Source organism: Paraburkholderia bryophila, from assembly GCF_013409255.1.
Taxonomy (GTDB): domain Bacteria; phylum Pseudomonadota; class Gammaproteobacteria; order Burkholderiales; family Burkholderiaceae; genus Paraburkholderia.
In genome coordinates this window covers 1259385-1317055 of record NZ_JACCAS010000002.1, presented here as the reverse complement: position 1 = coordinate 1317055, position 57671 = coordinate 1259385, and the positions used below count along the sequence as shown (strand labels likewise).

The window sequence follows — 57671 nt, the reverse complement described above, 5'->3', positions numbered from 1 at the left end:
GGCAGCAACGGTACAGCCCCCTTCCGCGCAACGTGCAGCAAGATGGCGTTCGACTGGGATATCACGCGGGTGTTGCCCGCGTCGTCGCGCTCTATGAGCACGGGAACCTTGCCGGCCGGATTCAAACGGAGATGTTCCCGGGTGCGGTGCCTGCCGGACCACAAATCAACGAAGGTGGCCTTGTAAGGTATTTCCGCCTCTTCCAGCGCCACGGCGACACGCTGGCAGTTTCCCGTCGGCGCGCCGAGCAGTTCATACGCGATTGCCATGTTGCCTCCAACGTCGCTCCTTGAATATTCCGTCGACAAGACAGCTTCGGCCGCACCTGCGAAAACGAGAAACGTCAGACTTTAAACGTTCGAACATAACCTCAATCCTCGCGTGCAGATGCGATGAAACTCGCCATATTTCATCAGATGAAGCCCGACGCCAATCTGTGCCGGGACTGTTTAAGATTATTATTGTAATCCAAAGTGCCGGCCGAATGCGCGCGTGCCCGGGTGATGCTGAGAGTGTGCCGCCAGAAAACTATGCCTCTTTCGGTGACGCCGCAGCACCAATCCGTCCGCAGTGAGCAGAGCATCGGTCAATGCATCAGCGGTGGCGTGCAGTTCCAGTTGGCTATACGCGGCGGGGAGCGGTGTTTCCACAATCGTGCAGATTGCGTCTCTCCGCGGCGCGGGGAAGATTCGGTGTGGACGTTCAGGGGGACTTTCAGGCAAGGAAGCGGCCATTGACCTGCCGCGGTTTCGACGCCTGTCGGCGTTTGCGTGCAGTGGGCCGTACTCAAGCGGCGATCGGCATCGGCCTCAGGTGGAGTGCGTAGCCCACCCAAGCCTACCGCCCCTCGGCGGCAACGTTCTTTGTTCGATCGTGCGAACCCGCTGAACGGAAGCGACTCCGATAGTCAGCGGGATTGATCTGCAGCCGCCTTTGGAAAGTGCGTCGCAGTCCCTCCGCACCATCGAATCCACACCGTCGGGCGATGTCGCGCAACGGAAGGTCGGTGCTCTCCAGATAGCGCCTTGCGGCGTCGATACGCGCGTTGTTCAGGAACAATGCCGGACTGAGGCCGCATTCCTTCATGAACAACCGGGTCAAGTTGCGCGCGCTCATATGAGCGCGCTCGGCGAGCGACGCCAACGTCTGCTCGACAGCAAGATTGTCGAGCATGTATTGCTGGATCACCACGATTTGCGAATCAGGCGCGGCCTGGGTTTCGAGCAGCGGACTGAACTGTGATTGGCCACCTGCTCTTCGCAGATACACGATCAGATATTTGGCGACGTCCAGCGCCATTTTTCTGCCGAAGTCTTCCTCGATCATCGCCAGCGAAAGATCGATCCCTGCGGTCACGCCTGCCGTGGTGTAGACGCTGCCGTCTTTCACATACACGTGATCCGGCTCGATCCGGGCGCGCGGAAACGTCGCGGCCAGACGCGGCACATCCATCCAGTGCGTGGTCACCACGCGGTCGTTGATCAGGCCGGCCGAGCCGAGCGCGAACAGACCGTTGCAGATGGCGGACAAGCGCCGGGCGTGTTTGTACTGTTCCTTGAGCCAATCACTGAGCGCCGGATCGTCGAAGGTGTCGAATATGCCGAGGCCGCCGGGCACGATCACGGTGTCGAAGTGCGGGCACAGGTCGAAGATCGTACGATCCGGCACGACCGTCAGCCCGCTCGACGATTGCACGCTGCCGCGCGTGGTGCCCACGGTCAGCATTTCGTATTGGCATTCACCCTGGCTCAATACCTTGACTTCCGCGAACGCGTCCTTAGGCCCGGCGATATCCAGCAACTGGAAGCCCGGAAAGACAATCATGCCTATCTTGATCTGCTTCATTGTGTTCATGCGTTCAGGTCGTCAAGGTCACGGAGCGTCCACGGTATCGTCGGGGATGGTGGGCGCCCGCTCAGGCCGAGGCGGTCTCGCGATCGTATCCCTTCAACTTGTAAAGCAGAACGGACACCAGCCAGCCGGTCACGAACACCGCGACGATGCCATATCCTAGCAAGCCGAAATTATTGTTGAGACCAGCAATCGCTTGCCAGAACGGACCGGCCAGGCTCAACTGGTCGCCCAGCAGCCCGAGCGCCTCGATGCTGCCGATCAGCAGCGCGACGACCGTGGAAATCAGCGTGATCGTCAGGTTGTAGTAAAGCTTGCGTACGGGCTTGACGAAGGCCCAGCCGTAGGCGCCTAGCATCAGGATGCCGTCGGTCGTGTCGATGGTGATCATGCCGGCCGCAAACAGACACGGAAACATCAGGATGGTCCAGATCGAAAAGCCGGCCGATGCCTGTGCGGCCGAAGTGCCGAACAGCGCCATTTCGGTGGCCGTTTCGAAGCCGAGCCCGAACAGGATGCCGAGCGGCAGCATTAGCCAGCTCGAACGGACGAGACGAAACAGCGGCTTGAACAGACGCGCCAGCAGATTGCCGTCGAACTGCGTCAGGCGAAGGTCGCCGTCGTGACGCTGACCGCGGCGCACGCGTCCAAACGCGCGGAATAGCCCCAGCAGCACCACGATATTCATCGCGCCGATCATGATCAGAAACGACGCGGATACGACGGCGCCAACCGCCTCGCCGGTTTCTTTAAACGCATCGAAATGATGGGCCAGCGCTTTGGTCGTAAACGCCACGGCCACCGCCCCGAATACCACGGTCAGCGAATGGCCGAACGCGAAGAAAAAGCCGACCGTCACGGGACGTTTTCCGTCGTTCATCAGTTTGCGCGTCACGTTGTCGATCGCGGCGATATGGTCTGCGTCCATCGCGTGGCGCAAGCCGAAACTGTAGGCGATAAACGCGGTGCCGATCAGTGCGGGCGACGCTCGCAGTACGATCCACGCCCACCCCCACGCGACAATGTTGATGAGGGCGAGCGCCGCATACATAGCGACGACCTTCCGGCGCGCAGGCGAGTTGGCGCGTGTCATCACGGCGTTAAGCATTTCCATGTGTTTCTCCTGGTTGGGGAAGACTCAAACTCAATGACTTTCTAAGTGTGCCGGACTCGTTGCCGCATGCGTTGCCGTTGCTATCGCCGGCCGTCTGGCGACCAGTATCTGCGTGAGCTCGTCGCGCGACAGAACTCCGCTCGACTCGACCACCTCCAGCAATGCTTCGAGAAAACGCTCGTAGTAATCCCAGCGTGGCTGACCTTCGCACGGCGCCGACTCCCAGCGCGCGATCGCCGCGATCAGGCACTGGCGAAACTCTTCCCACTCGAAGTAGCCCGCTTTCGAAAGCGACAGCGCTAGGCCGAACACATCCCGCTCCCAACGACTGGAGAACACCAGTTTGCCGTCCAGCCGTGGCGGAGAGTCGTCTGCACCGAGCATCGACGCCGCTGCATATTCCTCGAACCGCGTAAACATGATCGACCTCACGCGGCAGCGGGCGAAGCGACCAGCGCGACACCCATCATCGATTCCGGTGTCACGAGCGCGGCCAACTCAGGTTCGCTCAGGTGTTCAGTGTTCGCGGGACGCTCCGGCACGACGAACCAGCGAATCTGCGCACTGCTGTCCCACACCTTGACCTCGGTTTCCGCCGGTACGTCGACGCCAAATTCGCGCAATACCGCTCGTGGCTCGCGGACGCCCCGAGCGCGAAACACCGGGTCCTTGTACCAGTAGGGCGGCAAGCCAAGCACAGGCCACGGATAGCACGAGCACAACGTGCAGATGATCAGGTTGTGCACACCGTCGCCGTTTGCCACGGCCGCCATGTGCTCCCCTTCCGCGCCGGACATGCCGGCCGGCAGGTCCAGTTCCGCGATCGCCTTTGGCGTATCCTCGACGAGGCGTTGCCTGAACGCCTCGTCGACCCACGCCCGGGCGACGATCTTTGCGCCGTTGAACGGGCCCGCCGCGGTTTCGAAGTGGCCGAGCACCGCGTCGACGGAGTCGCTGCCGATTACCCCTTTTTCGATCAGCAATGCTTCGAGCGCGCGCACTTTGGCGGCGCTCGAAGCCTCACGGTCGCCGTCATACTGAAACAGTTGAGTCATGACAATTCCCTTTTTTTTGCGCTGGTTAGACGGTTGCCTGGAGGTAGGCTTCGTACAGGTCCGCGTAGATCGTGGTGTGGGGCTCGCTTTTTCCCTCGCCCCAAATGTCGGCGGCGTCGAAGGCGACCCGGTAGACCGCCATCGGCTCGCCGATTCCATCCACACCGGTTGAAACGAAATACGAAAATGTGCCGGGATACACCTCGACGACCTTGCCGGTCTTGCAGCGCAAATACCCGGGCAAACGGGTGTGATCGACCGCTTCGGGATCGGCGATCTGCACGGTTTCTCCATTCGAGAAGCGCGCCGGAGCACGCGGCTCGTGATAGCCGGAATCGCCTTTCTCCAGATAAGCGTCGATCTGCGCTCTGATCGGATCGCTGGTTTTTTCCGGTAAAGGGGCCAGAGGATTGGCGCGATAGAGCGAAGTGCGTTCGGCGAGTTCAGCAGCCGTGATGTACCCCTGATCCACAAAAAACTGCGAGATACCCATCAGCCATTTCTCGTAGTAACGGTACTTGAAGTACTCGAATGGTTGCATGTCTTCCGCGCCGGTGCGCAACGACGCCCATGTCCATGTGCTGTTGAACGCGGTCGGCAGTGTCTTGATCGGGTAAGCCGGCAACGCATCGCCGAGGTGATTGCTCTCAGCCATCATGGCAGTGTGAATGCCGAAAATGCGACGCTCCCAGGGCTCCACGAAGACACGCGTTTCGACATTGACAGGGCCCAGATTCTCGACGCCGCCGAGGTGGTGCTGTAGTTTCACAGTTGACTCCAGTAAGTTAGCGAGTAGGGGAAGCGAGGCGCATATGCCTTATCCGAGCTTGTGCTCATGTTTGAATGCAAGCGCGTTGCCCAGCACTTCCGACGCGAACCCGAATGCTGCGCCGGTTATGAGCGCCGCGGCCGCGACGAGGCCGGGGTTGCTCAGACCGATCGTGGTGATGGGTTTGCCTGTCGCGACGGTTGTGCCCACCGTCGAGGCGAAGCCCCAGACGATGGCCGGCAGTACATCGAGCAGCTTGATCTTCGATGCCTGGACCATCGCAGCGCTGCCGACACCGACCAGGATAGCGACCGCCAGCGCGCTGCCGCTAGTCGTTGCGATGGCAAGCAGGGTGAGTGAACTGATCACCGCGCCGGCCAGATTCGACGCCACGGATTTGACGAAACCTGCACGTCCCGCGCCGAGTACGAAGAACGACGCCCACGCGATGAACGTGACCCACACGGGCACTGGAAAGACGGTGGCGGTGAGCCATGTATCGGCCACCGCGAGCACGCCGATGCTGAAGGTATAGGCTTCTGACTTTTTCATCTTTGAACTCCGGACGTAAGTGAACGTGGGTAAAAAAATAGGCACTCAGGCCATGCAATCCCGCAAACCATCGCGCAAGGTCGGCACGTCGAGGTCCCGGCCAATCATCACGAACTTGCTGTCGCGCGGTTCGTCCCGCGCCCACGCTTTTCCGAAGCTGGAGTCGAGCAACATGTGGACACTATGGAAATGCAGGCGACGACGCTCTTCGTGCAGGTTCAGCACCCCTTTCATGCGCAAGAGTTGTTGGCCGTGGGTCTGCACGAGCTGGTTGGCCCAGCGATTGAAGCGCGTGGCGTCCAGTGGCCCTGGAAGAACGAATGCACACGATGTGATGGAGCTATCGTGTTCATGGTCATGTGCGCCTTCGTCGAGTAGATCCGGCTCGACCGCGAGCAACGTATCCAGCGAGAAATGCCGTGCGCCGAGAACCGATTTCACGTCGATCGCGCCGTGACGAGCAATGTCGATAACTGCGCTAGGGTTGAGTGTGCGGATACGTGCGATGAGGCTCGTCACCTCCTGCGCATCAACCAGATCGGTCTTGTTGATGATGATGTGGTCCGCGAACACGACTTGCTCGCGTGCAATCTCATTGTGGAGTTGCTCGTGAAAATGATGCGCGTCCACGACGGCGACCACCGACTCCAGTTCCACCCGTTCGCGAACATCCGGGTCGGCAAGAAAGGTCTGTAACACCGGGGCGGGATCGGCCAGCCCGGAGGTTTCCACGATCAAACGCGCTAGCGGCTCGCCCGGGCGTTCGAGCAGTTCGGACACGCTTTTAACGAGGTCCTTGCGGACAGTGCAGCATACGCAGCCGTTGTTGATCTCCACCAGCGCATTTTCGTCGGCGACGATCAGTTCGCCATCGACACCGACTTCGCCGAATTCGTTGACGATGATGCCGATGCGGAGAGGGCGCGCATGTTCAAGAAGGTGATTGACCAGCGTGGTCTTGCCGGCGCCGAGAAAGCCGGTGATCACCGTGGTCGGAATTTTGTTGAGCCGCATCTTCACTCTCCTCATATTCTTCGGCACACCTGCCGGAAGATGAGGCAAACAGAGCGACTTTCGGGCCGACAAGACTTAACTGGCCCGACGCGTGAAGCATTTGGCTTGAATCGCTGTGCCAAAGTGCCAGAATTGCCGGATTGGTCAAATCCAGCCAGCGACCGCCTTTAAAGAGGTCGCGATATCCGCTCGCCAGGGGCCCCGCGCCGGTGCACGTTTCGCCGAAATTGTGCCGAGATCATGCGCAGATGACTCTCCGAAGGGCACGCCCTGACAGATCAACGGGCGGGTGTTGCGCATTCAGGAAACATTTCGTCACGCCCTGACAGGTGTCGGGCCATGAAGACGAAGTTCGGATGCGAAAGAATGGAACTATCCGAACGATTCACGCGAACGTTGAGGCGCTTTCTATATCGTCGACCAGCTCCTGTCGAACCTGGGGCAAGTTCCAATGCGCGGTTTGGAAAAGAAGAATCCCTGCATTAGATCGATGCCCGTTGAACGAAGTGCGTCGATTCCGTACAGAGGGTGACAACTTGCACCCGGCATGAAATTCAGGGATAGATTGCAGTTGAGGCCTAACGCTACCGCGTCCTGAAGTGCTAGCGTTCGACATCGAAAATCAAATGCATACAGCGATTGCGACGCATGCGATTGAAGCAGTCCGGCGGGAATGCACCCGCTCGAATCCCGAGCCAATGCCTCATAGGCATAGAGGATCAGCGGCGGCAAAGGCCCTCGTCGACGCAGGCGCGGACGCGGTTAAAGTTGGTATCGGGCCAGGGTCGATATGCACCACCCGCATCGTGGCGGGGATCGGCGTTCCGCAGGTTACTGCCGTGGCATCTGTCGCTGATGCGATTCGCGGTTCAGGTGTTCCAGTTATCTCGGACGGGGGCGTTCGGTACTCCGGTGACGCGAGTAAAGCCCTGGCTGCAGGCGCAGACTCCGTGATGATGGGCAGCTTGCTTGCCGGTACCGAAGAGTCGCCCGGTGAGGTTTTTCTGTACGAAGGACGCCAGTTCAAGGCGTATCGCGGTATGGGTTCAATCGGGGCGATGAAAGACGGATCGGCGGACAGATACTTTCAGGATAATTCTGCGAATCTCGACAAGCTCGTTCCGGAAGGTATCGAGGCACGGGTTGAGTACAAAGGACCTATCGCGCCGATCATTTTTCAGATGGCTGGAGGCTTGCGTGCGAGCATGGGCTACTGCGGATGCGGTACCGTCGAAGAGTTTCAGGACAGCGCGGAAATGGTGCAGATCACGGGTGCAGGCCTTCGCGAGTCACATGTGCATGACGTTCAAATCACTAGGGAAGCTCCGAATTATCGGCTGAGGTGACTTGCGACATCGGATGTGCGCGGTGTTTGCATGCGGACGCCGGGCTTGCATGGTGCTCTTGTCTACGGCGACCCGGTTCGCCATTCCGCCAACAACGCCGCGCGAAACATTGCCCTTTCGCTTCGCGGTCAACCCGCGCCGAGTCACAAAATCAGACTCTAGGGTAACTCGCCGAACTCGCTGGTAAGCAGCCGCTTGAGTGTTGTCCGATACTGCATTAACGATTTTCTGCCTCAGATGCCGGAAGGTTCGACTGAGCCCTAAGCAGGAACGATCAACATAATTTGCGAGACATCTTCCACTTGCGCGACCAATGCGTCCAACGCTTTGCCGGCCTCATTGCTGTCAATGATCAGACTTGACTGCACGCTCGATCGACATCCCGCCGTTCGTCATGCCTTCGAGTGGCAGGTCAAGTGAGAGGGTAACCCTTACCATCGCCAACAGAGGAACTTCTATGACCAAAATCGTTCATCCCGCTCAACGACTGCTTGCGGAACCCGATGGCTTTCGGGTGGAGTTTAAAGAGGCGGACTCCCGTGCCGACATCGTATTTGACCGGCCGCCATTCAATATAGTGTCCATGTTGCAGCGCGATCAGCTGCGTGCAGTATTCGAGGCTTTGGACGATGATCCGAAGGTTCGCGTGATTGTGGTTCGCGCTGTTGGCGAGCACTTTTCAAGCGGTGGCGATATCAAAGGGTTTATCGAAGCCTCGCCTGAACATGTTTCGAAGTTGGCATGGAACATCGCGGCGCCGGCGCGGTGCAGTAAGCCGGTAATCGCTGAAAATCGGGGGTACTGCTTCGGCGTCGGTTTCGAACTGTCGCTTGCGTGCGACTTCAGAATCGCAACAGAGACGACGCTGTATGCGCTTCCAGAACAAAAGCTTGGGCAGATTCCGGGCTCTGGTGGCTCCGCGCGCCTGCAGAAAATGGTTGGGATCGGGCGCACGAAGGATATCGTCATGCGCTCACGTCGCATTACCGGAGAGCAGGCGTACAACTGGGGCATTGCGACCGAACTGGTGGCGGACGCCGAGCTGGAAAGTGCTACAGATTCTCTTGTCCGTGAACTGCTGGCGTTCTCGCCTTTAGCGCAGCGTACCGCAAAGAAGCTGCTGAACGACACGGAGGATGCTCCGTTGTCGATTGCAATTGAACTCGAGGGCCACAGCTACAGCCGTCTGCGTAGCTCCAACGACTTCCGCGAAGGCGTCGAGGCATTCCATGAGAAACGCAAGGCTGTTTTCAACGGTAGCTAAGGCGACCCGATTCAACCAACCGGTTGCATGTCGCGTTTGTGGCACGATACGTGATCCGTTGAACGCTTCAGTGATACGACCGGCGATACTCTCGTGGCGCATCCGGGAATTGAAATGACGGCGATTAGTTCCCATTTCCTGGACGCGTCAACGAGTGTTCTGCCCTGACGGACGGCAGAAGAAGGTTGAATCGACTGCTCGCCCGGTCCATCTGGGCGGGCAGACAAATCGAGGCGAAGTGCGGGTCGCATACGAGGAAAGAAAGCTCATAGCCGCCCCTGGATTTTCGATAGCGGTCGAGGGGCGCTACGGGTAAGAAGGAGACAACCACATCGCATGCGTGGCTCGATGCGATGTGTCTGCGATGAGGGACCAGACAAGTGTCCAGTGCGATCAAAATTTACCAGGGCAGGTTCGGTCGGGTGGCGTTGTTGGATATGGACGCACCGCTGGTTCAGCACGCTCATCACCATTGCCATTTGCTGATAAAAGCGGCCGGACCTGACACATTCTTTGCTGTGCGTGATGAATTGCAGCCCCTGACGGCCGACACGGCTGTGCTTGTAAATCCTTGGGAGTCGCACGCCTACGTACACAATAGCGCGGAACAGCACACGATCATTCTTGCGATGTATATCGAGCCTGACTGGTTGGCTCAAGTGCAACATCCGCTCGGACACGCTGGACGCCCTGAGTTTTTCCCGCAGCCCTGCGTGCCCATGTCTGCCTCGGCGCGAAAACTATCGGAGGAGCTTGGACTTGAGATGTGGTGGTCCGATAGTATCGCTGCGGGGCGTCTGGAGGGGCTGCTTTGCGACTTGATGATCGCGGTCATAGACCCCGGAAAGAGCTGGCGTGAATTGTCGAGACAGATGGAAGTCGCCAGTCGTCGCCCGAGTGACCCTCGCATCCGGAAGGCAATATCCTGGCTTCGCGAGAATACCGGGGCCGATCCGGACATGAACGGACTGGCGGAGCATTGCGGCTTGTCACGTGCTCACTTCTTCGCGCTGTTTCATCGCTGCACCGGCGTCACCCCCAACGTCTACCTCAACGTATTGCGTATGGAGGCAGCCATCAAAGACCTGTCCTCAACCAGCAATTCGATGACCGATATCTCGTACGATCTGGGATTTTCGGCGCCTGGGCATTTCACGCGGTTTTTCCGTCAGCATCTCGGCATTACGCCGAGTGAATACCGCAAGGTCGTGGATATCTACGATCCCAATCTCGATCAGGTCGAAATCTGACGCGAGCGAACGGGACGGTCCAAATTTCCCCCAGGTTTTATCGTCTGCAACCCGCCGGCGAAACGACGACGCCTACCTGATTTGCGGGCGGCGAAAGCGTCTTTGCCGGAAACGCGTCGACTGCAAAGCATCAGACTCCAGGGTAATTGGGACGACGTTGAGGTAAGCCGATCCCGGCCCCTCCGCGTTACATTTCTCGTGCGGGTCGAAAGTGGCTGCGCCTAACTGTCAGGTGATCAGTCGTTCGAGATATGCCCGTGCGCGCGCACAAGCGACACGAGTCGCAAATTTTGATGCGGCAGCGCGACGAAAAATGCAGGAGACACAAATGAGCGAATCCGTGACCGAATTACTGGTTGAGCGGCACGCAAACCGTACGTCCATCCCCGCCACCCCCGAGGCCACGCCGGAGCGCACTCCTTACCTGGGGCGATCCATGGAACGGCTTGAGGATGCGGCCATTCTGACGGGAAGAGGTCGGTACGGGGACGACATCGCAGTCAAGCCCGGCACGTTGCACGCTGCAGTGCTCCGCTCGCCTCATCCTCACGCAGAGATTAACGGCATTGACGTCAGCGCGGCGCTCACACAAAAAGGGGTGCACGCCGTTTTGACCGGCGAGGATATTCGACAGTGGTCACAGCCGTTTGTGGTTGGCGTGAAGTCGCCCATGGAGCACTGGTCGCTTGCGATCGACCGTGTCCGTTACAGCGGCGAACCCGTAGCGGTAGTGATTGCAGAGTCACGTGCAATGGCCGAAGACGGAATCGAGCGCATCAAGGTCGACTACACATCGCTCGCTCCCGTGACTTCGATTCAGGCGGCCATGGCCGACGATGCGCCAATCCTGCATCCAAAGGTTGGGACGAACATCGTGAGCGACCGGAATTTCCGATATGGGGAGCCGGAAGAGGCATTCGCGAAGGCGCCTTATCACGTATCGATCGAGGCGCATTATCCCCGCAACACTTGTACGCCGATTGAATGCGCGGTTGTCATTGCCGAGCATCTGCAAGGGGATGAAGGCTATGAGGTGACGTCGAATTTCATGGGGCCGTTCTCGCTCCACGCGGTGATGTCGATGGCGCTCAAGGTGCCGGCGAATCGTTTGCGCCATAAAGCGCCGCGTGATTCCGGTGGCAGCTTTGGCGTGAAGCAAGCCGTCTTTCCGTACGTCGTGTTGATGTGCCTCGCCTCACGTAAGGCCGGCGCGCCTGTCAAATGGGTCGAGGACCGGCTCGAACATCTTACCGCCGCCACGTCCGCGACGGCACGCTGGAGCACCATCGATGCCGCCGTTGAGAGCGATGGGCGTATTACCGCGCTGTCCTACGACCAGATTGAGGATTGCGGGGGCTATCTGCGTGCGCCGGAGCCCGCAACCTTCTACCGGATGCATGGATGCCTGACCGGGGCCTATGCAATCCCCAATCTCCTCGTGCGCAATCGTGTCGCCCTGACAACCAAAACGCCGACCGGGCTCGTGCGAGGCTTCGGCGGACCGCAGGTGTATTTCGCGCTCGAGCGACTCGTGCAACGAATCGCCATTGAGTTGCAGCTCGATGTACTCGACGTATATCGCCGCAATTTCGTGGCGTCCAGCGCGTTTCCGTATCGGACGCCGGCGGGTGCGCTTCTGGACTCGGGGAATTATCAGGAAGCGCTTCGGCGTTCCTTGTCTGAGGGAGGTTATGAGGAACTCGTTAAGCGCCGTGAGCTTGCGCGTAGCGAAGGGCGACTCTACGGAATAGGTTTCGCCGCAATCGTGGAACCATCGGTATCGAACATGGGATATATCTCGACCGTGTTGCCGGTCGAGGCTCGTCGCAAAGCTGGGCCAAAAAGCGGTGCGATCGCCAGCGCGACCGTGAGCGTCGACTTGCTTGGGGGCGTCGTGGTAACTGTGGCCTCCACGCCGGCGGGGCAAGGCCATATGACCGTTTGCGCGCAGGTTGTCGCAGACGTGCTCGGTTTGAACCCGGCGGATATCGTCGTCAATGTTGAGTTCGATACGCACAAGGATGCCTGGTCAGTCGCGTCCGGGAACTACTCGAGTCGATTCGCGGGCGCCGTAGCTGGAACGGTCCATCTCGCGGCAATGCGGGTGAAGGACAAACTTAGCCGGATCTTATCTGCTCAATTCGGGTGCGAGCCGGAGGATATCGTTTTCGAAGACGGGCGGATTTTCTCGAAGCAGCAGCCGGAGAAGGCACTCCCGTTCAACCGTGTGGCTAGCAATGCACCTCACTGGGCTCCCTCACTGTTGCCCGAAGGGGAGGAGCCGGGTCTTCGCGAGACCGTATTCTGGACGCCGCCAAATATGGAACCGCCCGATGCGGAGGACAGGATCAATACGTCCGCCTGTTACGGGTTCGCATTTGATATGTGCGGAATCGAGGTTGACCCGGCGACGGGGCGCATCCGCATTGACCGGTACGTGACCACCCATGACGCGGGCAAGTTATTGAATCCCGCCCTTGCCGATGGCCAGATTCGTGGCGCTTTCGCACAAGGACTGGGTGCGGCGCTCTACGAAGAGTTCAGATATGGCGCGGACGGAAGCTTCCAGTCGGGCACGCTCGCTGACTATCTGATGCCAACTACCTGCGAAGTGCCCGACCCGATCATCATCCACCTGGAAACCCCTTCGCCTTTCACGCCGCTTGGTGCGAAGGGGCTTGGCGAGGGCAACAACATGAGCACGCCGCCTTGCGTGGCTAACGCGGTGGCGGACGCTCTGGGCGTCCAGGATATTCGGCTGCCGCTCACTCCAGCAAAGGTAATGGAGATGATTGGCATCGACGAACCGGAACCGTCGCGACCCGAATATCGTGGGGCGACACCGAAGAAAAAGCAGGCGGGAGCGGGGAAGGCGCTGACTGCGCAAGGCAGCGTCGAGATCGAAGCCACGCCGGAAGCCGTGTTCGCCGTTCTGATGGACCCTGCTGCGCTCGCGAAGGTGGTTCCGGGCTGCAATGCGTTGGAGACCATTGGCGAGAACCAGTACCGGGCCGATGTGACCGTTGGCGTAGGCATGATCAAAGCCCGTTTCGAAGCAAAGATAGGGCTGTCGGATATCGAAGCGCCGAAGAGATTGCGTCTGGCCGGCGCGGGACTGTCGTCGTTAGGAAGCGCTCAGGGCGAGGGCCTCGTCGAACTCACGCCGACCGCGAAAGGCACCTTGCTGTCGTACGACTACGAGGCGCAGGTGTCTGGGAAAGTGGCCGCGGTCGGAGGGCGAATGCTGGAGGGTGCAGCAAAAGTCGTGCTTTCGCAGTTGTTCGAGTCCTTGGGCCGGCAGGCGTCCGGAATGCCGATCAAGGGCAGCAATTCCTGGTTCAAAAAAATTGCGGGATGGTTCAGGAGGTCTTCATGAAGCCGCCCGAGTTTAGTTACCTGCGCGCGATGGATACGGAGCATGCGCTCGAGGCGTTGCATCATGGCGGCGCGGATGCGCGTGTCCTGGCCGGCGGCCAGTCGCTTATGGCGGTCTTAAACATGCGATTGGCACAGCCTCGCTGGCTCGTCGACATCTCCCGTACCGAAGACCTGAACGTCGTGGAGGCTGATACACAGGGTGGTCATCTCGTTGTTGGCGCCGCGGCGACGCAGGGGCAGGTCGAGTGGCGAAAGACGCTCGCCGACGAGGTTCCGCTATTGACGCTCATTTTTCCGCATATATCCCACTTTCAGATTCGTAACCGTGGAACGGTCTGTGGCTCGGTCGCGCACGCAGACCCTAGTGCCGAATTGCCCCTGGCGTTGGCGACGCTTGGAGGGGACGTCATGCTGAGGTCTAAAAAGCGCAAGCGCGTCTTGAGCGCTGAGGCCTTTTTCCAGGGCATGTTGATGACTGCGCGCGAGCCCGATGAGCTTGTTGCCGCCGTACGTTTCCCCCTGGCGCGGCCGGGGCAGCGCTTTGGTTTCACTGAACTCTCTGCACGACACGGCGACTTTGCCTTAGTGTCGTGTGCGGCGGTGGTGACGGATGAGGCGATAAGAATTGGCGTCGGCGGAGTATCTGATCGTCCAGTAGTAGAAACATTGCCAAAACTGGACGGAGATGATCTGCGTGGCGCACTCAATGACCTCGCGTGGAAGCTCGGTGCGCAGGACGATGCTCATGTCAGTGCGGCTTATCGAAGGCATCTGGTTCGACAGCTTGGTTGGAAGGCCATACAGGAGGCGACGTGATTAGAGGAAAAAGCCGTAATCCATTGCAGGCAGCGCATCCGCAAGGAGAGACACGCGTCGTTACGCTCGCGTTAAACGGACGTACGCGTCGAGCTGAATGTGAACCGCGCGAACTCCTGTCAGACTTTCTCCGGAACGAGCTGGGCGCGACGGGTACCCACGTAGGGTGTGAGCACGGAGTCTGCGGCGCCTGCACGGTCCATATCGACGGCGTTGCGGGAAGGTCCTGCCTGATGCTCGCGGTTCAGGCCGATGGGCGTCGGATAGACACAGTCGAGGGTCTCGCGAACGGCAACACGCTGAGCGACCTGCAACTGGCATTCCGTCGGCGCCATGCGCTTCAATGCGGATTCTGTACGGCCGGCATTCTCATGTCGTGTGAAGACTATTTGCAGCGCGAACCCAATCCGACAGAAGACGATGTGCGCGAAATGCTATCAGGGCACATTTGCCGATGTACGGGATACACCCCAATCGTGCAGGCCGTGCTTGACGTAGCTGCTTTGCGGCGCAATGAACGTGTCGTGGAAGAGGTGAATCATGCTTGATTTGGGGCGTACATTCCTGCAGGCCGTCGAGCGCAGTCCGAATGCGCTGGCGCTCGTCGACGGCGATGTCCAATTGACTTATGCGGGGTGGCACACGCGAATCAGAGAATTCATAAGTATCCTGAGTAGGCTCGAGCTCAATCGAGGCGATCGATTGATTGCCGTTCTTCAGAACCGATGGGAAATGGCGACCCTACACTGGGCGTGTCAGATGGCTGGTGTCGTAATGGTCCCCATCAACTGGCGAACCAAGCCCGAAGAGCTTGATTACTATGTGACCGATGCGGGTGCAAAGGTCATGGTGTACGAGCCGATAGCTAGCGACGCTGTGTCAAAAAGTGAGGCGGCTCAACGCACAATCAGAATCGGCCTGGATGGAGTCGAGGGTGCGTCGTACGGCCTCGACGATCTTCTTGCGGATGTCCATGACAGGGTCGGTAAAGGACCATTGACCCCGCTGGCCAGTCCTGAAGATCATTCGGTGATGCTCTATACGTCTGGAACCACGGGTATGGGAAAGGGCGTCCCACGCCGGCATCGGCAGGAACGAGCTGCGGCACTGGCTCACGTTGCCCAGAATCTCTATGAGCGGGGGGAGCGCACGCTCGGGGTCATGCCTCTCTACCACACGATGGGTGTCCGATCGCTTATCGCGATGGCGATGGTCGATGGTCTTTTTGTTTGCGTTCGCCGCTGGAATGCAGCGTACGCGGCGGCCTCGATCGACCGCTTCAGGCTTACCTGCCTCTATCTCGTCCCGACGCTGTATCACGATCTCCTCGCGGCGCCTGAATTCCTGGAAACCGATATCGGTTCGGTCACCAAGCTAGGGTTTGCGGGAGCCCCGATGAACGACGGACTGCTCAAACGGTGTTCGGCCGCCTTCAGGCCGAAGCTGTTTGTCAATCACTATGGTTCGTCGGAGGTGTACACGGTCGCCGTGGACCAGAACGCTACTAAAAAACCTGGAAGCGCCGGGCGAGCAGGATTCAACACTCGACTGCGCGTCGTGAGGCTCGATGCAATGGGTCCGGACGACATCGCACGAGCGGGAGAAGAAGGAGAGATCGTCGTCGAACTGGCCAGCGACGAAGCTTTTGAAGGTTACTGGAATCGTCCCGATGCCAACGCGAAGTCGTTGCGGAACGGCTGGTACTTCACGGGCGATACCGGCTATCTCGACCCCGACGGGGATCTTTTTGTCACCGGCCGCGTTGATGACATGATCATCAGCGGAGGCGAGAACATATCGCCGGTGGATATCGAATCGCTCCTGTCGCTGCATCCGGCGGTGGACGAGGTGGCTGTCGTTGGACTGAAGGATGAGCGTTGGGGGCAAAAGGTCGTGGCATTTATCAAGCGATCCACTCATATCGACGGGGACGCTCTCGATGCCTTTTGCCGCGATTCCGATCTGGTGAATTTCAAACGTCCACGCGAATACGTCTTCGTGGAGGAGATCCCGAAATCTCCCGTAGGAAAGATTCTGCGCCGCAAGTTATCCGGGGGGGATTACGTCCCGACCGAGGCGGTTGTGTCGGACGTCAGCAAGCGGTAGCCGCCCACATGAAATTCACGCTCTAAATATATACCTTATAAATAGTATTACTAAATATATAACATTGGATGGAGATAGAAATGGGAGAGGCTCTTCGTAGTGGTCAAATAGCAGGCACGGTCGGTGGGAAACAGGTCTTCGCCGCCGTCATGGCGTCCTGTCTTGGTTGGGCATTGGACCTGTTCGATCTCTTCGTCGTGTTGTTTGTAGCTCCAGTCGTGGGACGACTATTTTTCCCATCTACGAATTCCATGCTTTCGCTCGCGGCCGTATATGCATCATTCGCAGTGACGCTGTTGATGCGGCCGCTTGGATCGGCGATCTTCGGCTCGTTTGCAGACCAGCACGGTCGAAAGCAGGCGATGATTGTGTCAGTTGTTGGCGTCGGTGTCTCGACAGCGGCGTTCGGCTTGTTGCCAACCGTCGTACAGGTAGGGTTTCTCGCGCCCGTCCTATTTCTTCTGTTGCGTCTGGTGCAGGGCGTATTTGTGGGTGGTGTTGTCGCCTCGACGCACACAATCGGCACTGAAACTGTCAGCCTCAAGTATCGTGGCGCGGTTTCTGGATTTGTCGGCGGCGGAGGCGCAGGCTTGGGCGCGTTGCTTGCATCCCTCGTATATCTAGCGACCTCGGCAGCATTTCCAGGGGCGCTGTTCGACGTATGGGGATGGCGCTGCATGTTCTTTGCCGGAATCTTAAGTTCAGTACTCGGAGTATTCGTCTTTAATAGTCTCGAGGAATCGCCGGTCTGGGCTGCACTTGCGAGGGAAAAGCGAAAGGAGTTGGCGTCAGTTCAGGATGTCGCCGAGAAGCCTGTTGAATCACCGCTACGCGTGTTGTTCTCAAGAAAATACCGGTCAATCCTTTTTGTGAACCTGCTGCTAACTATCGGGGGAGGGAGCGGATACTATCTGACCTCCGGGTATCTTCCCACTTTCCTGAAAGTGATCAACCACACACCTAACAGCGTCGCTGGGCTTGTGCTCCTCGTGTCTAGTGCGGCAGTTGTGTTGGCCTCGACGGCGGCCGGCCACCTAAGCACCTTGATCGGACGAAAACGCAGTTTCATCTGGCTTGGGGTAGGCCGGCTCGTCTGTTTTCCCGTATTTTACCTTGCCATGGCCGGTACGGATAACATCTGGATGATTGGGCTCTATGCGGTCTTGCTAAGCTCGATTGGGAGCGCAAGCTATGCTCCGATTCTTATTTTTCTGAATGAACGCTTCCCGACTGCGATACGCGCATCTGGTACTGGGCTTTCATGGAATATCGGATTCGCAATTGGCGGAATTATGCCTACAGTGGTTTCGGTGCTGGCCCGTACACCACAGGAGCTTCCATTGATCCTCGCCGGAGCGCTAGTCTCAGTAAGTGTTTTGTTTTTGATTGGGGCTCTTGTCGTTCCGGAGACCATGGGGCGGCTGGACAAGGATTTGAACTAAGCTAGCGAGCGTTCGGGATTGCAGCCGATATCCCCCGTATGTCGGCTGCTCGGCTGATATTTGCCCAGCGCAGCCCGAGCGACGTTGATCTAGCCGGCGAGCTGGGTTCTGCGAGCAGCATAGAGCCATGAGTAACGCCCATTCAGCTTGCAAAAGTCGAGCGAAGTATCGGGGCTCCAATCCGGGCTGCGTTGCGAGGCTTCGAGCCGTGAACATATTGGACCAGTCCGTTTCCAGGTTTCGATCAAGGCGGTTGACTGGAGCCGGATCATGAAAGGCATGGCTCTAGCGCTGCTCAACTGTTACTTCCTTTTCTACGCTTTTGCTTCGCCAAACAAACAGACATCTTCTTTCAGAAGATCAGCATTCGTTCACTACGCAGCCGTCGGTTTTGCGGCCCAACCGAACCGGCACTACGAATGTTTCTTTCTATTTGATCAATAGCATTATTCTAAATCGAAGATGCTATTTTTGATCTTGTTGCGCCGTCACTCACCCTTCCGACTCTAGGGACGAGGCCAAACGCTTGATGCCACGGTGATCCATGCGAAGACTCTGACTCCCAGCGCGTCTGCGGCTGCCTGCATTTTTCGCGATTGCCTGCAGTGCAGAAATCTGGAGCATGGGTATAATCGTTACATGGATGTTGGCAGTATGCGTAGTCATATTGCGAGCAATGTCGCCATCTCCGGTCATGGGCTGTTGTGAGGACCGGAAATAACGGGAGCGCCGTTTTACAAAGGTTACGGTTCCCCCGAAATCTTCGTAGGAGGTCACAGATGTCCAAAGTTACGATGTACTGCACGCAGGTTTGCCCATATTGTCAGCAAGCGCAGCGCCTGTTGAAACTTCGAGGTGTTGATGAGGTTGAAAAAATCTTTGTGGACAAAGACCCTGCTCGAAAAGCCGAGATGATGGAGAGAACTGGCCGTAGAACGGTTCCTCAAATTTACATCGGCACAACACATGTGGGTGGGTTTGATGAACTGTCGCGGCTTGACCGGACCGGCGGCTTGATGCCTTTGCTAGAAGCGGTTCCGCACTGACGTGATTCGTTGACACATCGTTCGCCTCAAAACATACGTCTACTGGATAGTGGAGTTGTCCTACCTGGTAGGGTGTGACGATATTTCGCCAAGGCCAGATCAGTGCCGCAACGCCCCGGGCAGTCGATCGAAGGCGTCATGGATCTGACGTGCCCGCTTCGCATCGTCGCCATGAAGATAGGTCGACGTCGTGGAAATGGAGGCATGCCGCAAATTGTCGCGCACAACGACCAGGTCTACGCCCCGATCCAGCGCGTGCGACGCATGCGTATGCCGCATCCAGTGCGGGCTGGCACGCCGAATTTTGGCGGCCAGCGCGGACCTGTCGGTTTGGAGCAGGCTGGCGACGTCCGAAAAAGCCGATGCGTGATTTGCCGCCGTCGGGTCGGGGTAATCGGACTCTCACCTGTCGTGGCCAGATTGGGAATCAACAGGGTGTGGGGCGTCCATCGCGCTTGCGTGACGGGGAGCCCACGCTCAACCAGGGACCGTTCGAGCGCGTCGGTGGCGACCGGAGGCAAGGCCACTTTCCCTTCCTGCGCTCCCTTTCCCGTTACCCGGAGCCACGCTTCGCCGCGGGGCGCGCACGTGATGTCCCCGAGGGTTGCGGTCATCAGTTCGTGTGCCCTCAGCCCGGTCGCATAACTGAAATCCAGCAGGAAGCGCAGCCGCTGCGCGGCAGGTGCGCTCCAGCTGCGCGACGGCTCGAGATCGTTCGCAATGGCGCGTATGAGCAGCCACTCGTCTTCCGTCAGTGAGCGGGTGGTATCGAATGGCGTCGCTTGGGGGGCGCCGCGGACCTTCACTCCGACGAACGGATTGGCCAGCACATAGCACTGCTCGATGAGCCAGCGGGAAGAGTGCGCGGAGGACCGACAGGGCGTACGCAACCGAACGTGCGGACAGCCCATGCGCAAACGGGCGCCATCCGGCCGACCGGCGGGAGTGAGGCGGTCCGCACCAGCGTCCGCGGGGCGCCGGTCGCAGCAGGAACGCACGGTAGGCGATTGCATCGTCAGTCGTGAGCGACGACAGCGTGCCGCTCGATGATGGCCCACAGGGCCAGCCGCTCAGCTTCCTTGCGATACGCGCGGTGCGTGTCGGCGGACTCATGCAGGGCCAGCCACGACTGGACCGCCTCGCAATCGTTACGGGCTCCGAGCAGGCAGGCTGTTGTCACCGACTCCGTTTTGATCCGGGCGCCGAGATTCATGTGAACCTGCGCGATTCCCATCTCATCTTCGAATGGACCGCCTTGTGCGCTTGCAGACCGGCTCATCGATGCGTCGGCAACTGGTTCATTTTGACGTCGGCGGCAACAATACGAAGAACGGCAACAAGTATCTGGCCTGGGCGTTTGTCGAGGCGGCCAACTTTGCCATTCGTTCGTGCCCGGAAGCCAGGCGGTTTTACGATCGCAAGAAACGCGCACGCAACGGGATTGTCGCGATCAAGGCGCTGGCGCACAAACTCGCGCGCGCCTGCTTTCACATACTTCGGGAGCACAAGCCATTTGAGGTAACGCGCTGCTTCGGTTGAAAGGTGGTGCAAGGGGAGCGAGCCCAGTATTGCGACTGGTGAAGAGCCATGGTTCTGATTGGGTCTTCCCTTTGCGCCACCGCCTGTTTGCAGATGCGGGGTCGCCCGGGCGATAAGCCACCATTGACTGGCGTTGCGCAGGCAACAGCCATGGTTCTGCGAAACCCATTGGCTTTGTCATGCTGACGGGCCTTGAATGCGCGACGTGGTCGACGAACCAGAACGAGAATCCGGTGGTAGCGAAAGTTTTCCACCGGTTGCATTGTCCGCATTGATGTGATGCTGCTCTGCGTGCGCAGGTACGTAGCGTATCCACTGAGCCTGCCTCATCTCGAAATGGCCCAGCGCGGGATTGCGGTCAATCATAAGACGATTCAACGTCGAACACCTCCGTCATCAGGTGGCACATCGTTTCCTTCGACAACGTGATGCCGTGGCATTCGTGCCGCTTCTCGCAGGCCAGCGTCGGGCCGAAATCCGCGTACCGCCCACGGATGATCGTGAGGGCCCGCACAGCGACGACTTCATCCAGTTTCCGGTTGCCCGGCCGGTCGCGTCGGCCCGAGCACAATCCGGCGGCGCCCGATGCCCGATAACGGATCACCAACCGCTCGACCTGCCGTACGCTCAGCCCAACAGCCTTTCGCTTTACGTGTGTTACGGCGCACCTCAATAACGCAGCACCCCGCGGATCGGACGACCACCCAAACCCTAGCCCGAGACTCCGCGCCATCAATTTGATATAAATTAAAATCGTAAGTGATCCGAATCAAGAAGATGAGCTCGCCAAATGGATGGCGGCGCTACCTGCCGTTCACAGTAGAGCCGTTGAAGGGTGCCACGTTTCCGGAAACAGCGTAAGGGTGTCGGGTCTGCCTGGTACTTGGTTGAAAAAAGCGTCTCGTACGACGCTACGTCAAATGATAGACCGAGGGCGCCTTCGCCCGACGCGTTTCGACGCAGTCGTTCCCGTGATAACGCCGGTTATCGTCGCGACCGTCGGATTCGCTTTCAAACATGTCACACCGAGAGCGCGAGAACCGTTGGCTATCAGCTTGTGTGGCAATCGGAGATGGTCGCACGAGTATCTGGCGGCGGAGGCGGGTCTTGATCGATAGCTCTTGGCCCTGTCGAACGTGGTGTCCGCAGCACCTCGCTCGATAATATCGAGAAGCTTGCTATCGCGTTAAGTGTCGGAGTCGCGGATTTTTTTGAGTCTCCGTCACGGCTTCAAGGTAAGCCGCCTCCCGTCCTTTCCCTTGCTTGACCAGCGTTTTCCCTGACTCAGGCGATCTACGTATTTCTGAAGATCTTCTCCCCAAGCGTAACCGCTATTTCGGCCTAAATCGCGCACCAGCTTTACGACTTTTACGCGGACGCAATTTTCCAACAACGGGATCAGAACATCGATGCGCAGGTTACGCAACGTGTCCGCCAGATTTACCGCTTCGTCCAGTGATTGTCCTTTTCTACCCCTCTTCCCAATATCGCTCGTAAGTTCTAGCAGGGCAAGTTCTGGGACCGAAACCAACACGCGTGCGCTTTTGAATGGCAACGGTCGTAGCCATTGAGTCACCGGATATTGATCGTCAAACAACTGCGTTGTCTGAAATGTGTAGGGCATGTGCTGCTCAATCCAGGCGGGAAAGCGATAGGCTTTCGATCCCCACAGCGTGATCTTGGGTCTGAAGGCAACGTTGTGCCGGGCTCCCTGCCAGTCAAGTGCCGTTTTGCCTCCAATGTGGAGTCCGGGAATCCGCCTGCTCAGGTAGGTGATGATTCCTTCTACAGAAGCAATATCACCAGCGACTAGATAAGCTCCTTTCGACAAACGTTGGAGCCACCCCGCGCTAACAAGGTAGGTGGTTTGGGCCGGGCTTATCTCAAAGCTCCGCAACATCGCTGGGTCAAGTGGTTGTCCGCGCGGTGCGTTTTTTATCAGGCGCTGGATTTTTCGATCACTCAAGGCTACCTCAGGGGCGTAGTTTAAATGACAAAAGTCGGTTTTTAATTGAAATTACCGCAATTAAATTACGCCGAAACTGCCATCGCGGTCAATGGTCTCCAAGGGCAGCTATCCGGTGCGAACGAATTGTTTGACCGGGCTGGCGCTGCACAGTTACGTGTCCACGATGGCAGATTCCGGGCGCGACACAAGTGCGGCCGGTCTGGCGGTCGTTACGCAATCGGGCCGGGCATCGCAATTGGGTGGCGCAGATCGAATACGGACAGAAAAGCATACTTGGCGTAAGGGGGGCGCGAAGCCGATTGCATCTGCCTGCTCGTCGATTATCCACCGAGGCGGTGAAAGCGTTGGCACGAATGTTTGGTTCAGTCTCGGAATCGCCCGACAGGCCTAGGCTCGACCGACTATCGCTTTTAGAACGAACGAAGCCGCGCGCCGCACAAGGGGCCCGACCGTTATGCGAGCAATTATTTGAATTCGGAGGCTCTAGCAAAAACAGGCACTTAGCGAGGGCTGTCTCGACCGAGTATATTTTTTTCGATCACTTGCCAGCTCTTCCGTGATCGCCAGGAACCGAGCGACGTCGCGAGGCTCGTGGCAATGCAACGGCGAAATTCGCACCGCTCCTTCCAGGTTAAATGACCTGAGCATACGTCCCGAATAGGGACTGGTCCCGATGCGCTCATACACAGTCACGCCGCGTTTTTCGTATTCGCGCACGGCAGCCGTGGGATCGAGACCGTCGAAGCCGATGCCCACGATAAGATCGCGCTCCGTCAGATCCGCGTGGTCCCAGAACACCTTCACGCCGTCGATTGCTCTGAGCCCGCGCTGCCCCTCCGCGCCATCGAGAAGCATCGAGAGCAACGCACGCTCGTGGCTCTCGATGCGCTGCATGCCTTGTACGAAGAGTTCTCGCCGATCGCTAGAGTCGCTGACCTGCTCGCCGATCCACGCGACGTAGTCGACAATCGCGCTCACTACCGCAAACTGCGCTGGGGCGGGACTGCCGAGTTCCCATACGCCGTTCTCTTTTGCTTCGAGCCGATGATGCGGCAACTCTGCCATCCGCTTTGACAACCACGCGATGCCTGAACCTCTGCAACCGAAGAACTTGTACGGTGCGAAGTTGATGCCGTCGACCGGCGTTTTCTGAAGGTCGATCACCGCGTGCGGCGCATGCTGGACGGCATCGACGATGATGAACAAGTCGGGGTTCTTCGCGCGAACGCCTTCGACGATCGAAGCAATGTCGAATTTCGCACCTGAGATGTTCGAGGCATACATCACACTCAGCAGCGCGGTATCGGCGTCGATCAGCGAAACGATTGCATCGACATCGACACCGCCGGTTACAGGATTGCTCGGTGCAACACGCAACTGCTTGCCTGTGCGCTCGCAGTAGAGCTTCATGGCATCGAACGAGGATGGGTGTTCGAGAATCGTTGTGACTGCGTTCGTACCGGGCGTGTTTTCCATGACTGCGCGCACCATCTCGAACATGGCGGCGGACGCGGTTAGCGACAGATAAACGCTACCGCCTCGCGCGTTGAGAATATGGCGAATATCCGATTCTCCACGCGTCTGAATGTCCTGGAGGTACCGCGCGCGTTCATGGATGCGCTCGGGGCAATCGGGCAGCGCATCGATGCTGGTGAACGCTTCGGAAGCGGCCTTGAGCCGAAACGATCCGCCTGCGTTGTCGAAGAAAAGACGCTCGCATCCGTCCATGTCCTGATTGACCCAATGAAAACGCGCTTTGATCTCTTCCATGAAGGATGAGGAAAAGAACTGCCCTTGGTTGCTGCTCATGTGACCTGCTCCTTGCGTGTTGTTCGAAACTCAAGCGTCCAGCGACGCCAGATAGGCTTTGCCTTTCTCCGCGTCGTACTGTCCTTCCCACCTGGCGATGACGAGTGGCGCGAGCGCATTGCCGACCACGTTCAACGCGGTACGTCCCATGTCCATGATGCGATCCACACCGGCGATGAACGCAAGTCCTTCAAGGGGGAGGCCGGCGCTGGCGAGCGTAGTCAGGAGGATGACGAACATGAAGCCAGGGACACCCGCCGCCCCCTTCGAGGTGACTACCATGGTCAAAACCAGCACGAATTGCTCTTGCAAACCCAGGTGCACACCGTAGAGTTGAGCGACGAACAGCGTACCGATTCCCAGATAGATGGATGCACCGTCGAGATTGAACGTGTATCCCGTGGGCACCACGAAGGTGGTAATGCTTTTGGGTACGCCGAAGTCTTCCATTTTCTGCATCAACTGCGGCAGTACGGTCGCCGAACTGCAAGTCGAGAACGCGATAATCAACTCGTCCTTGATAACCTTGAGCAGCGTGAAGAGGTTGAAGCCGAAGATGCGCGCCGTGACGCCCAGCACGAAGACCACGAACAGGATGATCGCGAGATAGGTGACGGCCACCAGTTTGATTAGCGGCAGCAGCGAGCCGAAGCCGAAGCTCGCGACCGTCACCGCAATCAGCGCACACACGCCGATCGGCGCATAACGCATCACCATGGCGGTGACCTTGAACATCGTGTCGCCGATGCCTTTGAAGGTGGCGAGTACGGGTTTTCTATATTCCTCCGGCACCGACTGCAAACCAAGGCCGAACAGAACGGAGAAGAAGATCACGGGCAGCAGGTCCCCGCGTCCCATCGACGTAATGATGTTGTCGGGAATGATGTTGAGCAGCAGCGCCATGAAGCCGTGATGTCCCTGCGTTTGCTGCGAGGTCTGCTGAAATCGTGCGATGTCGGTATGACCGAGCTGGGACATATCGGTGCCGGTGCCGGGCTGCAAGACATTGCCGAGCACAAGGCCGAGCACGATGGCAATCGTCGTGACGACTTCGAAATAGATCAAGGTCTTGAGACCGATCCGCCCGAGCGAACGACCGTCGCCAACGCCGGCGATCCCGACGACCATGCTCGTGAACACGATCGGCACGACGACCATTTTGATAAGACGAATAAAGATGTCTCCGGCGGGCTGCAAAAGACCCGTGACGACAGATTCGCGTTGCTGCGGAAAATGATTCAACACAACGCCCACCACAATGCCGACGATGAGCCCAATCAGAATCTGCCAGGCAAGCCCAACACGCGGCTTGCGTGCCGTGTGCTCGGCGGGAGCTGTTTCAATAGTGGAATCCATGCGTCCTCCAGAAGCGAACCGACGATGTGGACGGGGCGCCTTCTAGCGAGCGCGGCCTCGATCGAGCGCGGTTGGAAGCTCGATGACCACACCTTAAGTAGTCAAAAGAAGCAAAAAAAGCGATTTTTTTCTATGAGAAACTATCGCTTAAATTCATGGTTCGAGCACGACATGCTGACTTTCAAACAGATGGAAGCGCTTTACTGGATCGTTCAACTCGGCTCGTTCGAAGCCGCTGCGGTCCGTCTTAACACGACGCAGTCTGCCGTCTCCAAACGCGTTCAGGAACTTGAACGTGCGTTTGGTCTGGCGATCTTCGACCGCACGTATCGCTCCGCGCGTCTCACGGAGAAAGGCGCGGAGTTGCTCGATCATGCGAAGGAGTTGCTGGAGCGTCGTGACCAGGTCGTCGATCGTATGAGTTCGAAAGAATCGCTGGTGCGGCAGATCCGCATTGGTGTAACGGAACTCACGGCGCTCACCTGGCTTCCGCGTCTGATCGCGGCGATTCAGCACGAGTATCCGAAGGTTCAGGTCGAAGCGGAGGTCGACCTGAACGCAACCTTGCGCGAACGGCTCGGCGCGGCCACGGTCGACGTGATCATCGTGCCGCAAACGAATGAGGCGGAGCCGTATGCGACCACACCCGTCGGTCAGGTCGACAATGCATGGATGTGCGCGGCGAGTCTCGCGCCGAAGAAGACCGCGATACCGCTCTCGGAGATTGGAAAATTCCCGCTGATCCTGCAAGGCGGGTTGTCCGGCACGGGCTACGTCTACAGCCGCTTCCTGCAAGAGCAGGGCGTCGCGTTGCAGAAGGTGCTGGCAAGCAATAGCCTGGTCGCACAGATTGGCCTGACGCTTTCTGGGCTCGGCGTCAGCTATTTGCCCAAGGCGTGCCTGTCGCGCATGCTTGAACGACGCGCACTCGTTGAGGTGCGCACGCGGCCCGCGCTGCCACCCATCAAGTACATCGCGATGCATCGAGGTGACCAGGTACAGTCGCTAAGCTCAGCCGTGGCGAGATTGGCCGCGCAAACGTGCGATTTCAATTCCAACCTTTTCGATCAGGCGGAACATGGGGCGTCAGGCTAGATGGCGCGAGGGTTCGCTGTCTTTTGCGGGCATGCCTCACTGCACCACACAATCCACTCCACCCGCCGCACCGCCGGCCGTACTACCCGCCGCCGGGGCATTCTTGCTGATCGACAACGGCATCGTAACCGGTATGCCTTGTGACGGCGGCAGCACCACAGGCGGCGTCGTCGCGCTCGCCACATAGCCGAACTGGCCGACCTGAAAGACCTGCTGGCCGCCCGAATTGGCGACCATCACGGCGCCTTGCGACACGTCGACATAAAGACCATTCTGCGGCGTAGCCCCGTTCGGTGTCGGTACGCCGCCGCAATCGTTCTGACAAAACATGGCGCCGAAGTTGGTGCCGCGTACAGCGATAGCGCCCGTCGGTGTGTCGAAGCTCACCGCATCATGGTTGCGCTTGCCGATCAGCCCGGTGACCGAGCGCAGTCCGCCGCTAATCAGTTGGATCGCTACACGGTCGTTCTCCGGGCGATCCACGTCGTACACATAACTTTTGACGGCCACCTGCGAAGACGGCCGCAACGCCATCTCGCCGTTATCGACAAACTTGACCCGGGTGTACGTGTTCGCCTCGGTGACCAGTGTGTCGCCCTGCGCGATCGACGACTTGATCGCGAGCAGCGCGGTGCTGCCGTCGGCGTGTTTCACTGTCAGCACGCCGGACAGATGGGTCACTGTCCCCACCGCCTGCGCGTAGGCCACGCTGCTGCCGCCCAGCGTAGCCAGCAGAAACAGGCATTGCCGCGAGAGCCGGAACATCGTAGGGCCATGCCGATGGATTTGCTTGATGGTCTGTTTCATGGCCGGGATGTCAGTTGCAATACATTTTGGTGGCGGCTTTGCTGGTGCTTTGGCTCGAACCTGTCGTCGTGTCGGACCCGCCGAACGTGCCCGGGTCCCCACCCACCGTCATGGTTTCGGCGGCGGACGTACTGCTGGCGCTAGTCGGCTGTGTAGTCGGTACGACCGTCGCGCCGACGTTCTGTGTCGACGTCACAGCTTGAACGACAGCATTCGATGTTGGCGTGACCGCTTGCGTAACGGCGGATGCCACCGTTTGCGAGGACGCAGAAGTGGGGGGCGTGGCAGGCGACGCTGGGTTCACGGGCGCGACAGGCGTCACGACAGGCGGCGTCACAACCGGCGGCGTTACGACGGGCGGAGTCACAACCGCCACCGGCACGACCGTGCCACTGGCGTCCGAGATACTGACGCCAGGCGCATACGTCACGCGGCCATTGACGACCGTGAAGGTGGCCAACCCAGGCGCCGATGTCGCCACGTTCGCATTGACCGCGATGTTGTTGCCGGCGGACGAATTGATGTTCATCCCCGCGGAGGTGAGCACGCCGTCGAGGGTGAGATTGTCGGTCGGCGCGTTGGTGTTGGCGACGGACAGAACGATGCCGCCGGTCGCATTGACACCGCCTACGCCGACGATCATCGCCCCCGTGTTGTTGACGCTGACATTGCCCCCGGCATTCGTGACGCGGCTGACGTTCACCGCGCTGGCGTCCGACGTGTTGAGGTTATCGACGATCGCGATATCGCCGGCACCGGTATTGCTGGCGGAAATACCGGCGATCTGATTGCCTGCAAGCGTCAGCGTCGTGCCGTTGGCGGACGACGTGCTCAACTGTTGCGTGACGTGCAGCGGAGAGGTTTGTTGCGCTACCACGCCGCTTGCTGCGTTCAATGTCAGGTTGCGCGCGGTGATGTCGCCGACCACCAGGTCGCCGGTACTCTGCGTCACAGACATATCGCCGCTGGTCGAGATCGAGCCGCCGTTTTGCGCAAAGCTGCCGGTCACGTTGAGTTGCGAACCGCTGCCGCTGCCGACGACGCTCCCGCCGTTGGTCAACGACAGCGCACCCAGATTCACGATGCCGGTATAACCCAGCACGCCGCCGCCGGCAGCCACGCTGCCATTGCCGCGGATGTTGGTCACGTTCAGCGTACCGCCGGACAGGTACAGATTCGAACCGGTGTTGAATGTGATGCTGTTGACGGTATCGACGCCGTCGTAGGTGCCATGCGCCAGCCGTCCGCCAGCCGCCACGATGACGTTGTCAATGGCGGTCGGGAAGTAACCGGTGGACCAGAAAAACGTGTTGCCCCACAGACTCTCGGCGGCGCCCGTATAAGTGATGGTCTCCGATCCCGCCATCGCCAGCGACAAACCCGGCCCGGCGCTGTTGTAAACCGGTTTGATCATTTCCAGCGCGCCGCTGCTGTCGATCACGTTACCGAGGACATGACGAAATACACCGGGCGCGGTACTACTCACAGGACCTGAAATAACGGCAAAGGTCGTCCCCAACGTCGGGACATAGCCACCCAGCAGATTGGTTTGCAGCGTCCCGCCCAGCGAGAGGGACGTCGCGGAATAGTTGAGCGTGTCGTAGCTGCTGGCACTGGCGACGTCGATCAGCAGCGTGCCGCTCGAACTCTGACTATAGCCGCCGGTAATAGACAGCGAACCGATCGTGCCGTCGCCGCCGGGCGAGACGGTGCCGTTGTTGAGCAGGACGCCCGTGCCGGACGCCACCGAAATCGTGCCGTTGCCGGAGAGTTGTCCGCCGGTGTCGTTGGTGAACGTGCCGAAACCCAGGGTTGCGCTGCTCAGCGCGAGATTGCCGGTATTGACGAGTGTCTCGCCGTTCAGGGCACTGCCCGAGGTGATCGACAGGCTGCCCTGATTGTTGACGTTGCCGATCGATCCCGTCACGTTGGCGAACGTGGCCGTTCCGGTGTTGACGAACGAGCCGGCGCTCAGGGCGGCGTTATTCAGCGATAACGTACCGCCGCTGCCCACCACCAGATTGCCGTTGCCGACATTGCCGCTGCCGTCGCTCACGGTCAGCGCCCCGCCGTTGAGGCCCAACGTGGCATTGCTGACCGTCACGGTGTGGGTGCCGCTTTCAATGCCGTTGACGTTGGTGTTGAGGTTCAGGCCGAGCGTGTTCGACGTGCTGGTGATATTGGCGTTGATGTTGATGTTGCCGTCGGCGTTCAGCGTCAGGGACGCCGCAGAGCCGCTGGTTTTGTTGATGGCGGCGCTCACCGTGATGTCGCCGCCGACCGCTGTGCCGTCGGCGCCCGCGGCGAGGACGACGTTGGCGCCGCTGTTGAGCATGCTCGCCACCGTGCTCGCCTGGATGGTGGAGCCCGAACCCACAGAGGTGATCGCGCTACCTGTGGTGGTCACATTGTTGTCGCTCCCCGCCACCACGTCGAGAGAAAACGGATCGATGTACCACTCGCCACCCGTGCCGACCGTCGGTAGCTTCACGACGTCGAGCGACTGCTTGCCCGAGGTCTCGACGTAGCCCCCTTGTCCCGCATGGCCGACTGCGGAGATCATGCCATCGAGATACGCAATCTTGTCCGAATACAGCGTGACGTTGCCGCCCTGGGTCGCGCTGTCCGCGGTAATGCTGGAGCTTGCCGTCGTGGTCAGGTTTTGCGAGGCGCGCAGGAAGATCCGGCCACCCTGACTCACCACGCTGCTGGCGTTGAGGGTGCCGCTATTGTTGATCAGGCCGGCCGCCGCGCCGATCGTCCCCGCTTCCGCCGCGATGTTGCCGAGGTTCGTGACGTTGCCGCTGGTGCCGGTCACGTTGACCGTCACACCCGGCGTACCGGTGTCGACCAGTTGCACGGTCTGTCCGGCGGCCAGCAGCACCTCGCCGTTCGAACTGGTGATCGTGCCGCTGTTCTTGACGTCGGCGCCGACCAGATAGACGCTGCCGCCGCTGGCCGTCTTGATGACGCCTTGATTCTCGACACCGCCCGCCACGCTGCCGGCATTGAACGTCAGCCGTCCCGCCAGAAAATTGCTATCGCTGATGTTGAGCGTGCTGGCAATGAACCGAGATACGTCGACCACGCCGGACGGGCCGACCAGGATGCCGTTCTGATTGATCAGCGCGACCATGCCGTTGGACCTGAGCAGGCCGTAGATCTGCGAAGGATCCGAACCGGTCACTCTCGCGAGGAACGACGAGGTCACTCCTGGCTGGTTGATGTTGACCACTGCGTTAGCGCCGATGCTGAACGTACCGAAGCTCGCAATCGCCGACCCGCTGCTCTGGTTGATGTTGAGCGTGTTGCCCGCTTGCGTGATCGAGGCGGTGCCGTAGGTCACGGTGCCGCCGGTCGGCAACGCATTGGCTGCGGGCGCTGCCGCCATCGATGGGATATTCCACGTCACGAGAATGGCGGCGAGCGCTAGCGCTGTCAGCGAGGGAACGCGTGCTTCAATACCCGATGAGGCGTCGGCAGCCGGTCTGTTCAATTGAGTTCGACTTGTCATATCAAAAGCCCAGGCTCGCGCTGACATCGGCATGAATGTCGCCGCGCTTCTCGGTGAGTGAATGGCCGGCCGCGTCGACTCGCGCAACGTCCAGCCGCAGGCTGACGTTGCGGCCAAAGACGTAGCGCGCGCCAACCCCCATGCTCGACACGTTCAGGTTGGCCGGAATCCCGCTGCTGCCGACATGGCTGTTATGACCATGCCCGTAGTCGACGAAAGCCAGTAGACGCAGATTGCCTGCGCTGACGAGTTGCGGCGTGTAGAGCTCGGCATTGAAGAACACGCCGCTGTCGGCGGTCACCGCGCGCTCGGTGAAGCCGCGCACGGCGTACATGCCGACCAGACCGAACTGCTCCGACGACACCAATGGATTTCTGGTGGCCTGCGCGGAGCTGGCCAGACGCCACTGCCAATCGTTGGCGAAGCTCCGGGTGATCGACGCGTCGCCGTGCAGGATCATGAAGCCGTCGACGGTATCGCGGCTGCCCGGCGTCAGATACGAATAGCGATCGGTGCGGCCGTCGGTGTTGGTGTATTGCGAGCCGGTCGCCAGATTGCGCGAGATGCCGAGGTCGTAATCGATGCTTTGTCCGATGCTGCGAGTCTGACTGACATACGTCAGGCTGAGCGGCACGGTGGTGTAGGGCACGCACGACGCGACCGGCGGCGTCGGTCCGGCGGTGCTGATCTCGACTCCGTTGACGTTGCAGGTCGAATCGATTTTCTTGTAGTCGAGGCCGACTACCAGCTTGCTGGTGGTCTCGCCACGGCGGGCGAAGAAGTGGTTCCACCGGAAACCGTAGATGTCGCCTTTGCCGGTGAAGCCAAGCAGCCCGCCGAGCGTCGGCGACGAGCTCGGTGTGTTGATGCTGGACTTGCCGTAGAGAAATTCAAGGCTGTCGCCGAGGCGATACAGCGGAATCCGATAGCCCACGGAGTAGACGTTGACCCGCACGCCGCTCGGGCTATCGGGCGATGTCGTGTACGCCAGCGTGCCGACCTGATCGAGATCGAACAGATTGGCGTCCTGAATGGCGACGCCGGTGCGCCAGCGGCCGGTGGAGGCCGCGCCGGAATTGTCGACCGTCGCGAACACGTGCAGCGGATTTTCGTCTGTCACTTTGACTTCGGCGTCGACCGTGCCGGGTTCGTTGCCGCTGCTTAGCGTCACGCCGACCTGCTTGGCCGGGTTGTCGTTGCTCAGTTGCACGGCTTCAGAGATGGCGCGCAGGTTCGGCGACTGGCCGCTGCGCAGCGGCGGCAGCCCGGCGAGAACATTCTTGTCGCTGAAATGCCGGTTGCCCGTCACGGTAATCTTGCCGATGCGGTTTTCGGTCACCTGGATTCTGACGATGCCGCTGGTCAGCTCCTGCTCAGGCACGCTGACCTGCACGGCCGTGTAGGCCGCTTTGCGATAGGCACTTTCCAGCGCTTCGAGCGCGTGCTGAATGTCGCCGTAGACGCGGTGAGGTCCGCTCATGGGTTGCAACAGGTGCTGCACCTCGTCAGCCGGCAGCAGACTGTTCCCCTCCACCTCGAAACGCGTGATAGTGAAGCCGTCGTCGGCCGTGGCACTGGCGGCTGCAGCCATCAATGCCATTCCCGACAGGCATTGCATCAAGCGTCGCTTCATGACTCTTTATGTCCGCTTTTTTCCGGACGATAAGCAGGCGCCCGTCGTTGCACGGCAACCATCGTCTCGATCTGTTATAGGGTCCCCCTGGCCGGTAAGTTCGCTCACTACCGGCTCGGCTACGCATTGCTGTCGCAACGCCGTAACGCCCCTTCGTTTCAGTTATCGGCAATGCATAACAGGTACTTGATAGCGGCTGATCAAATAATGTGCATTTGATCGGCGCTCAATGCCAAAGAGGGCGCAAGTTCGGGGCGTCAAACGAGATCGATGAGTATTCCGGAGGTCAACAGCGTCATGCGTTCGGGACCGCGTTTGCGCTAGCGCGTCGCAGAATTTGTTTCGTCAGACAATTGATGCGCCGCCCAGATGCCGCCTCAGGTCGAGGCGTTGAAATAGCCGATCACGTCAGCCAGGCGGTTTTAGCGCGGTAAGGTAAGCGGTGCGCTCGGCAGTCACCAATTGACGACCTTCAATTTGTGGACGAAGAATCTGTTCGAAGAAATGTCGTTCGTCCGCCGTGAACTGAGTCGCGAGAATATCGCCGAGCCGCGGAGCCCACGGGTGAGGCGAGCTGCCAAGCAGCACTTCCCATGAGGTCACCGCAGTAGGGCGCACATCGATATGGAACTCCATGTGCACGTCCACGAACCCTGCGTCCAACACGAAGCGGACCAGATCGCGTTCGCCGTAGTTTGCTATGGGACTCGCCGCTATCTTTGCTTCGGTGTCGGGAAACTGAGCGGATTTCCAGCGATGAAGCAGGTGGAGGAAATTGTCCCCCGCCGTGTCGGGCAGTCCCTCGACCCATTGCCGTAGAGAGCTTGCCTCGATCGCATCGTCGCGCATGATCGGTTCGGCGATCGATAGACGGCCACCGGGTTTCAGGATTCGATAACACTCCTGCAAGGCGGCCGGCTTGTCGGAGACATAGGCAAGAACCGCGCGAGTCGTCGCTGCGTCGACGGAGCCGTTTTCGATGCCATCGAGCAATTCAGCCGAGCATTGAATGAAGGCACACTGATCCCGAACGTTGCGTTGTTCCGCGACGGCTTCCGTGTGACGAAGCAGGGGAGCGGAGATATCGGTCAGAAGCACTCGCAGCGACGGACCTATACGGTCGATAGCGCTAAAGCCAATCAGTCCGTCACCGGCACCGATGTCCGCGAGTGTCATGCCAGAAGTCAGACACGCGCCATCCAGAACGCGGCTTGCATACTGTTCGAGTTTGGCGCGGAGGACTTGCTCCTGGCCCGGATCGTCGGCATAGCGAGTATGCAGCAGCCAATCGGACCACACATCGGCTTGAGGCTGCGACACACGACTATTCATGTTGAGGGACCATCGTCGATTGCATAAGCGGATAAGTCGAATGACTAACGGACCGGACCTGTTCGACATAGTCGACAGGCAGTGTGGGGGGCATCACGGTCGGTACGTGAATTTAAGGCAATAAGCTTATGAGAACCTGAAGACGTACTTATTTAGACGGACTGCGTGACCGTATCCGGCAACGTCAGTAAAAAAACCGCCGCGCTGAAACAGGCGGCGGTCTTAACTATTCGACTACGCGCGGGCAAGAGACGTGCCGCGAAATACCGTGTGTGCCTAGAAGTGTTCGCGACCGAAACCGGGGAGCGGGCGCGTTCCTTCGATCGCCACCGAGTGCAGCAGATCGGGATTCAGATCCAGCATCCGCAGGATCGTGGGCGCGACCTGCGTCGTCAGTACCGGCTCGTTGACGGTTTGCCCGGCGTGATGGGCGTGCGGCATGTAGACCACGAGACCGAGATGGCTGTCGTCGGGTGCGTTGCCGCCGTGTTCCTCGTCCTTGGCCTGACTCGATGTATAGATCACGCCCGGATTCGGCTGTATCACGATGTCAGGCGTACGTCCGCGCGCCGGATCGCCGAACCTGCCTGCCAACTGCGGACCGTACAGGACATAGGCTTGCGGGCCGTCCGCGCAGATGCCGGGCGCGTTGCAGGTCAGGTTGTCCTTGAGCGTCCTCACGACCGCCGATAGCTGACGCTGATCGCGCAACCAGATCAAGCCGACGTCGTCGGTCTGCACAAAGCCGGTGTCGACAAGACCCGTTCCGTCATTGAGGTTGCCGCTCTTCGTATTCGCTTGACCGAAGTTGCCGTTGGGATCCAGATAATTATTCGCTTCGAGCAGCTTCGTGAGCGTGTCGCCGTTCTTCACCAGCTTCGAATGATCCGTCGGCGACTGCCCGTGCTTCGCCGTCACGATGATCGCGGTCGATGAATAAAGATTGCGCTGTTTGAGTTCGGACACGATGCGGCCCAACGAACTGTCCAGATAGGTAATCGCATTCGCAACCTGCGGACCCGGCGTAAAGCTCGCGTCCAGATAGCCGCCGCCGGTCGCAACGGTCGCCTTTTCCGCCACGCTCAGTGTCTGGAAGTTGGTGCCGAAAACAGTAGGGACGGCCACGCTGGATTGGCCGGTCGAGTCCTTGCCGTCGATCTCGTCGATCACCGACTGCACGTGGAGATTGTCGAACTGCTCAGTGTGCGTGTAGAGGTCGGTGTAGTTCGTGTTGGTCGCCGGATCGATCGAATTGATCTCCGTGCGCGAGAGATCGTCGACGCCGGTGCCCGACGGCCCGTTCAACCAGTCGTAGCCCCACGCATGCTTATCGGCCCAGGCGGTGCGGCCGCCCTTCACGTTCTGTTTGATCACTTCGAAAACCGTGTTGGTCTTCAGGTAGTTGTGCGGATAAACCGGTTGGCAAACGCCGTTGACCAATGCGTGCGGGATGGCCTGCGGATTGAATGTGCCGCCGCCGTTGAGATGCGTCAAGGCGCCGCCGTTCACCGCGTCGATGCCCGTGGTCTCGTCGAATACGACATTCCAGCCTTGCTTGCCCGTGCAATGCGTATCGGACGGTGCGTATAGCGTGCGGTCATACGACACGTCGTAGAACAGACCCGCCGACTTCGGCGAGCCACCGGTCACCAGCGCGGCCAGACCCGGAAACGAATCCGATAGGCCCGGTGTATGGGCGTTGCTGTACGTCGTTCCGGAACTCGCCAGTAGCGCGAGATTGGGGCACGTGTTCGATCCGATGCAGCGAGCGACGTCCTGCTCGTGCAGGCCGTCGAAACTTATCAGCAGCACATGCTTCACTGCCTCGTGGTCGTGGTGACTGTCGCGTTCGTCGCTCGCCACAGCACTCTGCGCGTGCAGTGCCGCAAGCAGGATCGCAGCGGCGCCAATCGCGCCCTGTGCCCGCATCGATTTCCTGATCGTCATCGTGTCCGCTCCTTTCGTAATGGCCGAGAAATATTGCGTAATAGGCGGTGAATGTGCATTGGAATTAAGTCGCTCGGATGAAACTCTTCTTTCGATTGAATAACGTAATGGCGCCTGGAAAATCGAATAAATAGAGTGAGTAACAAAATGCAATTCTTCAGGTTTCCTTAAGCATTGTGTGAACCTTGAAATGGCGGAAGAACAATCGATTCGCAGATGAATGATTCGGGTTTGCACTGAAGCCATTGCAATCAATTTTTCATCAAGCGTTGCTACGGTGTGCGCGCTTGACCTGCTATTCCGTCTGCGAATAAATCCCTCAATCGGTCCGGAGACTAATGATGAAAACGACTTCCGTTCGCAAGATGATTCACGGCGCAGCATCCATTCCGCGAGCGACGACAATCGCCCTGGCGGTCTGCGCCGTCAGCTTGAGCGCACATGCGCAGCAATCCGAATTTCGTGGTGGAGGTCGCTTCGAACCGGGCTTGCTGGTTGTCAGTCGCAGCGTGTACGACAATCTGTCGAGCAATGTGCAGGCGGGCAGTGTTTTGCCGCCGAATTGCGCCAATACGCAGGGAGGCTGTTCCCCGGCTACCGGCGCGCCGAGCGACGGCACCTATCCTTATGTGTGGAACAACGATGCCTACGACGGCAGCTTCGGCATCACGTCGCGAATCTTTCTGGACCAGATGACGCCGTCAGGCGAGCGCGTGAGTTCGCTCGAAGTGCCGAACAGCCTGGACAAACAGTCCGGAGCTGATCAGCTTGTCACCAGCTTCAGTTCCAAATCGGAACTGGGTCTGCATCTTTCGACCGACGGCAAGTACCTGACCTTCATGGGCTATGTCGCGCCGGTCAATACCTTGGACGTTTCGAACTCGAATACCCCTGGCGCCGTGGACCCGACCAATCCGGTGGGGCAGAGCTTTTATCGCGCTGTAGCGCGCGTCGATCGCGACGGACACTTCCGCTTTACCGAAACGAACGCGTATAGCGGCAACAATGGCCGCTCCGCGATTCTTAACAATCGCAATGGGCAAGACATTTTCTACACCGCCGGCAATGCGGGCAACGGTTCCAATCCGCAGCCCAACGGTGTCATCCTCGGTGCCGGTGCTCAACTGATCGACGCGACGAAGCAGCACGAAGCACAGCAAAACCCGGGAACGCCGACGCCGGTCGCCAGCTTTTCGGTCACTGAACTCGGCGCGCCGGCCGACAAGATCGGTAAGGACGACAATTTTCGTGGCATGACGGTGTTCAACAACGTGCTGTACTTTTCGAAGGGCAGCGGCAGCAACGGTGTGAACACGGTCTACTTCGTGGATACCACCGGCAAAGCCTGTCCTTCGGGTGTGGGGGTGCCGGCTGCCAATGCGGCGTTACCCACCACGCCGCTTGCGTATGACCCCGCCACGCTGCAGACCACCGGATTGCCGGGCAATCTGTGCGTGCTCGCCGGCTTCCCCTCGACGCCGAACAAGAAGGCCACCACGCTGTCCGATCCGTTCGGCCTCTGGTTCGCCAATGCCAATACCCTCTATGTCGCCGACGAAGGAGATGGTTATACGGGCGGCGCCGACCTGTACACGCATGCCGCCGCCCAGACCGGTGCGGGTCTTCAAAAATGGGTGTACAACGCCGGCGCGAAAAAGTGGACCCTTGCGTACACGCTGCAAGCGGGGTTGAACCTGGGCCAGCAGTACACGGTGCAGGGCTATCCCACCGGGTCCAATGCGGCAACCGGACTGCCATGGGCGCCTGCGACCGATGGGTTGCGTAACCTCATGGGGCGCGTCGAGGAAGACGGCACGGTCACGATCTGGGCCATTACGTCGACGATTAGCGGCAATGGCGACGTTGGCGCGGATCCGAATCAACTGGTGGTCGTGCGCGACATCCTCGGGAATGCCACGGCAAGCGGCGCGCAACGAGAGAAATTCGCGACGTTGCGCCGCGCGGGGTTTGCAGAAGTATTGCGCGGCGTGTCGTTTACGCCCGGTACGGATCAGGACCATCGCTTCTGAGTTGTCTGCTAGCAGGTAGGGATGCGCCATCGCGCATCCCTACCTGTTATTTCTTATTGACATTATCTGATTGTGCAGATAATGTTCGGTCAATCACTGCGATTCCGCAGTAGCCATCGAGGGATCGACACCATGGGACACTACTCGAAGGACAGCTTTTCACCAGACCAAAGCGTCGGCTTCGCGATCAACAAGGCGCGCAACATTCTGATCGCAGAAATGGACGCGGCGTTGAAAGACCTCGATATCAACAGCCAGCAAATGGGTGTTGTGCTTGCCATGCACCGCGGCATGGCCACCACGCCGTTCGAGCTGGCCAAGCTGCTGGCCATCGACACCGGCCTGATGACGCGCATGCTCGACAAGCTCGAAGGCAAAGGGCTGCTGGCGCGCTCGCGCAGTGTCGAGGATCGTCGGGTGGTCAATCTGAGCCTCACGGACGAAGGCGAGGAAGTGGCGAATCGCATTCCCGAGGTTGCACCGGTCGTGCTCAACAATCGCTTGAAGCACTTTACGAAAGCCGAGTTCAAGGAACTGCAGCGCCTGCTGTTCAAGTTCGTTGCGGATTGAACCTCATTTTTTTTGCCCAATTATCTGACAGGTCAGAAAATGTACATGCAATTAAATAGGAAAAATGTGATGTCGGCGGCGAAGCTCGGCCTGACGGCGATCTTTGCGGCGGTGCTGTCGGCGTGTGCGAACTACGCCGGCATTCACAGCGACCAGCAAATGGCCCAGCCACAAAGTTTCGCGACGCAGCAAAGCCTGCCGGCCGAAGCCGGGCACTGGCCCGCTGCCGGCTGGGCCGACCAGTTCGGCGATGCGCAACTGAAGGTGTTGCTCGCCGAAGCGCTGAAGGGCAGTCCGACGCTCGAACAGGCGCGCGCCCGGATTGCCGCCGCCTCGGCTTACACGGAGACGGCGAAGGCGAACACGCTGCCGCAGGTCGGCGCAAGCTACTCGTACACGCGTCAGCAGTATTCGTCGACGGCGCTCGTTCCGCCGCCGTACGCCGGTTCGTGGCAGTCGGAGAACCAGGGGCTGCTGAGCGCTTCGTACGATCTCGATCTGTGGGGCAAGAATCGCGAAGCGCTGAAGGCGTCGATGTCGCAACTGCAGGCTAGCGAGGCCGACGGCGAAGTCGTCAGGCTCACGCTCGATGCGTCGATCGCCCGTTCGTACAACCAGTTGGCGCGTCTTTATGTGCTGCGCGACATCGCGGCGGACGAAGTCGGCCAGCGCGAACAGATCGACCGCATCACCGCCGGCCGTATCGCGACGGGTCTCGATACCGAGGTGGAACGCAAAACCGCGCAGGCGAATCTGGCGACGAGTCGTGCGGCGTTGTCCTCGATCGACGGCAACATCGTCACCACGCGCTATCAACTGGCGGCGCTACTCGGCGCCGGTCCGGACCGTGGTCTCGCGATCGCGCGTCCGACGCTCGGCATCGGCGATGCAGTGCAACTGCCGGACAACTTGCCGGCCGATCTCGTGAGCCGCCGTCCGGACCTGACCGCCGCGCGGTGGCGCGTCGATGCGATCACGCACGAAGTCAAAGTCGCGAAGGCCGAGTTTTATCCGGACATCAACCTGAGCGCCGCGACCGGCCTCGACGCGTTCGGCTTCGGCCGTCTGCTGACGGCGGCGAGCCGCACGGAGTCGGCGGGCGCCGCGATCCATCTGCCGATCTTCGACGGCGGCGCGTTACGTGCGCAGTTGAAGGGCCGCTACGCCGACTTCGACTATGCCGTCGGCGTCTACAACCAAACGCTGGTCACGGCGCTCTCCGAGGTCGCCACGCAACTCGCGCAGGTGCGCTCGACCGACGCGCAACTCGTCGACGCCCAAGCCGCGCAAGACGCCGCGCGCAGCGCCGACCGGCTCGCGATCACGCAATACAAGGCTGGTCTCACGAATCAACTGACGGTGCTCAGCGCGGACGTGAACGCGCTAGCCGCCGATCAGGCCGTCGCCAATCTGAAGATGAACCGCCGCGATCAGCAGATCGCGCTCGCCGTGGCGCTGGGTGGCGGTTACACCGATACGAGCGAGAGCAGCCGGAACGGCACGACATCCGTTGCACAAACCAACCCCGTCGCTACCCATTGAAGCGTAGAGGAGAACCATCATGAGCGAAATCACCACCGACCGGACGACGGCGGAAGCCACCCAAACCGACAAGCGCGACGGCGACGACACGCAAAACCCCGGCAAACGTAAGCGCCTTCTCACACTGCTCGGCGTGGCAGTCGTGATCTCGGCGGCGGGCTACGGCGCGTACTGGTACACGTCGGCGCGCTTCTATCAATCCACCGACGACGCCTACGTTAGCGGCAACCTCGTGCAACTGACGCCGCAAGTGAGCGGCACCGTCATCGCGGTCAACGCCGACGACACGCAGGTCGTGAAGCAGGGCGACCCGGTCGTGATGCTCGACAACGCCGACGCCAAAGTCGCGCTCTCGAACGCCGAAGCCACACTCGGCCAGACGGTGCGCCAGGTGAGCGGCCTCTACGTGAACAACGATTTCTACGCGGCGACCGTAGCGCAGCGCGAGGCCGACCTGTCACGCGCCAACGACGACCTCAAGCGCCGTCAGGCCGTCGCGGATACCGGCGCGGTGTCGGGCGAAGACATTGCCCATGCGCGTGAAACGGTGAACGCCGCGCAGGCCGCACTCGACGCCGCGCGCCAGCAGGCCGAAGCCAATCACGCGCTCACCGACCGCACCACGATCGAACAGCATCCGAATGTGCAGGCCGCGGCGTCGAAGGTGCGCGACGCTTACCTGAACTACGCGCGCAATACGTTGCCGGCCCCCGTCACCGGTTACGTCGCGCGCCGCTCGGTGCAGGTCGGCCAGCGCGTGGGGCCCGGCACGCCGCTGATGGCGATCGTGCCGCTGAACGGCGTGTGGGTCGACGCCAACTTCAAGGAAGTGCAACTGAAGCACATGCGCATCGGCCAGCCGGTCGAACTGACGGCGGACGCGTACGGTTCGAAGGTCAAATACCACGGCCGGGTGGTGGGCTTCTCGGCCGGCACGGGCGCGGCATTCGCCGTGCTGCCCGCGCAGAACGCAACCGGCAACTGGATCAAGGTCGTGCAACGTCTGCCGGCGCGCATCCAGTTGGACCAGGGCGAACTGAACGCGCATCCGCTGCGGATCGGCCTCTCCATGGACGTGGAAGTCGACACGCACGACGAAACCGGCACGCAACTCGCCGCCGCCGTCAACACGTCGTATCGCACGGATGTCTTCGCCCAGTACGGCGCGCAGGCCGACGCGGAGATTGCCAGCATCATCGCGCAGAACATGCCGGTAAATCGCACCGTTGCGGCAACCACCGCTGCGGGCGGCAAGACGAAACGCAGCGCTGGTTGAGTTCATCTCGTCTATTTTTTTATCCAGATATCTGACAAGTCAGACGATCGATAAGCAGCTAAACATCCAGAAGCCAGTCAAGGTGACCCAATGAATGCTTCGACGAATTCCGCACCGCTTCCGCCGCTCACCGGCGGCAAGCTGGTCCTTGCAACAATCGCCGTGGCGCTGGCCACTTTCATGAACGTGCTGGACTCGTCGATTGCGAACGTGGCGGTGCCCACGATCGCCGGCAACATGGGCGTCTCAGTGGATGAGGGCACGTGGGTCATCACCTTGTTTGCCGCGGCGAATGCGATCGCGATTCCGCTGACGGGCTGGCTCACGCAGCGGGTTGGCCAGATCAGGCTGTTCGTGTGGGCGATTCTGCTGTTCGTGCTGTCGTCGTGGCTGTGCGGCATCGCGCCGAATCTGCCCACGCTGCTCGCCGCGCGGATCGTGCAGGGCGCGGTGGCCGGTCCGCTGATTCCGCTGTCGCAAGCCATTCTGCTCGGCTCGTATCCGAAGGAACGCAGCTCGACCGCGTTGGCGCTGTGGGCGATGACCGCAACCGTCGGTCCGATTGCCGGTCCGGCGCTCGGCGGCTGGATCACCGACAGTTACTCCTGGTCGTGGATTTTTTATATCAACATTCCGGTCGGTATCTTCGCGGCGGGGGTGACGTGGTTCATCTACCGCACCCGTGAAACGCCGACCAAGCGTCTGCCGATCGACAAGGTCGGTCTGCTGTCGCTCATCGGCTGGGTCGGTTCGTTGCAGATCATGCTCGACAAAGGCAAGGACCTCGACTGGTTCAATTCGCCGGTAATCATCGCGCTGACGGTGTTCGCGGTGATCAGCTTCGTGTTCTTCCTCATCTGGGAATTCACCGAAAAGAATCCGATCATCGACATCCGCCTGTTCGCGGGGCGCAACTTCCTCGGCGGTACCGTGGCGATTTCCATCGCCTATGCAGTGTTTTTCTCGAACCTCGTGATCCTGCCGCAGTGGATGCAGGGCTTCCTCGACTATCGCTCGGTGGATGCGGGTCTTGCCACCGCGCCGCTCGGCATCTTCGCAGTGCTGCTCGCGCCTGTGATGGCGAAGATCATGCCGAAGTCCGATGCCCGCGTGCTGGCCACGCTTGCATTTGTTGGCTTTGCCGCGGTGTTCTTCATGCGCTCGCACTACACGACCGGCGTGGATACGTGGACGCTCGTTTTGCCCACGCTATTGCAGGGGATTCCCACCGCGCTGTTCTTCGTGCCGCTCACCGCGATCATTCTGTCGGGTCTCGCACCGAACAAGATACCGGCTGCGGCCGGCCTGTCGAACTTCGTGCGGGTGTTTGCCGGCGCGGTGGGTACGTCGCTCGTGAGCACGGGCTGGAATAACCGGACGATCCTGCATCACGCGCAACTCGCCGAGCAGACCAGCGTGAATAACCCGGTGTTTACGCAGGGGCTCGATGCGTTGCAGGCTACGCTGGGGGGCAGTTCGGATCAGGCGATGGCGTATTTCGAACACTCGTTGAACGCCCAGGCCGCGATGCTCGGATTGAACGATATCTTCTGGCTCTCCGGCGTGATCTTCATTGCGATCGTGCCGTTGATCTGGGTGACGAAACCCTCGAAAGACGCCTCAGCGGCGGCGGCCGGTGCGGGTGGGCACTGATCGCGAGCGGCGCCTACAGATGCAAACTGATCTGTGCCGCGAAGGCGTGAATCACGGCTTCGTTGCGCGTCAAAAACACCCACTGACCGACGCGGGTTGCGACCAGCAGCTCCGCGTCGACCAATGCCGCGACGTGGACCGATACGTTCGATTGCGACAGTCCGCTGCGCGCCTGGATCGCATTGACCGGCACACCGTGACCCAGGTCGATGCAGCCTCGCGAGAAATGTTGGTCTGGCGTTTTCAACCAACGCAACACCTCGCGTCGGAACGGATTGGCGAGCGCTTTGTGAATCAGGTTTTCGTCGATCTTGGACATGAAGCCAAGTCTAAACAGCAGGTGTGAGAGAGGAAACCCGTGGATGCGACCCTGCCGGGCCAATCAGCACGAGATTTGGGCCACCGGCACCGCGACCCATCGGCTCTTACCGGAATGAAAGAGACTCTTGCCGGCTAGTGCATGCCCGTTTTCGGGCGATTGGGGTAAGCTCGTCTGTCGCTCGACAATACCGGCCAGCCGGGCCTCTCCCGTCGCTCGGGAGCGGTCAATTGGACACGCCGCTGTCCGAAACGGGCTAACTCACTCCACGAAGGTCACGGCATGAAAGTCGCCATTGTTATATTCGACGGTGCGCAGGCTCTCGACGTTGCGGGCCCTCTGGATGTGTTCGCGGAAGCGAACACGATCCTGTCCAAAGAACAGCGGTATGAGGTGTCCCTGGTGGGGCCGCGCGCCGGCACGCTGACCTGTTCGAACGGCATGCAGCTTGCCGTGCCGCTCGGCTATGCGGACACCGACACGCAATGGGATCTGCTGCTGGTCGCGGGCGGCCCGCAATTGCCCGACGCTCAACCGTCCGCCGAGTTTCTGACGTGGCTGCAACATCAGGCGCGCAGCGCGACTCGCTTCGGCTCGGTGTGCAACGGCGCCTTCGTGTTGGCCCACGCGGGACTGCTCGACGGCAAGGAGGTGACGACGCATTGGGCGGACGCGGGACGCTTGGCTCACGAATTCCCGCGAGCCTCTGTGCAGCCCGACAAGATTTTCGTTCGTGACGGGCGCTTGTTTACGTCGGCGGGCGTGACGGCCGGCATCGATCTGTGTTTGTCATTGGTCGCCGAAGACTGGGGGCACGAGGTGGCGGTGCGTGTCGCCAAACGTCTGGTGGTTTATATCCAGCGGGAAGGCGGTCAGTCGCAATACAGCCCGTATGTCGGCGCGGGCAGGGACGAAGATCCGATTATCGGCAAGGTCTATCGCTACGTGACGGAGCATCTCACCGACGCCCTGTCGATCGAACAGCTCGCGGGCGCGGTGGCCGTGAGCCGGCGGACTTTCTCGCGTGTGTTCGCGAAATATGCCAGGGTGACGCCGTCCGCATTCGTCGAGCAGGTTCGTGTGGACAGCGCGAGAAAGTTGCTCGAAGACTCCGACGCGCCGCTGAAGACCGTGGCGTTTAACTGTGGTTTCCGCAGTGCCACGCATATGCGCACAACCTTTGCCCGACGGTTGGACGTCACGCCGAAACAATACCGGCAGCGATTTCGCGGCGACACAGGCACGCAAGCACGAACACATAGCGCAGCCGGCAAGCATGTCGCTTTTCAGGGGCTCTCCGCGCTGTGAGCGACGTAGCCCTTCTTCCCGTCCTTCCCGATCTGCTCGAACCGGGCCTGTCGCTGATATTTTGCGGAATCAACCCGGGCATGCGTGCGGCGTCGACCGGTCATCACTTCGAGGGTAGGAGCAACCGGTTCTGGCGCGTGCTGCATCTGGCCGGCTTCACGCCCGAACAGATTCGTCCCGAAGACGACCACACGTTGCTCCGCTACAGATACGGTCTCACCACCGTGGTCCCGAGGGCGACCGCGCGTGCCGCCGAGTTGTCGCGCTCGGAGATCGAACTGGCAGGTGAGGCTTTTCAGCGGAAGATCGAACAGTACGCGCCACGCTACGTCGCTTTCCTTGGGAAGATGGCGTTCTCGGCCATCTCAGGCGCGTCGAATCTTGAGTGGGGACGGCAAGCCACGCCATTCGGCGGCGCGCACGCCTGGGTCTTGCCCAATCCCAGTGGACTGAACCGAGGCTTCAGCCTCGATGCGCTGGTCGCCGCTTATCGCGAAGCGCGGATTGCGGTAGCGTCCACGCCCTGAAGATGCGCGTTGTTGCGCAACGTCTCGGTCGCGAATTCCACGAACGCGCGGATCTTGCCGCTGGTGCTTCGCCGCTCCACATGCAGCAGATTCACCGGCGTCGACTCGGGTTCGAATGCGGTGAGGATCGGCTGAAGCTTGCCATTCTCCACTTCAGGCGCCGCCTGATACGACAGCAACTGGATAATCCCCACGCCGTCCACGGCCGCGAGAATGGCGGCGGGCCCGAGATCCACGATCATCCGCGGCTGAAGTCGGACCGGCAGCCTCGTGCCGTTTTCGTTGAAGACCCATTCGAGCGGCGCCGAGACGCCGGTGAAAGAGACGCAGTGGTGCTGGACGAGATCCTTGGGGTGAAGCGGTTCGCCATGCGCGGCCAGATAAGCGGGCGCCGCGTACGTCCGACGCCGCACGAAACCCAACGGCATGGCGAATGTCGACGAGTCGCCGAGATGCCCGATGCGGATCGCGATATCCACCCCTTCCTCCAGAAGCCGCGTGGTTCGATCGTTGTACACCGCATTGACGCTGACATCCGGATAGCGCAGCAGAAACGCGTTGACCAGCGGCGCGACATACCGCTGCCCGAACAGCACCGGCGCGGAGAGGGTCAGCGTGCCCACGGGGTTGGCTGAGTCGGCTGCAACGGTGGCTTCCGCATCCGTGATGACGTCCAGCACTTTTCTACAGGCTTCGAGGTAGGTCAGGCCGGCGTCCGTCGGACGAACCGAGCGCGTGGTCCGCGCCAGCAGGGGCGTGCCGAGCCGCGCCTCCAGCGAATTGACCGCCCGCGAGACCGCTGGCGCCGACAGGCCGAGTTTGTCGCACGCGCCGGTAAAGCTGCCCTGGTCGACGATAGCGACGAAAACTTCCATCTCACGCAATTTGTCCATTTCGCTTCTCCACCTTCTTCAAAACGTAGTCGCACGCGCTGATTTTATGCGCTGCGGTCGGCGCTCATGAATCTCGCGTCCCTACGCCGACTTTACCCGTTCGGAAAAGACTCTTTCAGCCGGTGAAGGTTATCGACACAACGATAAACCGCTTGGCAAAAATCCTTCATTCATTGGCCCAATACCGACCCGCTTGGACGCCTGCAAGTTCGATCAATCCAACACAATTAACCCAGTCGCAAGGTGTCGGTGATGCAGCGACGAATCGGTCCACGGTTCAGACGAAACGACTTCAACGTGACGTCGTTCAGCCAACCCAACGAAAGAGGTGTCCCATGTTTTCCGCAATGCTCGAAGTCAATCCGATCCCCGAACAGTTCGACGCTTATCTCGGCATGGCCAGAATGCTGCGCCCTGAACTCGAGAAGATCGACGGCTTTATCGACAACACCCGCTACGCCAGTTTGACCCGTGCCGGATGGCTGCTTTCGCTGTCGAGCTGGCGTGACGAGAAATCGCTGGTGCGTTGGCGGACCACGACGACGCATCACAAGATTCAGCAGGCCGCGCGTGACCGGGTGTTTGCCGACTATCGCCTGCGCATTGGCCAGGTGGTCAGCGATACGCACATTCCCGCGGGCCAGGTCCTGCTCGAACAGCGCCTCGACGTGACGGAGACGGGCCAAGGCACGGCGGTGATGCTGCTCGACGCGAAATGCTCGCCGGCATGGCTCAAGGACGCCGGCGCGGAGCAGGTGGCGAAATCGCTTGGTGTCGATGTCAACGCGCCGGGTCTCGTTTCATGGGACGTGTTCGATGCGCTGATGGCGCCCGGCGATGTGATCGCGGTCGTGACGTGGCGTGACCAGGCCGCATTCGAAGCGTTCGAACAGACCGGTGCGATGACGAACGATTCGCGTCTGCGCAGCGTACGCATCGTTCGGGAATACGGCATGTTCGATCGCCGGGAAGCGCCGCAGTATTTCGCGGAAGTGCAACCCAAGGCTTGAGCGGCGCGTCTCGCTATCGAGACTCGATCCTAACGAAACACGAGCAGCAACAGGACTCCCCATGACTACCGGCAAGCTTTTGACAACGGGAACGCAGGCGCGGGCCGCCGCACAGTCGGTGGTCACGGTTCCCGCTGTCGTGGTGCAGACCGAGGCGCTCGCACCGTCGACCCCGAAACAGCTCGCGCTGACGCCTCGTCTGGCGTCCGGACTGGTCGGCATGCTGCTCGCGTCTTTGCTGGCCATTCTCAACGAGCAGGTCACCGCGCAGTCGCTGGCGGACATTCAGGGTGCGCTCTCGATCGGCCATGACGACGGCACCTGGCTGACCACGCTGTTCGAGGCGGCTAACGTTACGGCGATGGTGTTCGCGCCGTGGTTCGGGATCACGTTCACGCTCAAGCGATTCACGATCGGCGCGGTGATCGCGACGATGCTCTTCGGGATCCTTTGCCCGTTTGCGCCGAACCTGCTGACGCTGTACGCGTTGCGTGTGATGCAGGGAATCGCTGGCGGCTGTCTGCCGCCCATGCTGATCATCGTGGCGCTGCGTTACCTGCCGCCCAAAGTGAAGCTGTACGGGCTCGCCGGCTACGCGCTGACGGCAACCTTCGGGCCGGCGCTCGGCACACCGCTTGCCGCGCTGTGGACCGAGTACGCGGGCTGGCAAATGGCGTTCTGGCAAATCGTGCCGCTCGGCATTGTCAGTTGCGTGGCGATCCAGTGGGGACTGCCGTCCGATCCGCTCAAACTTGAACGGCTCGGCGCCTTCAACTGGACCGGTTTTCTGACGGGTTTTCCCGCCGTCGCGATGCTCGTGACCGGCCTGTTGCAATGCGATCGCCTCGACGGATTCAATTCGGAATTCATTCGCGTCATGGTCATCGGCGGCGGGCTGTTGCTCGTGACGTTCCTCGTCAACGAGTGGTTTCATCCGCTGCCTTTTTTCAAGCTGCAATTGCTGTCGCGTAGAAACTTCACGCATGGACTGACGACGCTCGCCGGTGCGGTGATCCTGCTGGTCGGTGTGGCGGCGATACCCGGCCAATATCTTGCCAAAGTTCATGGCTACCGGCCGCTGCAGACCGCGCCTTTGTCGTTGCTGGTCGCGATTCCGCTATTGATCGTGCTGCCGCTGACGGCGGCCGTTCTGAACCTGCGGCGGGCCGATCACCGCTGGGTGATGGCGATCGGTTTGTGTCTCATGACCACCACGTGCGTGCTGGGAAGTTTCATGACGTCGGACTGGATTCGCGACAACTTCTACTGGCTGCAATCGATCCAGGTCGTCGCGCAACCCATGGTGATTCTGGCGATCCTGATGGGCGTCACGACCGGCTTGCCGCCCACGGAAGGTCCGTTTGCTTCGGCCATGTTCAACTCGATCAAGACGTTTTCCGCGGCCGTGGCAACGGGGCTGATCGAAGGGTTGGGGACGCGTCGCGAACGTCTGCATTCCAACATGCTCGTGGACCACCTCGGCAATCACGCGCTGGTGACGAGTCAGAGCATCGACGCGGCGCACGGTCTCGGCGAACTCGCCCACCGGATCCACGTGCAGGCGCTGGTGCTGACCTCGGCGGATCTTTATCGCGTCATGGCAGGTATCGCCGTCGCTCTTCTTTTCCTCGTGCCCGTGTTACCTGTGCGTATTTATCCGCCGTGGTGCAGCACGCCTTCTGCTCCCACCAAGGGATGAAAATCATGTCGACCATTGCTCGCTCTCCTCTCAAGATCATTCGTATTGCCGCGCTGGCCGTTGCGGTCGGCATCGGTACATGGGCCTGCACGGGCTTAGTCCATGGCTCGAATAGCGAATCCACCAACGACGCCTATGTCGAGGCCGATTTCACGCTGGTGGCGCCGCGCGTCGCCGGGCAGATTGCCGAGGTATTCGTCGACGACAACCAGTCGGTCAAAGCCGGGCAATTGCTGGTGCGGATCGACGACCGCGACTTCCGGGCCGCGTTGATGAGTGCGCAAGCCGACGTGACGGCCGCGAACGCCTCCGTCGCAAACTTCGACGCCGAGATCGCGCGGCAACCGTCGCTCGTCGACCAGTCGCGCGCCACGCTCAAGGCCGACGACGCGTCGATCCAGTTTGCCCGAGCCAACGCCGCGCGATACCAGAACCTGTCGGATGCGGGCGCAGGCACGGCGCAGGAGCAGCAGCACGCGTCGAGCACGCTCGCCGGGCAACTCGCGCAACAGGCGCACGACCAGGCCGCGTTGGCGTCGACCGAGCAGAACCTGGCGGTATTACGCACGCAGCGCGACAAAGCGGCCGGCGCGCTCGCGCGTGCCGAGGCGGCGCTGGAGCAGGCCACGCTCAACCTCTCCTACACGGAGATTCACGCACCGGTTGATGGCAAGGTGGGACGCCGTTCCGCACGGGTGGGCGCGTTCGTGACGCCCGGTGCGCCGGTGCTGGCGATCGTGCCGCTGTCGGACGCCTACGTCGTGGCCAATTTCCAGGAAAACCAGATCACGCACATGCGGCCCGGCGAGAGCGTGCGGATCAAGGTGGACAGCTTTCCCGGCGTGGTGATTCACGGCCGCGTGGATAGTCTTGCACCTGCGACCGGCGTGAGCTTTGCGCCGATCGCACCCGACAACGCGACAGGCAACTTCACGAAGGTCGTGCAGCGCGTACCGGTCAAGATCGCGATCGACCGCGGGCAGGAAGCGGCATCGGCGCTGAGCGTGGGGCTTTCCGTGGAAGCGGAAGTGGCCGTTGGCGGGCATGTAGATACATTGGCTGAAGCGGGAGAAACAAAATGAAGACGAGCGATCTTTCTCTCCGCGCGTTGCTGCTGGAGATTCTCGCGTGCCTCGTGATAACGGGCTGCACCGTCGGGCCGAATTTCGATCCCCCCACGTCGGCCACGCCGCCGCAAGTCTTCGAGCGCACCGAATCCGCGCAGGCGCCGAGCAAGGCCGTCGAGGCGGGTTTCAATCAGGATTGGTGGACGCTGTTCAACGATCCCACGTTGAACGCGCTCGAACAGCAACTGGCCGATGCGAACCTCGATGTGGCCGCGGCGTCCGCGCGGCTTCGCCAAAGCCGTGCCGAGCGGCGCGTGGCGGGGGCGGCGGAATATCCCACGCTGGATGGCGCCGCCTCGTACGACCGTGAACGCGGAAGCCCGAACGGCATTCTGGGCTTGCTCGGCGTTAGCCCCACCGGCACGCCATCGCAATCGGCTTCGGGTGCGACGCCGCTCGGCGTCGCGCCGTTGCCGGGCTCCAAGGGCTCGCCGGCTTACAACTTGTATCAAGCGGGCTTCGACGCGTCGTGGGAACTCGACATCTGGGGGCGTGTGCGGCGCGGCGTGGAAGCGGCGTCCGCGTTGACGGATGCGTCTTACGAAGATCGAAACGCCGTGTTGTTGTCCGCCCGTGCCGAACTCGCGCGAGACTATATCGAGTTGCGCGACACCCAGGCGCTGTTGCGCATCGCAAAGCAAAACCTGGAGATCGCCCGCAACACGGCAAAGCTCACGCAGGTCCGCGCCCGGGAAGGCGTGACGACCGATCTCGACGTGGCCAACGCGTCGGCGCAGGCGGCGTCGATCGAAAGTCTGATCCCGACGCTCGAATCGCGCTGCGCGACCACGATCAACGCAATCGGCGTGTTGCTCGCCGAGGAGCCGGGCGCATTGCAGCCAACGCTCGGTGAAGCGCGCGACGTGCCCGACTTGCCTGGCCAGGTGCCGATCGGTTTTCCGTCGGAGCTGGTGCAACGCAGGCCCGATATCAGAAAAGCGGAGGCGGAATTGCATGCGGCGACGGCATCGATCGGGATGGCAAAGGCCGACTTTTATCCGCGTATCTCGCTCAACGGCAGCGCGGGTCTCCAGAGTCTTCAGTTGTCGAGTCTCGCCAGTTGGGCATCGGGGCAGTTCGTTGTCGGACCCTCGATCACCATGCCGATCTTCGAGGGCGGACGCCTCAAGGGCACCTTGAATCTGCGCGAAGCGCAACAGCAGGAGGCCGCGATCGTCTACAAGCGCACCGTGCTCGAAGCCTGGCGCGAGGTGGACGATGCACTGGTTGTCTACGACGCGGAGCAACAGCGCCGCGACAAGCTCGCGGAGGTGGTGACGCTGAACCAGCGCGCGCTCGCGGTCGCGCAGCAACGCTACAAGGCCGGCGCGCTCGATTATCTCGACGTGTTGAACGTGCAGAAACAGTTGCTCGACGCGCAAAGCAACATGGAACAAAGCCGGGCAACGGCAGATGCGAATCTGATCACGCTGTGTAAAGCGCTCGGCGGGGGTTGGGAGTCGTCATACGCCAATCGCGCCACCGCGGCGAAGTGATCGGCGTTGGCTGGCGGGAGCTTAGTTGGCGAATGTTGTAAACTCAGCGTCCGCATAAATTTGCTGAGGCGATTTGCTGAGGCGCTCACGCACGGTTTCCGGATCGTGCGTTTGCGTTTTTGAGTCGATGCCCCCGCAACGATCGGCCATGCTTCGCCGCGCCCCGCATTTTCTGGCTTCGATTCCCATAGATGAAGATTGAAACTTTCCACGAGCAGTGGTTCTCCCATATCAGGCAGAACGTACTCGCCGGCCTGACGTCCTCATTCGCACTGGTTCCCGAGTGCATTGCGTTTGCACTGGTCGCTCAGGTCAACCCTTTAATGGGCCTTTACGGGGCCTTCATTATTTGCGCGCTGACGGCGATTTTTGGCGGCCGGCCCGGCATGATCTCGGGCGCCGCCGGGTCGATGGCCGTGGTGATCGTCGCGCTGGTCGTGCAGCACGGTGTGCCGTATTTACTCGCCACGGTGGTGCTCGGTGGCCTGCTGATGGTGCTATTCGGCGCGCTACGGCTCGGCAAACTGATTCGCATGGTGCCTCACCCGGTCATGCTCGGCTTCGTCAATGGGCTGGCCATCATCATTGCGATGGCTCAACTGGAGCATTTCAAGACTGCGACGCCGTCCGGCGTGCAGTGGCTGCACGGCACGCCGCTGGCCGTGATGTGCGCGCTGGTCGTGCTGACGATGCTGATCGTCTATCTGCTGCCGCGCATCACCAAGGCCGTGCCGCCCGCGCTCGTCGCTATTGTCGGCGTGGGCGTACTGAGCCAGTTGATGCATTTGCCGACGCGCAATCTCGGCGATATGGCGCACATTGCGGGCAGTCTGCCCGTGTTTCATCTGCCGGCCGTTCCGTGGAACCTCGAGACGCTGCGCATCGTGTTGCCTTACGCGGTGTTGATGTCGATCGTTGGGCTGCTCGAAACATTGCTCACGTTCAATCTGACCGACGACATCACGGAAACCGTTGGGCAACCCAATCGCGAATGCGTGGCGCTCGGCGTGGCGAACATCGTGTCCGGCGTTCTCGGTGGATTAGGGGGCTGCGCGATGATCGGCCAGACCATGATCAATCTGAGTTCGGGCGGACGGTCGCGGCTCTCGGGTGCGACGAGCGGCGTGATGATTCTGCTGTTTATCCTGTTTCTGTCGCCGCTGATCGAACGTATTCCGCTCGCCGCGCTAGTGGGCGTGATGTTCGTCGTCGCGCAACAGACGTTCGCGTGGGGCTCGCTGCGCAGCTTGAGCAAAGTTCCTCGCAATGACGCGCTGGTCGTGGTGGCCGTCACCGTGATCACCGTTTTCACGGATCTGGCGATTGCCGTCTTGTGCGGCATCGTGATCGCCGCGCTCAACTTTGCGTGGCAACACGCGCGCGAGATCCGCACGGACGTCGATGAGACGCACAGCGGCAAGAAGACGTACAGACCGCACGGCACGCTTTTCTTTGCGTCGACGGCGAACTTCGCGGCGTTGTTCACGCCGCAGCACGATCCGGCCGACGTGACGATCGATTGCAAGCATCTCCGTGTCGCGGATCATTCCGCGATCGATGCGCTCGAGACCCTTGCCGAGCGCTACGGGAAATCCGGCAAATCACTCAGGTTCGACAACCTCTCCGAGCGGTGCGCCGGCCTGCTGCAACGAGCCGGCGCTGCGATCGAGCATGCGTGATATCGGCGGGCGCGATACGATGGGTAGGTTCATGTGAAGGCCGCGAGTGTCTTCACGACGTAACGTCGACAAGGAGTTGAGTTGAACGCTAATCTGAAGATGTTCGATCTGTCGGGGCGTCGCGCGCTGGTCACCGGTTCGAGTACCGGTATTGGGTTCGCGTTGGCAAAAGGCCTGGCCGGCGCGGGGGCCGAAGTCATTCTGAACGGGCGCAGCGAATCACGTCTGGCGGAAGCGGTCAACCGGTTGCGCGACGATGGCGCTACCGTTCATGCGGCGAGTTTCGACGTGACCTCCGCCGATGAGGTTGAAAAGGCGATTGCCCGCATCGAAGGTGAAATAGGCGCGATCGATATTCTCGTGAACAACGCCGGCATGCAGCGTCGAGCGCCGCTTGAACAGTTTTCCCATACGCAATGGGAAGAGCTGATGAAGACCAACGTCGACAGTGTGTTTCTGGTCGGGCAGGCGGTCGCGCGGCACATGATTGCTCGCCAGCGCGGCAAGATCGTCAACATCTGCTCCGTGCAAAGTGAACTGGGCCGGCCGAACATTGCGGCTTATACGGCGAGCAAAGGCGCGGTGAAGATGCTGACCAAAGGCATGGCGATCGACTGGGGGCAACACGGGATCCAGGTCAATGGCCTGGGACCGGGCTACTTCAAGACCGAATTGACCGAGGCGCTGGTTAAAGACGAGACCTTCAGCAACTGGCTGATTGGACGCACGCCGTCAAAGCGCTGGGGCGATGTGGAAGACCTGGTGGGTGCGGTGGTGTTTCTGTCGAGTGACGCGTCGAACTTCGTGAACGGCCATATTCTTTACGTGGATGGCGGCGTGACGGCGACGCTGTAGCCCACCTCTAGCGAAAAATCTCGGCAATCAGATTCGCCACGGTCCTGATCCGCTCGCTATCGCGCAGCGCCGGATGCAACACCATCCACACGTCCTGATCGAGCGCCTTGATGTGCTTCTCCACGCAAACAAGGTCGCTCGTCGTATCGCCGGCCAGTTGCGCGAGCACGCCCAACCCCGAACCGCCCAGCACGCCATCGAACACGCCCATGCCATAGCTGCTGCGCAGCGACGGCGCCGGCGCGCCGGGCAGCGCTTTCAGCCATTGCGTGGCGGGATGATCGGGCTGCCGGTCGTCGTAGCCGACGAACGACAGCTTGTCCCACTCCTTCTTCACGATCGCCGCCTTGTGGCGCAGGTAGTAATCGCGCGAGCCGAACAGCCCAAAACGGATCCGGCCGATCCGCCGAACGTAGAGATCGCCCTCTTCAGGGCATTCCGACCACAGCGCAATGTCCGCTTCGCGCCGCGCCAGGCTATATGGGCGGCGCGAAGTCAGCACTTCGATGGCGAGTCCGGGCAGCCGGTCCTGAAACGAACCCAGCAGTTTCAGCAGGATGTACGACGGCCATTCGACCGCATTGATCCGCACCGTGCCGTGAGCGGCCGCGCCGCCATTCACGTCCGCGGCGCGCTCGATCCGGTGGGCGAGGTCCTCCATCTGCTCTGCCCAGGCCAGCACGCGGGCGCCGAACGCCGTCATGGTGCACCCTGACGGCACCCGGTCGACCAGTGGCTCGCCCAGCTTTCGTTCGAGTTCGGTGAGCCGGCGCGACAGGGTCGGCGCGCTCAGATCGCAGGCGGTGGCCGCCGCCCGCATGGTTCCTCCACGGGCGATTGCCACCAGAATCCGCAGGTCATCCCAATCGACGTGTTCCATTTTTGAAACGCAAGGTTTTGAAATTTGGCATAGCATAACCCACTTCCCGAGGATAGGATTAGTTTTGCCATGCTTGTCGGATATCACGCGGAAAGCCATGAAGGCTTTTGCAGGCGGCGGCAAGTGCGGCGTTCCTGCACATCACACGACTCAAGGGCTCGCAGTAGAGCGAATGAGCGACACGGAGACACTAATGATTCGCCAATTCCAACCGGCGCGCCGTCGCGCCATCGTAGCCAGCGCAGCGTTCCTCGCAGTGTCGATCCTGCCGATGCAGACGGCATTCGCTCAGGCCGCCCACAAGCCGAAGGTCGCACTGGTCATGAAGTCTCTCGCCAACGAATTCTTCCTGACCATGGAAACCGGCGCGAAGGATTACCAGAAGCAGAATCCCACGAAATTCGACCTCGTCACGAACGGTATCAAGGACGAGACGGACACGGCTAACCAGATTCGCATCGTCGAACAGATGATCGTCTCGAAGGTCGACGCGCTGGTGATCGCGCCGGCCGATTCGAAGGCGCTGGTGCCGGTCCTGAAGAAGGCCGTGGACGCCGGCATCATCGTCGTCAATATCGATAACAAGCTGGACACGGACGTGCTCAAGTCGAAAGACCTGAACATCCCGTTCGTCGGTCCGGACAACGCGAAGGGTGCGCAGAAAGTCGGCGACTACCTCGCGAAGCACCTGAAGTCGGGCGACAACGTCGCCATTATCGAAGGCGTGTCGACCACGACCAACGCGCAGCAACGTAGCGCCGGTTTCAAGCAGGCCATGGCAACGGGCGGCATGAAGGTCGTGTCGCTGCAATCGGGCGAGTGGGAGATCGACAAGGGCAACGCGGTGGCGAGCCAGATCCTCAACGCGAATCCGGACGTCAAGGCGCTGCTGTGCGGCAACGACAACATGGCGATCGGTGCTGTGTCCGCAGTGCGCGCAGCCGGCAAGGCGGGCAAGGTGCAGGTGGTGGGCTATGACGACATCAACGCGATCAAGCCGATGCTGGCCGACGGCCGCGTGCTCGCGACCGCCAATCAGTACGCTGCGAAGCAGGCTGTGTTCGGTATCGACACCGCTTTGAAGGCGATCGCCGAACACAAGAAGCAATCCGAGTTGTCGGGCGTCGTCGAAACGCCGGTCGATCTGGTTACCAAATAAGACCAGCGTTGCGCGTGGCGGCTCCGTCGAGCGGCCACGCCGGCTGGTATCTGTCGGTTTTATCAATCTGATGTCTACTCCGATCCCCTCCGTCGCCGATGCCGCGCCCGTGTTACGGGTGCATGGCGTCGGTAAGACCTATGCCGAACCCGTGCTGGCCGATGTCTCGCTCGATCTGCACGCGGGCGAAGTGCTCGCGCTGACCGGCGAAAACGGCGCGGGCAAGAGCACGCTGTCCAAAATCGTCGGTGGCCTCGTTACGCCGACCGCCGGCTCGATGTCGCTGGCGGGCGCGGCGTACGCGCCGGCCAGCCGCAAGGAAGCCGAGGCGCTCGGCGTGCGCATGGTCATGCAGGAGCTGAATCTTCTGCCGACGCTCTCGGTGGCCGAGAATCTTTTTCTGAATCGTTTGCCGCGGCGCGGCCCGTTCGGCTGGATCGACCGCGCCAAATTGCGCGAGGACGCGCGCCATGCAATGGCGCAAGTCGGGCTCGACGCGATCGACCCCGACACGCTGGTGAGTACCCTGGGCATCGGGCATCAGCAGATGGTCGAGATCGCGCGCAATTTGATCGGCGATTGCCGCGTGCTGATTCTCGACGAACCGACCGCGATGCTGACCGCCCGCGAAGTGGATCTCCTGTTCGAGCAGGTCGAGCGACTCAAGGCGAAGGGCGTGGCGCTGGTGTATATCTCCCACCGGCTCGAAGAATTGAAGCGGATCGCGCGGCGTGCCGCGGTGTTGCGCGACGGCCGGCTCGTGCATGTCGACGAGATGGCAAATCTCACGACCGACCGCCTCGTCACGCTGATGGTTGGGCGTGATATCGGCGAGCGGATCGACCTCGGCGAGCGGCGTATCGGCGACGTGGCGTTCAAGGTCAGCGGCATGACCCGCGAACCGGCAGTGCGCGATGTGACGTTCGAGGTCAAGGCCGGCGAAATTTTCGGCATCAGCGGATTGATCGGCGCGGGTCGCACGGAATTGCTGCGGCTCGTCTACGGCGCGGATCGCGCGGACGCCGGCACGGTGTCGATCGGGCGCCAAGGTGGCGCACCCTTGCCCGTGACGATCACGTCTCCCGCGGATGCCGTGAAGCATGGCATCGCATTGATCACGGAAGACCGCAAAGGCGAGGGGCTGTTACTGAGCCAGCCGATCGCGGCCAACATTTCGCTGGGCCATTTGCGCTCGGTGTCGAGCAAGGGCGTGGTGGACGGCCGTCGCGAGGCGGCGCTCGCCACGCGGCAGATCGACGCCATGCGCATTCGTAGCGCGGGACCGGCGCAGCCCGTGTCGGAGTTGTCCGGCGGCAATCAGCAGAAGGTGGTGATCGGCCGCTGGCTGGCGCGCGATTGTTCGGTGCTGCTGTTCGACGAACCGACGCGCGGTATCGACGTCGGCGCGAAGTTCGACATCTATGCGTTGATGGGCGCGTTGGCGAGAGAAGGCCGCGCCCTGGTGGTGGTATCGAGCGATCTGCGCGAATTGATGTCGATTTGCGACCGGATCGGCGTGATGTCGGCCGGCCGGATGACGGGTCTGTTCGAGCGCGGTGCCTGGACCCAGGACGCGCTGCTGGCCGCGGCGTTTGCCGGCTACGCGAAGCGCGACGACATGCTGCACGCGCCCATCGAACCCGA

At 60.5% G+C, this 57671-nt stretch carries 44 protein-coding genes and 4 pseudogenes (2 of these 48 cut by a window edge); 27 read left to right on the top strand and 21 right to left on the bottom strand.

Translation table 11 applies throughout. The features are described 5' to 3' along the window. The 8 genes from GGD40_RS27065 to GGD40_RS27030 all read right to left on the bottom strand — a co-directional run. On the bottom strand, positions 1–269 hold the 5' portion of the coding sequence (locus GGD40_RS27065; RefSeq protein ID WP_035558319.1) for a glutathione S-transferase family protein. 361 nt of this gene lie to the left of the window's left edge; only the first 269 of its 630 coding nucleotides appear in the window; it begins with the start codon at positions 267–269; its stop codon lies beyond the left edge, outside the window. 568 nt (positions 270–837) lie between these two features. Further along, a complete protein-coding gene (locus GGD40_RS27060; protein WP_257030596.1) occupies positions 838–1854 on the bottom strand; it encodes a GlxA family transcriptional regulator in 1017 nt (338 codons plus the stop codon). A 61-nt stretch (positions 1855–1915) separates the two neighbouring features. Next, the gene (locus GGD40_RS27055) at positions 1916–2965 is read right to left on the bottom strand and encodes a HoxN/HupN/NixA family nickel/cobalt transporter (protein ID WP_156126736.1); all 1050 of its coding nucleotides are present in this window, start codon (positions 2963–2965) and stop codon (positions 1916–1918) included. 30 nt (positions 2966–2995) lie between these two features. Then, positions 2996–3385 (bottom strand): nitrile hydratase accessory protein, encoded by a 390-nt coding sequence (locus GGD40_RS27050; protein WP_179745715.1) that lies wholly within the window; start codon positions 3383–3385, stop codon positions 2996–2998. A gap of 8 nt (positions 3386–3393) precedes the next feature. Further along, positions 3394–4020 (bottom strand): nitrile hydratase subunit alpha, encoded by a 627-nt coding sequence (gene nthA / locus GGD40_RS27045; protein ID WP_035558311.1) that lies wholly within the window; start codon positions 4018–4020, stop codon positions 3394–3396. A 25-nt stretch (positions 4021–4045) separates the two neighbouring features. After that, entirely contained in the window at positions 4046–4789 is a 744-nt protein-coding gene (nthB, locus tag GGD40_RS27040; RefSeq protein ID WP_179745714.1) for a nitrile hydratase subunit beta, read from the bottom strand. Positions 4790–4837: 48 nt separating this feature from the next. Beyond that, on the bottom strand, positions 4838–5341 hold the full coding sequence (locus tag GGD40_RS27035; protein ID WP_179745713.1) for a DUF1097 domain-containing protein: 504 nt from the start codon (positions 5339–5341) through the stop codon (positions 4838–4840). A 45-nt stretch (positions 5342–5386) separates the two neighbouring features. Beyond that, a complete protein-coding gene (locus tag GGD40_RS27030; protein WP_179745712.1) occupies positions 5387–6355 on the bottom strand; it encodes a CobW family GTP-binding protein in 969 nt (322 codons plus the stop codon). 626 nt (positions 6356–6981) lie between these two features. Between GGD40_RS27030 and GGD40_RS27025 the strand changes: the two genes are divergently transcribed. From GGD40_RS27025 to grxC, 9 genes are all read left to right on the top strand, one after another. Then, on the top strand, positions 6982–7701 hold the full coding sequence (locus tag GGD40_RS27025; RefSeq protein ID WP_179745711.1) for an IMP dehydrogenase: 720 nt from the start codon (positions 6982–6984) through the stop codon (positions 7699–7701). A 457-nt stretch (positions 7702–8158) separates the two neighbouring features. After that, complete coding sequence (locus GGD40_RS27020; protein ID WP_179745710.1) at positions 8159–8965, top strand: enoyl-CoA hydratase/isomerase family protein; 807 nt, start codon at positions 8159–8161, stop codon at positions 8963–8965. 380 nt (positions 8966–9345) lie between these two features. Then, positions 9346–10215, top strand: coding sequence for a helix-turn-helix transcriptional regulator (locus tag GGD40_RS27015; RefSeq protein WP_179745709.1), 870 nt, complete (start codon positions 9346–9348; stop codon positions 10213–10215). Between the two features lie 328 nt (positions 10216–10543). Next, a complete protein-coding gene (locus GGD40_RS27010; protein ID WP_179745708.1) occupies positions 10544–13591 on the top strand; it encodes a xanthine dehydrogenase family protein molybdopterin-binding subunit in 3048 nt (1015 codons plus the stop codon). Further along, positions 13588–14409 carry an FAD binding domain-containing protein gene (locus GGD40_RS27005; RefSeq protein ID WP_179745707.1) on the top strand — a complete coding sequence of 274 codons (822 nt, stop codon included), beginning with the start codon at positions 13588–13590 and terminating at the stop codon, positions 14407–14409. Before GGD40_RS27010 ends, GGD40_RS27005 begins: the two co-directional genes overlap by 4 nt. Positions 14410–14432: 23 nt before the next feature. After that, positions 14433–14957 carry a (2Fe-2S)-binding protein gene (locus tag GGD40_RS27000; RefSeq protein ID WP_179747067.1) on the top strand — a complete coding sequence of 175 codons (525 nt, stop codon included), beginning with the start codon at positions 14433–14435 and terminating at the stop codon, positions 14955–14957. Next, on the top strand, positions 14950–16515 hold the full coding sequence (locus GGD40_RS26995; protein ID WP_179745706.1) for an AMP-binding protein: 1566 nt from the start codon (positions 14950–14952) through the stop codon (positions 16513–16515). Before GGD40_RS27000 ends, GGD40_RS26995 begins: the two co-directional genes overlap by 8 nt. 80 nt (positions 16516–16595) lie before the next feature. Then, the gene (locus GGD40_RS26990; protein WP_179745705.1) at positions 16596–17957 is read left to right on the top strand and encodes an MFS transporter; all 1362 of its coding nucleotides are present in this window, start codon (positions 16596–16598) and stop codon (positions 17955–17957) included. 779 nt (positions 17958–18736) lie between these two features. Beyond that, positions 18737–19003 carry a glutaredoxin 3 gene (gene grxC, locus GGD40_RS26985; RefSeq protein ID WP_179745704.1) on the top strand — a complete coding sequence of 89 codons (267 nt, stop codon included), beginning with the start codon at positions 18737–18739 and terminating at the stop codon, positions 19001–19003. Between the two features lie 99 nt (positions 19004–19102). On the opposite strand, the pseudogene GGD40_RS26980 reads toward grxC, so the two are convergent. After that, positions 19103–20174 (bottom strand): annotated as a pseudogene (locus tag GGD40_RS26980) (tyrosine-type recombinase/integrase); the annotation flags it as partial. A 140-nt stretch (positions 20175–20314) separates the two neighbouring features. On the opposite strand from GGD40_RS26980, the pseudogene GGD40_RS26975 reads away from it, so the two are divergent. Together GGD40_RS26975 and GGD40_RS37045 are read left to right on the top strand one after the other, a co-directional pair. Beyond that, a pseudogene (locus GGD40_RS26975) lies at positions 20315–20542 on the top strand (IS110 family transposase); the annotation flags it as partial. Between the two features lie 179 nt (positions 20543–20721). Beyond that, positions 20722–20923, top strand: a pseudogene (locus GGD40_RS37045) (hypothetical protein); the annotation flags it as partial. Between the two features lie 7 nt (positions 20924–20930). On the opposite strand, the pseudogene GGD40_RS26970 reads toward GGD40_RS37045, so the two are convergent. The 4 genes and pseudogenes from GGD40_RS26970 to gltP form a co-directional block, all read right to left on the bottom strand. Then, a pseudogene (locus GGD40_RS26970) lies at positions 20931–21179 on the bottom strand (ISNCY family transposase); the annotation flags it as partial. Between the two features lie 585 nt (positions 21180–21764). Then, positions 21765–22508 carry a type IV toxin-antitoxin system AbiEi family antitoxin domain-containing protein gene (locus GGD40_RS26965; RefSeq protein ID WP_179745702.1) on the bottom strand — a complete coding sequence of 248 codons (744 nt, stop codon included), beginning with the start codon at positions 22506–22508 and terminating at the stop codon, positions 21765–21767. Positions 22509–22994: 486 nt separating this feature from the next. Then, positions 22995–24320, bottom strand: coding sequence for an aminotransferase class V-fold PLP-dependent enzyme (locus tag GGD40_RS26960; RefSeq protein WP_179745701.1), 1326 nt, complete (start codon positions 24318–24320; stop codon positions 22995–22997). Positions 24321–24350: 30 nt separating this feature from the next. After that, positions 24351–25676, bottom strand: coding sequence for a glutamate/aspartate:proton symporter GltP (gene gltP, locus GGD40_RS26955; RefSeq protein WP_179745700.1), 1326 nt, complete (start codon positions 25674–25676; stop codon positions 24351–24353). Between the two features lie 171 nt (positions 25677–25847). Between gltP and GGD40_RS26950 the strand changes: the two genes are divergently transcribed. Further along, entirely contained in the window at positions 25848–26771 is a 924-nt protein-coding gene (locus GGD40_RS26950; protein WP_179745699.1) for a LysR family transcriptional regulator, read from the top strand. Positions 26772–26807: 36 nt separating this feature from the next. On the opposite strand, the gene GGD40_RS26945 is transcribed toward GGD40_RS26950, so the two are convergent. The 5 genes from GGD40_RS26945 to GGD40_RS26925 form a co-directional block, all read right to left on the bottom strand. Further along, the gene (locus GGD40_RS26945; RefSeq protein ID WP_179745698.1) at positions 26808–27578 is read right to left on the bottom strand and encodes a FecR family protein; all 771 of its coding nucleotides are present in this window, start codon (positions 27576–27578) and stop codon (positions 26808–26810) included. 10 nt (positions 27579–27588) lie between these two features. Further along, positions 27589–31074 carry a beta strand repeat-containing protein gene (locus GGD40_RS26940; RefSeq protein WP_179745697.1) on the bottom strand — a complete coding sequence of 1162 codons (3486 nt, stop codon included), beginning with the start codon at positions 31072–31074 and terminating at the stop codon, positions 27589–27591. A gap of 19 nt (positions 31075–31093) precedes the next feature. Further along, a complete protein-coding gene (locus GGD40_RS26935; RefSeq protein WP_257030595.1) occupies positions 31094–32683 on the bottom strand; it encodes a ShlB/FhaC/HecB family hemolysin secretion/activation protein in 1590 nt (529 codons plus the stop codon). 450 nt (positions 32684–33133) lie between these two features. Further along, positions 33134–34057, bottom strand: a complete 924-nt coding sequence (locus GGD40_RS26930; protein ID WP_179711506.1) for a class I SAM-dependent methyltransferase — start codon at positions 34055–34057, stop codon at positions 33134–33136. A gap of 276 nt (positions 34058–34333) precedes the next feature. Further along, positions 34334–36004 carry an alkaline phosphatase family protein gene (locus GGD40_RS26925; RefSeq protein ID WP_257030594.1) on the bottom strand — a complete coding sequence of 557 codons (1671 nt, stop codon included), beginning with the start codon at positions 36002–36004 and terminating at the stop codon, positions 34334–34336. Between the two features lie 341 nt (positions 36005–36345). Here GGD40_RS26925 and GGD40_RS26920 point away from each other — a divergent pair, with 341 nt between their 5' ends. The 5 genes from GGD40_RS26920 (at position 36346) to GGD40_RS26900 (ending at position 43075) form a co-directional block, all read left to right on the top strand. After that, positions 36346–38034 carry a hypothetical protein gene (locus GGD40_RS26920; protein WP_179747064.1) on the top strand — a complete coding sequence of 563 codons (1689 nt, stop codon included), beginning with the start codon at positions 36346–36348 and terminating at the stop codon, positions 38032–38034. Positions 38035–38166: 132 nt separating this feature from the next. Next, complete coding sequence (locus GGD40_RS26915; protein WP_179711510.1) at positions 38167–38604, top strand: MarR family winged helix-turn-helix transcriptional regulator; 438 nt, start codon at positions 38167–38169, stop codon at positions 38602–38604. Positions 38605–38643: 39 nt separating this feature from the next. Then, on the top strand, positions 38644–40146 hold the full coding sequence (locus tag GGD40_RS26910; RefSeq protein ID WP_179745696.1) for an efflux transporter outer membrane subunit: 1503 nt from the start codon (positions 38644–38646) through the stop codon (positions 40144–40146). A gap of 19 nt (positions 40147–40165) precedes the next feature. Continuing rightward, positions 40166–41422, top strand: coding sequence for an HlyD family secretion protein (locus GGD40_RS26905; RefSeq protein ID WP_179745695.1), 1257 nt, complete (start codon positions 40166–40168; stop codon positions 41420–41422). Between the two features lie 90 nt (positions 41423–41512). Further along, entirely contained in the window at positions 41513–43075 is a 1563-nt protein-coding gene (locus GGD40_RS26900) for a DHA2 family efflux MFS transporter permease subunit (RefSeq protein WP_179745694.1), read from the top strand. Positions 43076–43088: 13 nt separating this feature from the next. Here GGD40_RS26900 and GGD40_RS26895 read toward each other — a convergent pair whose 3' ends face one another. Further along, positions 43089–43394 carry an ArsR/SmtB family transcription factor gene (locus GGD40_RS26895; protein ID WP_179745693.1) on the bottom strand — a complete coding sequence of 102 codons (306 nt, stop codon included), beginning with the start codon at positions 43392–43394 and terminating at the stop codon, positions 43089–43091. 282 nt (positions 43395–43676) lie between these two features. Between GGD40_RS26895 and GGD40_RS26890 the strand changes: the two genes are divergently transcribed. Next, positions 43677–44702: a GlxA family transcriptional regulator gene (locus GGD40_RS26890; RefSeq protein ID WP_179745692.1), complete on the top strand. Its 1026-nt coding sequence runs from the start codon at positions 43677–43679 to the stop codon at positions 44700–44702. Beyond that, positions 44699–45229, top strand: a complete 531-nt coding sequence (mug, locus tag GGD40_RS26885; RefSeq protein WP_179745691.1) for a G/U mismatch-specific DNA glycosylase — start codon at positions 44699–44701, stop codon at positions 45227–45229. Before GGD40_RS26890 ends, mug begins: the two co-directional genes overlap by 4 nt. Here the strand turns inward: mug and GGD40_RS26880 are convergent. Further along, on the bottom strand, positions 45190–46122 hold the full coding sequence (locus GGD40_RS26880; protein ID WP_179745690.1) for a LysR family transcriptional regulator: 933 nt from the start codon (positions 46120–46122) through the stop codon (positions 45190–45192). The two genes, mug and GGD40_RS26880, sit on opposite strands and share 40 nt — an antisense overlap. Positions 46123–46457: 335 nt before the next feature. Here GGD40_RS26880 and GGD40_RS26875 point away from each other — a divergent pair, with 335 nt between their 5' ends. From GGD40_RS26875 to GGD40_RS26850, 6 genes are all read left to right on the top strand, one after another. After that, positions 46458–47132, top strand: a complete 675-nt coding sequence (locus GGD40_RS26875) for an antibiotic biosynthesis monooxygenase family protein (RefSeq protein ID WP_179745689.1) — start codon at positions 46458–46460, stop codon at positions 47130–47132. 61 nt (positions 47133–47193) lie between these two features. Further along, a complete protein-coding gene (locus tag GGD40_RS26870; RefSeq protein WP_179745688.1) occupies positions 47194–48831 on the top strand; it encodes an MFS transporter in 1638 nt (545 codons plus the stop codon). 5 nt (positions 48832–48836) lie between these two features. After that, positions 48837–49913: an HlyD family secretion protein gene (locus GGD40_RS26865; protein WP_179745687.1), complete on the top strand. Its 1077-nt coding sequence runs from the start codon at positions 48837–48839 to the stop codon at positions 49911–49913. Beyond that, a complete protein-coding gene (locus GGD40_RS26860) occupies positions 49910–51454 on the top strand; it encodes an efflux transporter outer membrane subunit (RefSeq protein WP_179745686.1) in 1545 nt (514 codons plus the stop codon). The genes GGD40_RS26865 and GGD40_RS26860 overlap by 4 nt, the downstream gene beginning before the upstream one ends. Before the next feature lie 191 nt (positions 51455–51645). Then, positions 51646–53133, top strand: a complete 1488-nt coding sequence (locus tag GGD40_RS26855; RefSeq protein ID WP_179745685.1) for a SulP family inorganic anion transporter — start codon at positions 51646–51648, stop codon at positions 53131–53133. Positions 53134–53232: 99 nt separating this feature from the next. Next, positions 53233–53988, top strand: coding sequence for a glucose 1-dehydrogenase (locus tag GGD40_RS26850; RefSeq protein WP_179747063.1), 756 nt, complete (start codon positions 53233–53235; stop codon positions 53986–53988). A 7-nt stretch (positions 53989–53995) separates the two neighbouring features. Here the strand turns inward: GGD40_RS26850 and GGD40_RS26845 are convergent, their stop codons facing one another. Beyond that, positions 53996–54868 (bottom strand): LysR family transcriptional regulator, encoded by an 873-nt coding sequence (locus tag GGD40_RS26845; protein WP_035560059.1) that lies wholly within the window; start codon positions 54866–54868, stop codon positions 53996–53998. Positions 54869–55061: 193 nt separating this feature from the next. On the opposite strand from GGD40_RS26845, the gene GGD40_RS26840 reads away from it, so the two are divergent. Together GGD40_RS26840 and GGD40_RS26835 are read left to right on the top strand one after the other, a co-directional pair. Then, positions 55062–56027, top strand: coding sequence for a sugar ABC transporter substrate-binding protein (locus GGD40_RS26840; protein ID WP_179745684.1), 966 nt, complete (start codon positions 55062–55064; stop codon positions 56025–56027). Positions 56028–56097: 70 nt separating this feature from the next. Beyond that, positions 56098–57671, top strand: the 5' portion of a protein-coding gene (locus tag GGD40_RS26835) for a sugar ABC transporter ATP-binding protein (protein WP_179745683.1). It continues 40 nt past the right edge of the window; 1574 of the gene's 1614 nt are visible here — the first part of the coding sequence; the start codon lies at positions 56098–56100; its stop codon lies beyond the right edge, outside the window.

What these genes read in the sequence shown, in the direction of transcription:
- GGD40_RS27030 (WP_179745712.1), bottom strand. Translation starts at nt 6,355, where the DNA reads ATGCGGCTCAACAAAATTCCGACCACGGTGATCACCGGCTTTCTCGGC.
- GGD40_RS26855 (WP_179745685.1), top strand. Translation starts at nt 51,646, where the DNA reads ATGAAGATTGAAACTTTCCACGAGCAGTGGTTCTCCCATATCAGGCAG.
- GGD40_RS26935 (WP_257030595.1), bottom strand. Translation starts at nt 32,683, where the DNA reads ATGGCTGCAGCCGCCAGTGCCACGGCCGACGACGGCTTCACTATCACG.
- gltP (WP_179745700.1), bottom strand. Translation starts at nt 25,676, where the DNA reads ATGGATTCCACTATTGAAACAGCTCCCGCCGAGCACACGGCACGCAAG.
- GGD40_RS26845 (WP_035560059.1), bottom strand. Translation starts at nt 54,868, where the DNA reads ATGGAACACGTCGATTGGGATGACCTGCGGATTCTGGTGGCAATCGCC.
- GGD40_RS26890 (WP_179745692.1), top strand. Translation starts at nt 43,677, where the DNA reads ATGAAAGTCGCCATTGTTATATTCGACGGTGCGCAGGCTCTCGACGTT.
- GGD40_RS27005 (WP_179745707.1), top strand. Translation starts at nt 13,588, where the DNA reads ATGAAGCCGCCCGAGTTTAGTTACCTGCGCGCGATGGATACGGAGCAT.
- GGD40_RS26990 (WP_179745705.1), top strand. Translation starts at nt 16,596, where the DNA reads ATGGGAGAGGCTCTTCGTAGTGGTCAAATAGCAGGCACGGTCGGTGGG.
- grxC (WP_179745704.1), top strand. Translation starts at nt 18,737, where the DNA reads ATGTCCAAAGTTACGATGTACTGCACGCAGGTTTGCCCATATTGTCAG.
- GGD40_RS26850 (WP_179747063.1), top strand. Translation starts at nt 53,233, where the DNA reads ATGTTCGATCTGTCGGGGCGTCGCGCGCTGGTCACCGGTTCGAGTACC.
- GGD40_RS27060 (WP_257030596.1), bottom strand. Translation starts at nt 1,854, where the DNA reads ATGAACACAATGAAGCAGATCAAGATAGGCATGATTGTCTTTCCGGGC.
- GGD40_RS26865 (WP_179745687.1), top strand. Translation starts at nt 48,837, where the DNA reads ATGTCGACCATTGCTCGCTCTCCTCTCAAGATCATTCGTATTGCCGCG.
- GGD40_RS27020 (WP_179745710.1), top strand. Translation starts at nt 8,159, where the DNA reads ATGACCAAAATCGTTCATCCCGCTCAACGACTGCTTGCGGAACCCGAT.
- GGD40_RS26840 (WP_179745684.1), top strand. Translation starts at nt 55,062, where the DNA reads ATGATTCGCCAATTCCAACCGGCGCGCCGTCGCGCCATCGTAGCCAGC.
- GGD40_RS26960 (WP_179745701.1), bottom strand. Translation starts at nt 24,320, where the DNA reads ATGAGCAGCAACCAAGGGCAGTTCTTTTCCTCATCCTTCATGGAAGAG.
- GGD40_RS26925 (WP_257030594.1), bottom strand. Translation starts at nt 36,004, where the DNA reads ATGACGATCAGGAAATCGATGCGGGCACAGGGCGCGATTGGCGCCGCT.
- GGD40_RS26870 (WP_179745688.1), top strand. Translation starts at nt 47,194, where the DNA reads ATGACTACCGGCAAGCTTTTGACAACGGGAACGCAGGCGCGGGCCGCC.
- GGD40_RS26915 (WP_179711510.1), top strand. Translation starts at nt 38,167, where the DNA reads ATGGGACACTACTCGAAGGACAGCTTTTCACCAGACCAAAGCGTCGGC.
- GGD40_RS26945 (WP_179745698.1), bottom strand. Translation starts at nt 27,578, where the DNA reads ATGAAACAGACCATCAAGCAAATCCATCGGCATGGCCCTACGATGTTC.
- GGD40_RS27010 (WP_179745708.1), top strand. Translation starts at nt 10,544, where the DNA reads ATGAGCGAATCCGTGACCGAATTACTGGTTGAGCGGCACGCAAACCGT.
- GGD40_RS27025 (WP_179745711.1), top strand. Translation starts at nt 6,982, where the DNA reads ATGCATACAGCGATTGCGACGCATGCGATTGAAGCAGTCCGGCGGGAA.
- GGD40_RS26880 (WP_179745690.1), bottom strand. Translation starts at nt 46,122, where the DNA reads ATGGACAAATTGCGTGAGATGGAAGTTTTCGTCGCTATCGTCGACCAG.
- GGD40_RS26910 (WP_179745696.1), top strand. Translation starts at nt 38,644, where the DNA reads ATGTACATGCAATTAAATAGGAAAAATGTGATGTCGGCGGCGAAGCTC.
- GGD40_RS26895 (WP_179745693.1), bottom strand. Translation starts at nt 43,394, where the DNA reads ATGTCCAAGATCGACGAAAACCTGATTCACAAAGCGCTCGCCAATCCG.
- GGD40_RS26875 (WP_179745689.1), top strand. Translation starts at nt 46,458, where the DNA reads ATGTTTTCCGCAATGCTCGAAGTCAATCCGATCCCCGAACAGTTCGAC.
- GGD40_RS26920 (WP_179747064.1), top strand. Translation starts at nt 36,346, where the DNA reads ATGAAAACGACTTCCGTTCGCAAGATGATTCACGGCGCAGCATCCATT.
- GGD40_RS26860 (WP_179745686.1), top strand. Translation starts at nt 49,910, where the DNA reads ATGAAGACGAGCGATCTTTCTCTCCGCGCGTTGCTGCTGGAGATTCTC.
- GGD40_RS27035 (WP_179745713.1), bottom strand. Translation starts at nt 5,341, where the DNA reads ATGAAAAAGTCAGAAGCCTATACCTTCAGCATCGGCGTGCTCGCGGTG.
- GGD40_RS27055 (WP_156126736.1), bottom strand. Translation starts at nt 2,965, where the DNA reads ATGGAAATGCTTAACGCCGTGATGACACGCGCCAACTCGCCTGCGCGC.
- GGD40_RS26950 (WP_179745699.1), top strand. Translation starts at nt 25,848, where the DNA reads ATGCTGACTTTCAAACAGATGGAAGCGCTTTACTGGATCGTTCAACTC.
- GGD40_RS26930 (WP_179711506.1), bottom strand. Translation starts at nt 34,057, where the DNA reads ATGAATAGTCGTGTGTCGCAGCCTCAAGCCGATGTGTGGTCCGATTGG.
- GGD40_RS26995 (WP_179745706.1), top strand. Translation starts at nt 14,950, where the DNA reads ATGCTTGATTTGGGGCGTACATTCCTGCAGGCCGTCGAGCGCAGTCCG.
- GGD40_RS26905 (WP_179745695.1), top strand. Translation starts at nt 40,166, where the DNA reads ATGAGCGAAATCACCACCGACCGGACGACGGCGGAAGCCACCCAAACC.
- nthA (WP_035558311.1), bottom strand. Translation starts at nt 4,020, where the DNA reads ATGACTCAACTGTTTCAGTATGACGGCGACCGTGAGGCTTCGAGCGCC.
- GGD40_RS26900 (WP_179745694.1), top strand. Translation starts at nt 41,513, where the DNA reads ATGAATGCTTCGACGAATTCCGCACCGCTTCCGCCGCTCACCGGCGGC.
- GGD40_RS27050 (WP_179745715.1), bottom strand. Translation starts at nt 3,385, where the DNA reads ATGTTTACGCGGTTCGAGGAATATGCAGCGGCGTCGATGCTCGGTGCA.